This window comes from Paenibacillus thalictri, from assembly GCF_004307995.1.
Classification (GTDB): Bacteria; Bacillota; Bacilli; order Paenibacillales; family NBRC-103111; genus Paenibacillus_AF; species Paenibacillus_AF thalictri.
Genome location: NZ_SIRE01000013.1, coordinates 115,344 through 173,014, shown reverse-complemented (window position 1 = coordinate 173,014; position 57,671 = coordinate 115,344). Strand labels below are relative to the sequence as shown.

Sequence of the window (57,671 nt, the reverse complement as noted above, 5' to 3'; positions counted from 1 at the left end):
CAAATTCCTGGTCGGACGTTTTTCCTTCGGGTTTAATATTTTCCGGAGGCAGCGGCCAGATCGCGTCGTATTTGCCGGGAAGGAAATATTCCGTGCCGGCAATGGACGGCACTTTGGCTTTGGCTACGATTTCGGGAACGATGGACAGCCAGCCGGCCACTTCCTGCGTTTCCATCAGAATCTCTTTGCTGTACATGTACTCCAGGAACTTCCATGCCTTGTCTTTGAACTTCGAATCTTTGCTGATGCCAACCCAGGTGCCCCCCTCCAAATAAGCGGCTCCGCCCGGATTGCCGGATTGAGTAGGAACCGGCGCTGCCGCCCACTTAATTTTGGTCGGGAATTGCTTGTCGTACACCCCGGGTTCTACTGCAGCGGAGAAATACATGCCGATCTTGCCTTCCGCGAACTGGGCGCGCAGCGGGTCGATATCCAGCGACTCCGATCCCGGCAGCGTGCTGCCGTCCGCCCACATCTGCCGGAAGGACTGAATAATCGGCTGGTATCCGCTGAAATCATATTTTCCCGTTTTAAAATCAAAACCCGAGCTTTCGTAACCGCTCTGCGTGGCGATTACTTGCGCCGATCGCCTCATCGCACTTTGCGCCGATTTGTAAGGCAGCGAGAAGCCGTAAATGCCGCTTGCCTTGCCTGCTGCGGTAATTTTTTTGGCGGCGTCCACCATTTCGTCCAATGTTTTGGGAGGCTGCTTGTATCCCGCTTTTTCCAGCAAATCGACGTTGTAAATTAACCTGTAGCTGTTGCCGTAGTTGGGGAACGAATACATCTTGCCTTTGTACATATTGGTTCCTTCCGCTCTCATGCTGTCATAACGCTGTTTCAACTCCGGCGTCATGTAGCCGTCGAGCGGCTCCAAGTAGTTTTTGCCTACCAATGTGCTGAGCGGGCCCAATACGGCCGAACCGACATTAAATACATCGGGGGCCTGCCCGCTGGCAAAAGCGATATCGACCGCTTGGGCGTAGTTATCCGATAAGATCGTCAGCGTCACTTCGATATTGTCCTGATTGGTCTGGTTAAACTTCTCGACCTTCGACTTCAAGAAGTCGGCCCGCCCTCTTTCCTGGGTCCAATAATTGATTTTCACCTTCTCGCCGGGTTTCGCTTCGCTTTTGGGCTTGGCTTCGTTATCCGGTTTCTTCTCCGCCTGCGCCGGACCCGGACTGGGACTGGCGCATCCGCTTAATACGAACAGTAAGGCAAGTGAACCGCAAACCGTTTTTGATATCGCTTTCATTTCTGTTCCTCCCTTTTTAATATGTGAATCGTGTGCAGATAATCTGCAGTGAGCTTCGCTTGCTTGCTTTTATTGTACTATCAGCGCATGGGGACGGAAACGACACAAAACGATCTGCGAGGGTGGAAAAAACGACTTTCGCGAGGGCGGAAAACAATGCTACATTGGTATAGTATATCATCCGGGCAATTTGCCGATTGGAAGTGTTCATTTGGGAGCTTATTTCTTTGTATTGGTTGTCGGATTGGCCGCAGGCGCGATCAGCGGTGTCATCGGGACGGGCTCGTCGATCATGCTGCTGCCCGTGCTTGTCATGACCTACGGGCCAAAACAGGCCGTTCCGATCATGGCCGTGGCTGCCGTAATGGCCAACATCTCCAGAGTGATCGCCTGGCGGCGGGAGATCGACTGGAAAGCATTTGCCGTTTATTCTGTTACTGGCGTACCCGCGGCAGCGCTAGGGGCCCATACGCTGTGGACACTGCCGGCGCATGCGGTCGACATCGGGCTTGGCGTCTTTTTTCTCGCGGTCATTCCGCTCAGACATTGGCTTGACGCCAAAAAACTGAAGCTTCGCTTGTGGCAGCTATCCCTGGCCGGAGCCGTGATCGGCTTTCTGACCGGCCTGGTGCTCTCTACCGGCCCGCTCAGCGTTCCGGCGTTTACCGCGTACGGCTTGGCGAAAGGGGCCTTCCTGTCCACCGAGGCCGCCAGCTCGCTGGCGCTTTACATTAGCAAAGTCGTGACGTTTCGCGAACTCGGCGCTTTATCTTCCGAAATTGCGCTGCAAGGGCTTATTGTGGGGGCCTCCCTGATGCTCGGCACGTTTATCGCCAAAAAACTCGTGCAGCACATGAGCGTCGCCTCGTTCCGTTACGTGCTGGACATCCTTCTTCTGGTATCCGGTATCTCCATGTTGTGGACGGCGTTTGGCTAACGCCGTTGCAGCACGAGAGGGTATTTCCAAATTTTGGATGTTTTAATATAGATAATTCATACCACCAGTCCGTCTTATCGTAACAAAAAACGTCCGGCAAAATCTCAGGATAAGCGTTTTTCCACACCACAGCCGGGGCATTTCAGCCGACAGATCGGGTCTTCTGCGATTCAAGCTGCTGCTCATCCACCATGCAAATCGCGACCTATGAGTAGAAGAAATGAAACTCATATGCGATCAAATACCGGCTACTTCAGCCTTCGATAATCCAGCGGAGACATGCCAAAAAGCGACTTAAACAACTTGATAAAATAACTCGTATTCTCATATCCGACCATTTCAGCAATTTGTTCCACCGTTTTTTCCGATTGCAATAAGTACTCCTGTGCCTGTTCCATCTTAACCCGCGTGACGAATTCAATAAAGGTTTCCCCTGTTTCCATCTTGAAGATGCGGCTGAAGTGGCTTCCGTTAAGATGAAGCATGCGGGCTACCTCATCCATCGAAATTTTCTTTGACAAATGGGTCATCACATAACGTTTGGCTTCAATGACCTCTTTCCTTTGACTTTCTCGTTGTGTTTTGGCTACATAATCGATTTTTTCCATAAAATAATGCTGCATATAAACAAATAACTCTTCCAATGACTCGAATTCGAGGAGCGTATTATGAAACAGTTCTGTAGAATAAACATTGTGAAAATGCTGCTGCGAGCGATATTTAAGGTCGATATCCGACAAAAGCTTAATCACCCAGCCCCGTACTTCCTCCGCCTTAAAATGATTTGACCTGATCCAATTCTCCCATCGGTCCAATTCTCCCTGTACACGATCGGTCTCGCCCTCTGCGATAAGCTGTTTGAATTCATCTAATGCATTCGAGTAATACTTATAAATATCATCATTCGAGCTCTGAAACGCTGACCATTTATAAATGCTTCTCGACGTGGCGTAAAAACGCAAGTCCTTACTTTCCATTAATTCCTTTACATTCCGTTTGATTTCTTGAGGAGAAAGAGCGGGTTTGGAAATCATGAAAGACAAGCTTATTCTCAAATAGGATTCAAACTCTTCTTGCATCGCGCGCAAATGAGGAACAAACAGATCGAATGCCTTACTCTCAAGGTACGCCTGTAGAGGAATCATCAAAATCATTTCATTGCCTGCACACTGAAAATTGACTCCTCGCACCTTTGCATCAATTAATTCGTTTACTCCGTTTTCAATAGCATATGTCAACAGATCTACTTCTTGAAATCGTTGCTTTAATTTACTAAACTGATTAGCGTAACAAAGAACGGGCAAATAACTGTACTTGTCCAAATCAACTCCAAACCCTTGCGCTTCCGCCAACCAGCGTTTAGGATCGCTCAGAGGATTCGCCAGAGTTGCACGCATAAAGTTTGTCTTTAATGACGAACGATGCCGATCCATCATGCTCTTTAGCTGTTCGTGACCCGACCGTTCCTTGTTTTCTTGTTCCAATTGCAGCCGCATGTTTTCCAGCAATTGGATCATCGTTTCGGGCTCCATCGTTTCTTTCAGCACATAATCATTTACGCTAAGCTTGACAGCTTGTTGGGCATACGGGAATTCGTCATGACAAGATAAAATAATAACCTTCATTCTGGGATTGATCTCTTTAACAGCCTTGATCAGATCCAAACCGTTCATCTCCGGCATCCCGATATCTGTAATCAGAAGATGCGGCATATCGAGCTTGCAGTGCTCCAGCGCTGTCAGTCCGTTAAGATGTTGGCCTGCCACCTGCATACCAAGCGATTCCCAAGGAACAACTTGCGATAAAAACTCAAGTACGGGGTAACTGTCATCCACGAGCAGAACCTTCCACATGGCTTTCGATTTCTCCCTTCCGAATAATTAATTTAACCACGGTCCCTTTACCCGGCTCGCTCTCTAATTCCATTCGAAACCTTTCCCCATATACCAATTTCAACCTCTCATGTACGTTAACTAGACCGATACCGGACATGCCTTTACGAGTCTCTGTTCGAGCCATACCGTTTTCAAAACCCAATTGAAGTTTGTTGCGCAGCCCCTCCAATTCCATCACGGTCATCCCCGCTCCGTCGTCTTGAATGACAAGCACAAACTTTTCTTGCATTTTCCAGGCATGGATGGTAATCTTCCCCTCTCTCTGTTTCAAACCATGAATTAAGCAATTCTCAATAATGGGCTGTAGGATAAACCGCGGGACAGGCTCAAGCAAAGATTCAGAGCTTAATTTAATCTCGTATTGAAACGGATACTTGAAGGTAAAACGCATTAATTTCATATAATCCTCAACAAGATGAACTTCTTCATTAAGCACGATGAATTCAAGATCATGATTGATCGTTTGACGAAGCAAACGCGATAATGAACTGATGATGTTAGCATTCTCCCGGTCTCCCTTGAGCATTATCCGCATGCGCAGAGCGTTCAATATATTAAATAAAAAGTGCGGGTTAATCTGAGCTTGCAGCATAGCTAACTCCGCTTTTCTTTTCATAGCCTGCTCGTGGGTAATCTGGCTTATCATCAACTCAATGCTGTCCAGCATCGTATCAAATGATCGGCCTAACTTCACAAATTCATCCGGTCCCTTGATGTTAGAACGAATAGACAATTTACCGGCCTCAATATTCGATGCGATTTGGACTAGTCGGACAACGGGCTTCGTAAATCGGCGTAATAAATAAACAAAAATAATTAAAAACAAGACGACAAAAACCGATTCAAGCAAAAAATTAGATCTAAAAATCGTGTTCACCTGAGAGGTAACATTCTTGTAGGGAGTAAGACTGACCAGCTTCCACCCGGCAAAAGAGAGATTTTTCGTGACCACAATTTGTTTCTCTTCGCCGATATTTAAAATGGTTACATCACCTAATTGATTCCAATCTTTAAAATGGGGATATCTCTCGCCAATGTGGTTCATACCTGATAAGATAACGCCCTGGTCTGAAAGCAGCATGATGCTTTGGCTATCGCTGTATTGTTCTATGATGGAACGAAGCTGTAACTCATTGACGCTAACAATAACATAAGCGTAAGGTTTCGATGAAATATCGCGCAATGTGCGCGCAACGGTGATCACATAGGGATTTCTACTACGTTCGGATTGAATATACGTCGGCTGTACCCCGAGCCAATATGTTTCAAAGGAATCCGCCATTTGCAGATTCGAAAACCACGGCTCGTCCTTAAAACGCAACGGGTGGAAGTCATAATAATTGTAATTCGTATAGTATGTATCGTTGGAGAGCAGGATCGTAACATAAATGCCGGTGTTTTCCGATGTGAACGAATTGATTTTTTCCTCTACTAGCTTCTGCATGTCGATGGCTGCCTTACTTCCTTGAGATGGGGGGTATCTTAAGATCGACCCTATGTCCCTATCGAATTGAATATTATTTGTAATCCTTATCAAGTTACTCATGACATTTGAAATATGCAATTGGGTAACCTGTAACGATTCGGAAGCGGTATGAACGACTCGTCCCTTGATTAAATTGATAGTAAGGGAACTCGAAAACAGCATGATCCCCCCGACAGGAATAAGTAGACAAAGAAATGCTGTAAAAATCATTTGTTTCCGAAATGAAGATCGTAGCCCCTTCAGCCATTTCATGATGAATGCACCGCTTTCTTAATCAATCTGCCATGCAAGCTATAATACAAGGAAAATCAACGGCCAGCTCAGTTTGTCTGAGTTGACCGTTGATTTGGATTTTACTTGCTGTTATTCTTTATAATTTCTTGTCCTTTTTGAACTGCATTTTTAATTGTAGTGTCCACATCTGTCTCGCCAAGCAGGAATCTTTCAATTTCTTTCTGGTAAGCCTTCTCAAGCTCTTCATTAAAAGCCGCTGGAATATTGTATTTTTGCGGGATGCTGTTAGTCATCGTGTACATTAAAGATGCTTTATCAACCTTATCCGGTGTTTTCGAAGACGCAATTAAAGTATCAATTACTTTATTTAAGTCCGCTTTCTTCCATGCCGGGATATATTTCCCTTGAAGCTGAATTCCTTCCGTTGTATACCACCGGACAAATTGATAGGCTTCCTGCTTATGCTTCGACTTCGAGGATACAGCCATGATGTCTCCGGCTGTAATCGACGATATCGGGTCCGTTTTGTTGACTTTAGGATACGGCGCGAATACAGTTTGGAAGTTAGCTGGTACTTTATCCGATCCACCGGCTTCAGGAATCATGAAATCGCCCGTAACAATCATACTTGTTTTTTCATTGAAATATTGCGGCCTGTAATTGAGCTTTTGGCTGATCGTTTCCGAATACGGTGTTGCCGACTTATCGACCATTTCCGCTTGCTTGCGGATTTCGAGCGAACGTCTGACGAGCGAATTGTCGATATTTAGTGTTTTGCCGTCGGGCTTAACTAGGAAGTAATCGTCAGGCTGATTACTCAAAGCCAAGTGATAGTATTGGGAGAACGTATGAAAGTAAGTTCCATATCTTTTGTTTGTTCCTTCGCCTTTGGTCAGCTTCTTCGAGTAATCAAGGAATTCGTCCCAGGTCCAATCTTTAGGAACCAATAGCCCCGCTTCATCCAAATGTTTTTTATTCATCATGACAAAGTAAATATTTTTCTTGGCCGGCAGACCGAAGACCTTATCCCCGATCGTCGTATCCATGTAGTACTCGTCCGGCACCTTGTAACCGTCTTTTGCGATATATTCGTTCAGAGGCTCCACTATACCGGCCGCAACACGCTGAGAGTAATAGGTTGCATTAGAGAACATCATGAGATCAATCTGATCACCGGATGCGGCGGCAAGATCAAGCCTTTTCAAATATTCGGCCGCATTGTTATCACCGGCGGTTACCGCTTCGATTTTAATGTTCGGATATTTTTTTTGAAACTCGCTGTAGACTGTTTTCCAATTGTCCTGATCTTCATTATACCAGAAGTGAAGCTTCAAAGTAATTTGATTGCCTTTATCTCCGGAGGCCGGCTGCGCTCCGTTCTGGGTATTACCGCCAGCGCAACCGCTGAGCAATCCTGTAACTAATAGAGCGGATGTAAGACTATAAGCCCAATATTTCATTGTATATTTCTCCTTTTGTATTGTTTTAACATCATCTGATCTATCTCAAAATGTCAATTTCTAACCCTTAACACCCCCCATGGCAATTCCTTCAATGACATTCTTCTGCCCAATGATAAAGATAATGAGCAGCGGCAAAATGGCCGATACCGCCCCAGCCATAATCAGTGAATAATATTCTCCGTTTATGTCCGCGAATTTTCGAATACCGAGCTGTATCGTAAACAATTTGTCTGACCGCAAAAAGATAAGCGGGTTTTGGTAATCGTTCCATGTCCAGATAAACCGCAGGATCGCGTATGTGGCAATGGCGGGACGCACCAGCGGTACCACAATGCTAGTAAAAATCCGGAGATGTCCCGCTCCATCAATACGGGCCGATTCAATGTACTCGTTATGAACACCCATGAAAAATTGCCGCAGCAAAAAGGTGCCGATAACGCTGAATGATCCGAGGAGAATCAATCCAAGATGGCTGTCAAAAAGTCCGAGCCAACGATACATAATAAATTGCGGAACAAGAAAAGCTTGATGCGGTACCATGTAGGTGATCAGAACGACTAGAAATAATTGCTCTCTTCCCTTGAATTCGATTTTAGAGAACCCGTAAGCCGCCATGGCGGATACAGTGATGGAGATCGCTGTTGTCAGCAATGTTACCTTGATCGAATTCCAATAGTAAAGAGCAAACGGAAAGTCACCGGCCCATACTTCCTTATAGTTTTCTATGGCTTGCCACGTTGTTGGAATCCACTGAATCGGGTAATTAAAAACGTCCATCTCCGGCTTGAAGGAAGTTGACAGCATCCATAGAAACGGCGTCAGGAAAAAGACGCCTATTATTCCCATGATGATCGTGACTATAATCTTAGATACTTGAACTGATCGCATGCGATAGTCCTCCCTTCCTTAGTAATTCACCCATTTTTTTTGACCGAGCCATTGCAGGAATGTCAACAGAAGAACAAAAAGCATCAATACCACGGCCATCGCGGATGCATACCCTGTTTTCAAATTAATAAACGCTGCTTCATACAAATAATACACGATGACCGAGGTGGAATTGGCCGGTCCGCCTTGGGTTAAAACGGCTATTAGGTCAAAGGCTTTAAATGAACTGATTACGCCGGTGACGAGCAGAAAAAACGTTGTTGGCGAGAGCATAGGGACAGTAATGTTGCGAAACTGCTCCCAAACGTTTGCACCGTCAATATCGGCGGCTTCATACAAATCTTTTGGGATATTTTGCAGTGCTGCGATATAGATGATCAAATTGTAGCCGATTTGAATCCACACCATAATAATCATGACTGACAGCATGGCATAATTGGGATCAGCCAACCATTTTGGCGGGCTATCCATGCCCAAGGAGTGAAAAAATTGATTAATTGGGCCATACGTAGGGTGCATCAATACCCGCCATACTGCAGCAACAGCAACGACACTGGAAATATAGGGCATAAAATAAGCGACTTTGAAACCGTCTTTAAAGTAGACTTTTTTGTTTATCACGATCGCGATAAGCATAGAAAACAGCATCGTGGCAGGTACGACGATGAGCAGCAATATATTATTTTTAAACGATCTAATAAACGTGTCATCATGGAACAATCTGACGAAATTGTTCAGGCCGACAAATTTCATTTTGTCAAAACCGCTTACAAAGTTCCAATCGATTAAACTTAGCAACAATCCCGCGATCAACGGAATAATGGTAAATACAAGCACCCCCAGTAGCATGGGTCCGGTAAATAAATATCCCGCCGATGTTTCCTTCCAAGTTTTCACAGCCATACAACTCCTAACATTGTTTGTAAAAACGTCTATTTGGTTGTAAGACTATTATCAACAATTCTTTTACATAGCACATCAAACAATTTATGCAGCTTTAGAATTATTTTTTCACAATCCATTAATGGAAGGGTACCATTTCCGTTTGTCTACACGCGGAGGACATTAGGTCATGTTGATATAAAGACCACTGAGCGTATCCCAGGTACTAAACATAACCCGAACCGATGTTCAGGTGCGACGGAAAATTTGCTGCGCTATGACGGAAATTGTTTTCCGAGGTGCGTGAAGCAGCGCCGTGCGTCGAGCAAGCAGGGTTCGTTACAAGCCCGTTCCGGTCCTATCCAGACCCGCGGCAAAAAAAGGCTCCTTCCCCATCAGGGAAAGAGCCTTAATGAAAGAACATGATGGATACATCCGAGCAGCCCAGCTTTTAATATCTTTTGGCTGCGCCGTAACGCATGAGTTTGACCACTTCATCTTCCGGCAGCGGCCTGCTGTACAAGAAGCCTTGCACTTCCTCGCATTGATGGCGTTTTAAATAGTCCAGCTGATCTTCCGTTTCAACGCCTTCCGCAATAACGTGAAGCTTTAACGTATGACACAAGGTGATGATCGTCTGTACGATCGCCTGATCGCCCGGATCGTCCGACAAGTCTTTGACAAAAGATTGATCGATTTTGATTCTGTCGATGGGCAGCTTTTTTAAGTAGTTCAGGCTCGAATAACCGATGCCGAAATCGTCAAGCGAAATACGGATTCCCATCGCTTTAAGCTGGTTCAAAATGTGCATGGTCATATCCGGATTGTCCATGACCATACTTTCCGTCAGCTCCAGCTCCAAATATTCGGGAGGCAGCCCTGTCTCCCATAATACACGGGATACAAAATGCACCAGATCCGGCTGCCGGAATTGCAGCATAGAAAGATTAACGGAAACCCGAACCGGCGCAAACCCTTGATTCATCCACGATTTTGCACGTTCGCACGCCTGTTTGAGCACCCATTGATCCAACACAGCGATAAGTCCCGATTCCTCGGCCAGAGGAATAAATTGAGAGGGCGGAATATTTCCCCACTCCGGATGTTTCCAGCGAACCAGCGCCTCCACACCGATCAATTCTCCTTTGACCGAATTGTATTGGGGCTGGTAATGGATGTGCAGTTCCCCATTTTGAACGGCTCTCCTTAAGCTGATCTCCAGCGACATCATGTCCGGCGCAACGGTTTGCTTCTCTTGCTCCAGCGCATAGATTTGGTAGTTGTTTTTCCCTAATTCTTTCGCCTTGTACATGGCCGTGTCGGCGCGACGGATCAGCAGTTCTCCATTATCCCCGTCTTGCGGATAATGGCTGATGCCAATGCTGACGGTGATATACAGCTCATGCCGCTCGATGAAAAACGGCGAGGTCAACGCCAAGATGATCTTCTGCGCAATAACCGAGCTTTCCCGAATATCTCTCAGATCGGGAATTAAAATAACGAACTCGTCGCCGCCTACCCTTGCAATCGTATCGGTGGAACGCAGGCTGTTTTTCAGACGCCGGGCGACATCCTTGAGCAGTAAATCCCCCACCGAATGGCCAAATGTGTCGTTGATCCGCTTAAACCGATCCAGGTCCAGAAACATAATGCCAACGCTGTGATGATTACGGGCGGCCCTTCGGAAGGACTGTCCGATACGCTCATTCAGAAGCAGGCGGTTGGGCAGGTCGGTGACCACATCGTGATACGCCTGATGTTGTATTCGCGCTTCGAGCTCTTTCTCAATCGTGATATCTTTAAATAAAGCGATGTAATACGTGAGGCTGTCGCCTTTATCTTTCACTTCTTTAATGGTAATCGATTCCAGATAAATCTCGCCGTTTTTTCTTTTATTCCAGATTTCGCCCTTCCAGCTTCCCTTATCTTTAATGACAGTCCACATATGGCGGTAAAAGTCGGCATCATGCCGGCCGGAGCTTAACAACCTTGGCGTTTGACCGATAATTTCCTCTTCGTCATAACCCGTAATCGCGCTGAAAGCTGGGTTGACAAATTGAATCACTTGCTTGCTGTCCGTAACCATAACGCCTTCCGTAATATTCTCGAATACTTTTGCGGCCAGGTTGTTTTTATATTCCGCCATCTTCATGTCGGAAAGATTGCGGGCAATCGTGGAATAATACAAAACCTCATTTGCTTCGTTTTTATGAGCGACAATGACCTGATGAACCGGGATTTCATCCCCGGAGGCTCCAATCAGCGCAATCTCGCCGTTCCAAGTGCCGCAGCGCTTTGCCATGGGTATGCTTTCCTCCAGCAGAACGGCTTGCGCCCAAGCCGGATACATCAGCCTGATATCGATTTTGGCGCTTTCATCAAGCCCCAGGATGTCTCTGGACGCCCTATTCAGATAGCGTGTTTCTCCGGCGGCCGAAGCGATGGCTACAAAATCGGAGGTTGCCTCCAAAATGGAAATCAGCCGTTCCTGGGATTGCTGAAATTCGATCCGATCCGAAACGTCTTGGAAAACAAGAACAGTTCCCGTTACGTCGCCGGATTCGCCAATCATCGGAGCAATGCTGTATTCTACCGGGACTATTCGTGACTGGCGTCTATCCGTCAAGTCAACTTCCCCCGCAAGCACACCGCTGGAACGTCTGGAAAAGATGCAGCTGTAAACCGGATGAACCTCGCGTTTCATCTTAAACACCTCTTCCACCGGACGGGAAATCGCCTCTTCACCGGTACGCTGAAGAAACCGCACCGCAGTCGGATTCATGTACGTAACACATCCATGCTCGTCCGTAATGACAATCCCGTTATAAATGCTCTCCAGCGTCGTAAATAAACGGTCCCGAATATCGCGGATTTCCCGTTCCGAACGCTTCAGCATTTGATAAGGGATTTTGATTTGATCCCATAAGATAGAGATGAAAATCATAATGTAAGAAACCAGCTTGCAGACGTGGCTGAAAATAACCGGCGCATCGGTGACATGATGAGAGATGGACATGGTTATCTCGCCCATCATGCATATCGCCATCGCCCAAAAAAACAAATAGTTGCGGTAACGGTTGCTTCCCGGTTGACAGATCAATGCCGCAACCGCACTGATGCCGTATAACCCGATAATCGTATATTCTAGTACAACTTTAAACAAGGTTACCCCTTGACCGGCTATATAAGTTAGCGGAAACCAAGCAGCATTGCCAAGAATCAGCCAATACGCCACGGAGGTGAAGAGCAGTGCTGCGGCAAGAGCGATGTAACGGTCCCCATATCGTATACAAGTTCTCCAACGGACCCATGCAACGCACAAAAATGAAACTGCGGCGACAAAACGGGCGGCAAGCCAGAACATCACCGACTGACGCAGGTCAATGGACGGAGGGAACACAGCCATCCCTTCATACGACAGCATATGACCTAGGTCTAATAGCCCAACACATAAAAACAACGACGAGAATGCAATGATGTTTCTGCTTTGCTCTTTCACATATGAAAACCAGCCGATGACAAAAATCATCATGGAAAACAAAACGGCAAGCAGCTCCGTAATCGTATGTGCTGCCAGATTAAATCCGCGCGGGACTTGAAGGTTTGGCAGCAAATACGACATGTTCAGCAATACGATCAACCCGGCGAGATGCAAAAAAAGCTTAGCCCGCGATATGGGCATTGGAATATGTATCATAATTCTCCTCAAAGTAGATCCTTTTGGTTTGATTTGAAATACATAGTTCTATAGTACCACTCGAACGAAGAAAGGTTAATAGGGATAATCCCCATAACGGACAACTACCTGCTTTAAATGTCGATAAATGTATAATATAATCTGAATATCTGGAAGTTTGAATGATCGGAGAGGGAAAGATATGCCAATTAGGGTAATGCTGGTAGACGATCATGCCGTGCTTCTGTCGGGGTTATCGATGTTAGTTAATGCACAGGAAGATATGACCGTCGTCGGTATGGCTGGCAACGGATCCGAAGCTTTCGAGGCCGCCATGCGCCTCAAGCCCGATGTAATTATGATGGACATCAGCATGGCCGGGGAAAACGGCCTGTCCGCCACGTACCGGCTCAAAACCGCTTTGCCCGAAACCGAAATTCTCATTCTGACGATGTATGACGACAGAGATTTGCTTTTTAATGCTATCAAGGCAGGAGCAACGGGTTATATTTTAAAAACAGCGCAGCAAATGGAAGTCATAAGTGCAATTCGCGCGTTGTACCGCAACGAGACTTATTTGTATCAGCAGGCTGCAAAAGAACTGATCGGACCGCTGCTCGAAAAAATGAAAAACGGCCAGCAGCCAAGCGAATTCTCCTCTCTAACTCAGCGCGAATGCGACATCGTCTCCCTGCTCGCCAAAGGTTATTCCCACAAGGAAATCGCGTATTCCCTGTATATTTCCGTAAAAACCGTAGAAGCGCATAAAGCGAAAATCATGAAAAAGCTGCAATTGCATACACGGCAAGAGTTGGTCAGTTACGCGTTTAAGCACGGTCTGCTGCATTTCTGACCAATCTTCCTTATGCCTCCTCTTGCGCGGCGGCTCCCGGAGGCAGAGGGATCGCCGCTGTCAATTTGGTGCCGCAATGGGACCCCGTGTACATGTGGAAAGTTCCGTTTAAAGCGTTTACCCTTTCTTCCATATGGCGTAATCCCATTCCCACTCCCACGTTTTTCTTATCGATCCCCCGTCCGTCATCCCAAATTTGAATCCGGAGCTCGTTTTCCTCCCAGCTCAAGATGATCTCAATCCGGGTTGCTTCGGCATGTTTGATCGCATTGCTTAAGCCTTCCTGTACGATTCGATAGAGATGAATTTCCGTATTCGAGTCAATGCCGCGTGTTGCGGCCTGATGAACAAAACGGATGTCCATATGAGGGTAAGCAAGCTGGTAAGAACGAACTAAATGTTGGATGGAAGCCGCAAGCCCGAGATGCTCCAGCAGCTGCGGCCGCAGACGGAACAACTGCGAACGGATTTCGACGATGGCGCCGTCAAGCTGCTCCAGCATACTCTGAATCAGCTCGTCGTATGGCATGACTTCCGGTTTTCCGCTTAATGTGTGTAAATTGATCGATACAAAATAGAGCGACTGCCCGATATGATCGTGAAGCTCACGGGCCAGCGCAGTCCGTTCTTTTTCCTGCGCTTCCAGCGTTTTCTGAATAATGACTTTGGACAATCTGGCTTCCTCTTCCGCTCGAATCACCGATAAATCTCTCGCCACCAGCGAATAATACTGGATGCGATCGGATGGATCCTTGTGAGCGAGAATCGTCTGGTATACCGGCAGCAGCTGATAGTCCTTCCGCAGAAATACAGTCTCCCCGCTCCAGCTTCCTTGCTTGGATGCCTTGTCCAAAGCTTCGCGCCGGATCAGCGTTCCCTCCCACTTTGGGTACAAATCGGTTAACAACATGCCGGTCCCTTCGTTTTCATCCGTGAAACCGAGCATTTTTTTCATAAAAGTATTCAAATATAACAGCTTGCCGTCAACGTCGGCCATGCCGATATAATGCTCCGTTTCCTCCAATATCGAAATCAGCCGGTTATTCATTTCGGCAGCTTGTTTGTTCGCCGTAATATCCTTGGCGATCATCATTTGCGCCGGTTCTCCGCGATAATTTACCGTCACCAGATGGGACTCCACCGCCATGTGCTTGCCCGTACGGCACAACATGACGATTTCCGTAAGCTTTTTTGTGCGGGAAACGCTGTATAACTCATCGCGATATTGCAGATCAACCAATTCATCCATAGAGACATTCCATGTTTCCTCTTCCGCGGCGAAGCCCAACATAGCGACAGCAACCTTGTTCATAAACCGGATACGCGGGCCTTGGTGCACAATGACAATATTAGGCGAATGATCAAGCAGAAATCGGTAATCGGCTTCGCTTTTTCGCAAATCTTGCTCCAGCATTTTTTCCTTGGATATGTCGAGGGCAACCCCTAGATGTCCGGTTATTTCCGACCGCGCGTTTCGAATCGGCATGACGATCAAGGTGACGGGAATCAGAGTCCCGTTCTTATGGATGTAGGTCCATTCTTTTTTCTCCGCTTTCCCTTTATTGGACGATTCCACAAATACGTCAAACCCTTCCACTTTTCTGCCTAGTTCGGCGGACAGTTCTCTTCCGCGTATAATGACCTCATCGGGATCGTGGAATAGATAAGGGGTGCTTATGCCGATGAGCTCTTCAGCCTTGTAACCGAGCATTTTTTCCGCGCCGCTGTTAAAAAAAGTAATCGTCCCCTTAAGATCTGTCGCAACAATGGACAACTCGGACGCGGCCTGAAGTATTCCCTTCCATCGTTGTTCAAACGGAATTGCTCTCGTGTACAAAATAAACAAAAGAACAACCGAAGTGCCGAAGGTTATGGCCAGCCCGCTTGCGAGAACGTATACAAGATACTGCGGCATAAGCTCAGTCCTTTATGATAATGGGGAATTTCCCATTTTTTGTTTCCATCATAAAGTCGTTTCCTGTAAAATTCAGTGATCTTCGTCACTTGTGCATCAGCCCGACGCAGCTTTGAATGATTGAGCATTCCCATTCAATGCAAATGATGGAACAAAAAAAGGACAGATCAGCAGGCATGAAGCCTAAGATCTATCCTATCTTATTTGCTTAGCAGCTCGCGGATATGTTTATTGAGAGCAGGGACGTCGGGCATCGAAACCGGCTCATCGGTTAATCCGAAGCCCAGCTTCAGCTTAGCGATTCGATTTACGCTTTCATCGATGGTTTTTTGCGGGATTTTGCCGCTATCCACCGCATCCGCCAGCGCTTCAAGCACCGCTTTTTGCTGCGCCGGGTCGTGTCCCACAAGAACAATGTCCGCGCCGGCCAATACGGCTTGTACCGCCGCGGCGCCGATCGACGCGGTTTTTCCGATCGCCTCCATGGTCATGTCATCCGTGATAACAACGCCTTTATACTGCAGCTCGTTCCTTAAATATTGCCCGATGACAATAGATGACATTGAGCTCGGCGTATTCGGATCCAGCTTGGTCATCAAGATATGGGCAACCATTACCATCGGTGCGTCTTCCTTAATCGCGGCAGCAAACGGTACAAATTCGACCGAGCGCAGCCGCTCCAAATCGTGATCCACTATTGGGAGCCCAAAATGCGAGTCAACGGAAGTATCGCCATGACCGGGAAAATGCTTTACGACAGGAATCACCCCTTGAGATTTAATCCCCAGCATCTCTTGTACCCCCATCTCGCTTACCGTTTGGGCAGTGGTACCGAAGGAACGATCGCCGATAACCGGGTTCGCCGGATTCGTATTCACATCAAGCACCGGGGCAAAATCGGTATTAAACCCGGCCGCTTTCATCGCTTCTCCGAGCGCCGTTCCGACCCGAAACGCATATTTCGGATCGTTTGTATTGCCCACGGACCGGCTGTTCGGAAAAACATCAATATCCTGAGGCAGCCGTGAAACGCGCCCGCCCTCCTGATCCGCGCTCAGAAGCAGCGGCAGCTTTGCTCCGGTTTCGCGATTCGCTTTTTTCAACTCATTAACAAGCTCACTTAACTGCTGCGGCGAAACAATGTTGTTGCCATATAAAATAATCCCGCCGACATGGCGATCGCTGATCATTCCACGGATTTCCTGCTGCATCGCAGCTCCCTCCATGCCAACAAGCACCATCTGCCCGAGCTTTTCCGGCAGGCTCAGCTGCGCGGTTAGTGCTGCGGCAGGGTCGTCGGGCTTGGATGGCTCCTGCACCACAGGTGACTGTCCAGGTGTCGCAGGATGAACAGAAGCCGGAGGCGACGTTAGGGATTCGGGCGTTTCCGTTTGCTTGGGCCCGCATCCGCTTATCATTATCAAACAGCTCATCGCCGCAGCAATAAGCCGGAGGTGCTGTAATCGCATAACAAATCCCCTTTTGGACAAACATACACTTTATCAGTATGCTACCGGAAAACAAAAATAATCCGGCATGTCGCCATGCCGGCTGAATCTACGGGTAAATTTCAGCAGTTTTATTTCGCTGTCGAATCGTTTTCTTCGGTTAGTTCCTTAAACGATTTAATTTTACCGTGCGGGTTTTGCTGCTCCTTGCGGCTTTTCCATGCCGCTTCTTCACGCCGTTTCTGATGGCTCATTGTGATGATCTCCTTTGCATGTATGAATGAATGACGTTATTATGTTGCGACATTCGGTGCCATACTATGTCTGGAAGAAAACTTACATGAGCCGTCTGTTTGACGATCGGCAACGTGCCGCGGGAGATTACAATTTCCCTCTAAAAACGACCTTATCTAAATCCACGCGTGTATTCGGTTCTTCACGTTCACGCATTCCTTCCGGCAGCTTGCTGCGGTCATCCTGATACCCAAGAGCTACCATAGCGTGAAGTTCGTATTGATCCGGAATATTCAGCAGTGTTCTCGCTTTATCGCGGTCGAAACCGCCGATCGCGTGGCTGGCGATACCGAGCAAACTAGCTTGCAGAGCTATATATCCCCATGCGGTACCTGCATCAAAAGCATGGGCGCCGTTAGGGTCGCCGTTCGCTCTCAGCTTATCGGAAGCAACCAGCACAAGTACAGGAGCTTTATCGGCCCAAGACCGGTTGAAGTCGTTCAAAATTTGATGGAACACGTTTAATTGTTCGTCCGTATCGGCTACGATAAACCGCCAAGGCTGATCGTTAAAAGATGACGGCGCCCAATGAGCCGCTTCCAGAATCGCGTTCAGATGCTGCTCCGAAATTTTATCGTTTTTAAACGAACGCGGAGACCAGCGGTTTAGAAATAACGGGGAAACCGGGTATTGTGCTTGACGATTTGCTTTCACTTCCGGAGTTAACTCTGTATCGATTGAACCAATGCTGCTCATGAATGAATCCACCTTTCATTTAGTAACTTATGTTTTGAAATAAAATGACTTCTTATAAGTAACTATAATACAATCAAAAAGACGGCACAAGTAAATAAATGGTAGAGGTTTTCCGATTGTGGAGATGCAGAATCCGCCCCGCCATGTATCTTGCGCGATATGAACAAGAAATAACCATCGGCTGCAGCTTAGCTGCAAAAAAAGAAAAACGGTTACACGACATATTTGCCGCGTAACCATTTTCCATCTTAAACGATTCTTTTTTTGCCTGCTATCGTGGCAACGTAGCGAAGTACTTTGCGTTCTCAAAATGGGGCGTTCAGAGACCTTACCTAAGCCTACGCCTGTACAGGCTCAGAGCCTGGCGCCTCCACTTGGCGCGCCGCTGTTGGCGTTCCCGTATCGGCAGCGGAAGGTTCCTTCGCCGGCTGCTGTTTTTTTCTGGTCCTTAAGAAAAATACGACGGGAATACACAATATAGCGGGAATCGCAGATAAATAAAACGTATCGGAAATGGCCCGAGCCAATGCTTCCTTCTGCATAATGCCAGCCAACACGGATGTCGCCATCCCCGTTGCCGTGCTCATATCGACAGACCACTGATACACTTGCCCGGCCATCCCAGAAATGACATTGTTGGCCACGTAGGAATCGACGGACACACTTTCGTTAATATGCGCGTAGTGGAAAATTTGCCTGCTGCTCATAATGGCCGTAAACAACGCGATCCCCATTGAACCCGCCACCTGGCGGCACACATTGGAAAGCGTCGAACCGTTGCCGATCTGTTGAGCCGACAAGGCGTTCATGCCTGCGGAGGTCAGCGGCATCATACAAAGGCCGATTCCGACGGAACGGATGCACAGCACCACGTTTAACCATTCGTTAGGCGTATCGGTTGTCAATTGATGAAGCTTCAAAGTTGTAATCCCCAGAATCGTTAAACCCGCAACCCCCAGCGGCAGTATGCCGATTTTATCAAACAGCTTTCCCGCAATCGGCATCATCAACGCCATAATAAACGCCTGCGGCATCATCAGCAACCCTGTTTCCATCGCATTCAACGAATGGATGTTTTGCAAATACAGCGGGGTCAAAAATGTTCCGCCCATCATCCCGATCATAACAAGGCACGAAGAGATGACGCTAAACGAAAATTTCATGTTTTTAAAAATCCGCAAATCCAGCACGGGCTGCTTGACGGTAAGTTCCACCCAAAGCAGCAGCATCAAAGAGGACACAGCTACGAACAGCAGACTGACGATAAACAGCGACGTCCAACCCTCCGACTGTCCTTTGCTTAGCGCCAGCAACAAGGAGCCAAAAAACAGGATGGATAAAACCGCGCCGGCCAGATCAAACTTAAGCCCTGTTTTTCTAGGGGACGCTTTCAGCAGAATCTGTCCCATCACCACGGCAAAAATACCGATCGGAATATTAATGAAAAACAGCAGCCGCCAGCTGTAATATTGAATCAAATACCCGCCGAACGTCGGCCCCAGCGCGGGCGCGACCATTGCCGCAACTCCCCATAATCCAAGCGCCATGCCGGTTTTTTCTCTGGGGAAAATCGTGTAGATAATAGCCATCCCGACCGGCATAATAAAACCGCCGGCAATGCCTTGAATGATCCGAAATAATATCAGCGACGATGCGTTCCAGGCCAACCCGCATAAGACAGAGCCGGCGGTAAAACCGGCGACCGACCATATAAAGATGTTTTTATTGCCGAACCGCTCGCCCAAGTAACCGCTCATCGGGATCACCACGGCTGAAGCGAGCATATAAGCGGTAATCACCCATTGAACCGTGCTTACATCCGAACCAAATACAGCCACGAATTTGGTCAGCGCCACATTCATCAGACTGCTGTTCAAAACGGAAACAAACGTGCCTAATACAATGGCGATCAGCGCCAGCCACATGGAGCCGTCACTTTGAGGTTTATTTTCTGCACGGAGAGATTCACTCATGTTCAGCACCCACCTATTCCCACATCTTCATCGACTTAATTTACAACTTGTCGTATAATTTACATCATATAAAGTAGATTATATGAAGAAGGCACATATTTACAAGCAACAGTTCGCGCTGAAATGTAAAGTAATATACAGATCATTCATTTCCGTCGTTTTTTTGGTAAAAATACGACACTTTCCATGAAATTGTAGCTCCCCTTTATAGAAGAAAGGAGGCCATCAAGATGGATTCTACGTCCGGCCGCACAGATCCCCGCATTGTCCGTACGCGGCAGCTGCTCAGGGATGCTTTTGTTGAATTGCTTCAGGAAATGGATATCGAGAAAATAACGGTGAACCGCCTTGCCGAGCGAGCCACTATCAATCGCGTAACGTTTTATTTGCATTATCGGGACATTCCGGATATGGTCGAGAAAATGGCGGATGAAATGATTGGGGACATTTATGCGGTGTTAAAAAAAGCGCCGGCAAATTCGAATTCGCCGGAAGAGGAAATCACAATACTGGTTTATTTGCTTGAGCATATTGCCGAACACGCGACATTTTATAAAGTCATCCTTGCCATGAAACGGACTCCGATCTTTATGGACCGGCTGTTAAAGCTGCTGACGGATTTGATTACGGCCAAAATAGACAGCATGGACGCTTACCTCGCTACCGCCGGCATTCAAAAGGATATCGCCATATGGTACGGCTCTTCCTCCTTAATCGGGACGATTATCGCTTGGCTGCGAAACGACATGCCGTATACGCCGCAATATCTGGCCAAGCAATTTTATATGCTGCGGTCGTCTATGAGGTAGCTGGGGCGGTTGTGTTTGCTTACAACGAAGGCTTCAAGGACAAGCGACCTCGATTTGGCGCAAGCTTATTGTTTAACGAAAAAAACGGGGCTGTCTCCCGGGATAGAACAATCCCTGATCAGACAACCCCGTTTTCAGATTACCCTTTCACCGCGCCGACGGTCAGCCCCTGCACAAAGTAGCGCTGGAAGAAAGGAAACGCAAACACGATAGGACCGACGCCAATAACCGCCATCGCCATACGCACCGTTTCCGTAGGAAAGTTGAATACTGCACCGTTTGCTTGCGCTTCGGCCGCAGCATCTGCGTTTTGGGCAAGGAATTGAATATTCATCAGCGTTTTGTACATCAAGAACTGCAGATTGACATTCCGCTCATCAGAGATGAAGATCAAGCTTAAAAACCAGTCGTTCCAGTAATGCATCGTTTGGAACAAAGCCACGGTAGCCAGCACGGGCAAGGAAAGCGGAATGATGATGCTTGTAAAAATGCGCAGCTCGCTTGCTCCGTCGATTTTCGCCGATTCGATCAGCGCCGCCGGCACGGAGTTGGTAAAGAAGGTGCGCAGCAGCAGGACAAAAAACGCCTGAACGAGATAAGGCACAATCAAAGCCGGCAGTGTATTTTTCAGGTTCAACACCTGGGTGTATACGAGATAAAACGGCACAAGCCCGCCGTTAAACAGCATCGTGAAAAAAACAAACAACGAGAAAAAGTTACGGTGTGGAAAATCCCTCCGTGAAATCGGGTAAGCGTACAGCGACATAATGATGACGCTGAGGATCGTTCCCGCAATGGTCACCAGAAACGAAATCCCGTAGGAACGGATGATTTGCATATAATCTTTGAACAGAAAGCGGTATGCATCCAAACTCCACTGCTCGGGAATAAAGCTGTAGCCATGAATCAATACCTGCTTCTCATCGGAAAAGGACACCGCAACGATCAGCAGCAGCGGCAAAATGCAGCAGCACGTATACAGCCAAAAAATAAGTTGTATGATCAGATTGGAGCGGTTGGAAATGGCGTCGGGGCCATGGTAACGCTTTGCCATAAGTCTAGTTTCTCCCCTTTAGAACAATGCGTTTTCTTTGCTGATTTTTCTGACGATCAGGTTGGAGCCCAAAACCATCAGCAATCCGACAACGGATTGATACAAACCGGCCGCAGAAGACATGCCGATATTACCGGTGACCAAGAAGCTGTTATATACATAGGTATCAATGACTGAGGTTGTAGGATACAGCGCTCCCGCATTCATCGTAGCCTGGAAAAACAAGCCGAAGTCCGCATAAAAAATCCGTCCGATTTGCAGCAGCGTCATCGTGATGATGACGGGAAAAAGCAAAGGAATCGTAATGTTGCGAATTTGCTGCCACTTGGAGGCGCCGTCCAAATATGCGGCTTCATAACATTCGCGGTCAATTCCGACAATCGCAGCCAAATAAATCACGGTATAATAACCCATGTGTTTCCACAGGTTTACAAGCGGCAGGATATAAGGCCAATATTCCGGCTTGGCGTACCATTCCTTCGGTTCCAAACCTAACGCAGGCAGCAGCTTCATATTCATTAAGCCGTGCTCCTGCCCAAGAAAAGCAAACAGCAAAAAGCTGACGACAACCCAAGATAAAAAATGAGGCAAAAACAGCACGCTTTGATGAAACTTGGCCAGCAGCTTGTTCCGCAGCTCATTAAACATAATCGCGAAGGCAACCGGAAAAATCAGGTTAAACACGATAAATACGACGTTATACAGCAGTGTATTGCGTGTGATGACCCAAGCATCGTTGCTGGCAAACAAAAACTTGAAATTGGTTAAACCTACCCAGGGGCTGCCCCAAATGCCTTGCTGATAATTGACGTTCTTGAAAGCAATCAGTACGCCGAACATCGGCATATAGTTGTTAATAAACAGCAGGATGATCGCCGGAAGCATCATGATGTAAAATATCCAATATTTTCGGACGTTGCGTAAAAATGACACTTTGACATGCGATTTGGCGCCGGGAGCCGCGATAGCCCTTTCGACCTGATTCACAATTGTTCTCTCCCTCTATATGCAGCTATCTTCATCATGTGGCGGTGCGATGGAATAGGCCGCAGACCGTTTGCGGCCTATTGAACGATGGCGATGCCGTTATTTCTGTTTGGCGAGATAAGCGTCCAGCTGTTTTTGCTTTTCGGCGATCAATTTATCAAGACCTGCCGCCTTCAGCTTCTCCTTGTATTCCGGCAAAATCTTCTCGGGATCGACGGAACCGGTTTCAATCGATGTGTCGTATTGCTTGCTCAGATTGGCGATGGCCGCTACTTCCGTGCTGACCGGGCTTACGTCAAACGTGAAGCCAAGCGCCGGAGATTGGGTGACATCCGTGTTGAACTGCTTAAACTTGTCCCATTTGTTCGGGTCTTCCGTCGACCAGACGTAATTCAGAAATTGATTGCCTAGCTCCCATGCCGTACCTGTATTATAATCCGAAGTTTTGTCCGTGGATTTGATCACATTGTCGGATACTTTCGTATAATGAACACCTTCGCTGCCGAAGTTGATCAGGTTGTTTAACGTCTTATCCGTATGCAGCAGATTGATGAACTGCATTGCCTTTACTGGATCGCCGGATGTGCTGGAAATCGCCAGTATGGCTCCTGTCGTTTCGCTGGTGGAAAGGGTCTTTTTTGTTACGGCGACTTGTTCCAGCATGCCCTGCATATTGTAAGCAATCGCCAATTCGTCGGCTTTGCCCGGCTTCAGCAAAGCGGGAATCATAAACACTTTGCCGCTTTTCAGAGCGGATAATACGTCCACCGTTGTTGTGGCAGCATCTTTGTTAATTACCCCGGCCAGCATCAATTTACGGGCGAGCGTAACCTCTTTGACATATTCCGGCGTATCGTATTGGCTTAACACCTTGGTTTCTTTCCCGGTCTTGCGAATCACACCCGGTACTTTTCTGTCGCCCATGTAATCCCAATCTTCGGCCGTCCTTGGTGCGGTAATGCCATTAGCCAAATAAAGCGGAGTAATGTCCGGCATTTTTTCCTTTACGATTTTAAGCAAAGCTTCCAGGTCGTCGTTGGATTTGATGTTTTTCACTTGATCCAGAATACCAAGTTTCTCGGCCAAGTCCTTGCGGAACACATAACCCCCTTGGCTGGCCAATTCTTTATTGGTCGGAACGCCGAAGTTTTTGCCGTCAATTTGCGATCCTTTCAAAAAGAGCGGATCCAGCGAATCCGTTATGCCCTTACCGTACTGCTGCAGCAAATTGCCGATTTTCTTGCCGTTGACCGTCAAATTGTCGTCATTGAGCGCTAAAAACGCGCCTTTGCCCACGTTGGTGGCATATCCAATCGCTTGAGCGGTGAAGATGACGTCGACCGGCTCGCGCGAGGCGATCATCAGGTTGGTTTTGTCGTTCCATTGACCAAGGTCGATTTGCTGAATTTCCACCGTTGCGTTGATTTTCGGCTCCAGATATTTATTGACCGCTTCTTGCACCGCCTGCGTATCCTTCTGCGGTGCAGCTCTGTATACCAGCTTTAGCTTGTAAGGTTTGCCGGCGGCTGCGTTGGAATCTGTTTTGCCCGAAGTGGAATTGTCAGGAGCCGGGCTTCCGCAGCCGGTGACGGCGAGGCTTAACACAAGCGCTCCGGCAGCCAATTTGAATAACTTTCTCAAGTGATGAATCCCCTTTCACGTCTGTTTAATTAACACACGGTTCCGTGTTGATACTAAGATTACCACTCGCTTATACGGCTGAAAATGGCTGCAGGTGACCCGAATAGCACTTTTGTGACTATTCTCTGATATCGTGGAATTGTTTCCGGTACTCCTGGGGTGTCATGCCTACGATTTTTTTGAACGACTTGGCAAAATGGGAGAAGTGGGAGTAACCTGTCTGTTCGGCGATCGAGCTGATTTTTAACGTTCCTTCCTTCAGCAGCTCCTTTGCCCTCTCCATTCGTTCCTTGACAATAAAATCCGTTAACGTAATACCGGTCTCCTTCTTAAATAAACGGGAAAGATACGCCGGGTTTAAGTAGACCGAAGCGGCGATTTGTTCCCGCGACAATTCTTCCTCCTGCAGACGGCTGTTGATATAAGCCTGCACTTTTCCGATCAAGGAAGATACGTTGGTCTGTGTTTCGGATAACAACTCCATCCCGTTCTCAAGGAAGTCGCAAGCCCATGCTTTTAAGTGCTGGGGAGACCGAAGCGCACTGGGGTCGTCGGCTTTCGCGCCGAATTCCGACTGCCGGATCGACAGTCCCTTGCGGTGGTGCAAATTGTAAACCATATGAAGGATGCCATGATAAAAAGCTTCCAGCAGCTCCGCTTGGGCTCCGTTTTGCTGAATGCAGCGGAAATATTCATCGATTCGCTTGAACAGCTCGTCCTTTTTCCCGAGCTCGTAAAGGACGGACCAGTCGGCAAACTCGGGAAGCTGCTGCATGGCGATGTGATGATCGCCTCTTTCGCCGTCCGCCTTGTCTTCTTCGATCATAACGCTGCAGCTTTGCCCGACGTTTTTCCACTCCATGGAAAGCAGCTTTTGAACGGACCGATCTACAGCGGACAACAACTCCGGCAAACCGATATAACACGATACGATGCAGTGAAAATACTGTCCGCAGGCTTGGATGAATGCCTCACAGCGCTGCTGCAAATCGGTTATAAGGACTTCGCCGGAATGATAAATAATGACGAACATATTTCCTTTGGGATCCTCTATGACCACGCCGGGGGAATCCTGCAGAATGACTTCCGAGGCTGTCTTGCGAATCGCATATTCCATAATTTCTTCATCCTGCGTAGAAAACCCCAGCTTCCATCGCTCGATGCTGAGCAGCACAAGCGACACGCTGCTTTCGGGCGTAAGGGGGATATGAAGCTGCTGAAAATATTTGTCCAGTCTTTGCGGGGAACGGTCGATACGGCTCGACAACAAGTCCTGCCAGAAGCGTTCAACCAGAACCGGGAGCTGCTGGCGCCACTGCTGCGAATACATTTTGTACGTTTCATGCAGATTCTGAAACTCGTTTTCCGCGCGGATTTGCCGTACAGCCTTCGCCACGATATCCTTCAGCATGTCGTGATCAATCGGTTTAAGCACATAATCGAAACTTCCCAGCTGGATCGCTTTTTGCGCGTAACTGAAATTGGCATGCCCGGTCAAAAAGATCACTTCCGTACCGGGAGAATGAAGACGCACCCATTCCAGCAGCTGCAGCCCGTTTTCACCCGGCATTTCAATATCCGAGATGAGCACATCAATGCGGTGAGACGTCATGATGTCCTTGGCGAGTGAAGTGTCCATCGCCTCATAAATATGTTCAATGGCAAGATCATGCCATTCAATTCCTTGCGTGATCCCCTTAACGGCAAAATATTCATCGTCCACAACAAGCATGTTCATCGCAGCTCTTCCTTTCGCAATTGAAATTCTCCTTGTTTCGCAGGTAAACATAAAGTGACAGTCGCTCCATGAGGAACGGTATTGGAGAACGATACGGACGCTGCTTCTCCGACGTATAATTTGAGTCTGCGGACGACATTCCAGATGCCTACATGATCGTCTTCCGCCAAACGTGTCCCTTCGTGATTCCGCAGCATGTCGAGCACCTCTACCGCAAAGCCGGTTCCATTATCCGAGACGGTCAGCATCAGCTCATCGCCAACCGCTCCCCGCTTCAACAGCCCCGATATGTGAATTTCGAGTATTTGCGTGCCATTCCTAAATCCGTGTATGATGCTGTTCTCCACAAACGGCTGCAGCGTTAACGGCGGAATCTGATACCGCTCCAGCTCGGGAGGCACCGAGAAAGCAAACGACAATTTGCCGGGAAAACGCAGCTGCTGAATCTCCAGGTAGTTTTCAATGTGCCTCAGCTCTTCCTGCAGTGTAACGGACGTCTGATTATGGCGGATCGTAAACCGGAAATAACCAGCCAAATGCAGGGACATCTTCTGTACCAGCTTATAATCCTTCAAAGCAGCCAAATTATAAATGATATTCAGGCTGTTCAAATAGAAATGCGGATTGATTTGCGATTGCAAATGTTTGAACTCCGCCTGCTGGACCTTCATGTTTTCCTCGTACACTTCAATTTTCAGCCGCTCGATGTGGCCGGCCATGTCATTAAACGCCGTGCTCATAAAAGCGAATTCGGCGGAGCTGTTTTCCTTTAACCGGAAATCGAACACCCCTTGTCCGATTTTGCGCATGCCGCGGATCAGCTCGGAAAGCGGTTTAAAAAAGGCGCGCCGCAAAAACAGCAGATAGAAACCGACCAGTATGACGCCGCCTAACGGAATCAAATAAACGGCGATTTGAAAATAGGGAAGCCTCTGAAACATATGTGCTTCAGACACGGCCAGGTAAAACGAAATGTTAGAGAAACGCGAATCTTTCTTAATCAATAAATAAGGGGAATCCAGCACATGGATAACATGGGACGAATCGGACAAACTCGCCATGTTCGTTCTCATCTCGGCATACTTGTCCACAGGAAAAGCCGTGTTGGTCACCGTACCCAGCGGCGAATCGAGGATCACCCCGCCGCCTTGACCGAGCTCCCAGGAGACAAGAGGGTTCTCCAAACTCTCGACATTCATCCAGGCTCCCGCATACAGATCGGAATTAAGCTGATACAGATGCACCAGCCCGTAGCTGTTTCCGGTTTTGATCGTCATCCAATTGTAGAAGGAAGTCGTTTCTTTCAGTTCCAATATCTTAGGCAGCTGCTCATGAATAAATGCAATTCGCTCCGCCGTGTTCCCGCGGGATGATAAGGTCAGATCGTCCCGTTTTTTGTTATAAATAAAAAAAGAATCCACTTTGTTAAAATAAGCGACACCGGTGTTTAACTGGTTTAACACCCTGACCGTCGTCAGCACATGCTCGTCGCTATCCGTCACATCGCCGCCCAGCATACCAATATTGGGATCGTTGTTCATTTGGTACAAATAATAATTGATTTCATCGAGCACATTGTCGTTGTTTTTCACATATTGATCAAGCAGATTTTCATAATTGACCGACACCTGCCCGCGCACGACGGACATGGCGTAATAATTGTTGTAAATAAGAAAAAATACGAGCGGCGCAATAACGGCAGTGAAGCCCAGTACAATTTTGGTGCGAATGGAGCGTTTTGAATTCATCCCGTACCTCTCTTTCCGTAAATTCACAAACAGGTTCCTTCTATTCTCAGCTTAATCCCGATTTTCTGTCAAGATAGCAGTTGAACAAAAAAAAGGCTGGCCGGGGTTTGCCCCTTCCAACCGTTCTTTCGTATATCGATGGACTCGCAAAAACAATCGTCCTCTATTTGACCTTCGGTTATTTTTTCATACCTTCTTTAATCGCCTTGACTTCGTACATATTCACCGCCGTGCTGATCATATATTCAGGTTTTGGCTTGCCGTGGTTTTGCCTGTGGCCTTGAATATGTGCATCGCTTTTCTCCCAGTTTTTCCAGCTTTCTACGGACTCCCAGCGAATCATCACAACCACTTCTTCCTGGTCATCCTGTTTCTTGCGATTAACCATAACAGTTTTGTCAATTAGCCCTTCCATCGCATCCATCGGGCTATCTTTCATAAAACGTTCAACTACAGCGTCCGCCATTCCTTTTTGTACCACAATCGTTCTTGTTTGAATTAACATTAAACATCCTCCTGTTATTGTATATTTGCAATCACAAGCTCGCCCGCGCCTCCCGATTGTCCAACTCGCCTTGCGAATGGCGGTACAATTGCTCGTAATATCCTTGCTTCGCAAGCAGTTGCGAATGCGTTCCCGTCTCTACGATAGCACCTTGGCGCATGACAAGAATCCGGTCGGCCTGCATGATGGTGGATAAACGGTGCGCAATAACGATCGTCGTGCGGCCTTGGGATACGGCCTGCAGCGCCTGCTGGATCAACTGCTCCGTCTGAGAGTCGAGGTTCGCCGTAGCTTCGTCCAGGATGAGAATGCGCGGTTGGAAAACGATGATGCGGGCAAAAGACAACAGCTGCCGTTCGCCGGCCGACAACCCGCTGCCGCGTTCGGACAACCGGGTATCGTATCCGTCCTTCATCAGCCGGACCAGCGGATCGGCGCCGACAAATTCGCAGGCACGAATAACCTCTTCGCGGCTAATGCTCTCGTCGAACATCCGGACATTGTCGATGATGCTTCCCGCAAACAAATACGGCTCCTGCTGGACCAGACCGACGATCCGGTGCAGCTCCTCTTGCGGCAATGTGCGGATATCGATGCCATCGATCTGAATACTTCCCTCCTGCACATCATAGAAACGGCACAGCAGACTGATCAGCGAGCTTTTGCCCGCCCCGGTAGTACCGACGATACCAACCATCTCGCCAGGAACGATATGAAGATCAAGCCCGCGCATGACCGGCGAGCCGCTTTCATAACCAAATGTAATGCGATTGAAGTCGATGCCGCCTTGCACCGTCTCCCGATTAATCCGGAGCGGCTGCGGCCGGTCTTCGATATCGGGCTGGATATCAAGCAGGCCCCAAATCCGGTTGACCGCAACGGTAGCCGATTGCAGCGTATTCCACTGCTGTGTAATGGCGTTGACCGGCTGGAAAAACTGCCGGATATACGTAATAAACGCATACAACACGCCAAATTCAATCGTATGGCCCAATACCGCTTTGCCACCGATCCATGTTACATACGCGATCGTCAGATTGCTGAGCAGATCAAACGACTTGTTAAACAGCACCATGCTGCGGATCTCGCGAACATTTGCTTTGAAGTAAGCGTCATTGCGTTCTTTAAACTGCTCGGCTTGCGCTTTTTGCTGCTGGAATACTTGAATCAGGTTCATACCCGATAAATTCTCGGCCACAAACGCCACAAGTCGGGACAACCTCGTACGGGCCATCTGATAAGTGTTGCGGACAAAAGAGCGGAATGCGACGGCGATAAACGCGATAAGCGGGAGAATCGCCAAGCAGTACACCCCCAGCGTTGCATCCAGCTGGAACATCATCACAAGGATGAAAACCAGCATAAGGCCGTCGCGCAGCAGCGTAAGCAGCACTTGATTAAAAAACTGGTTGAGCGCTTCGGTATCGCTGGAAACATGAGTGATCAGGCTGCCATTAGACGTCTTGTCAAAATAAGACATGGACAGTTTGGTAATATGCTCAAACAGCTGCTTGCGGATTTTGGCGACAATGCTTTGTCCGGCGTATTGCAGCAAATTGTTTTGCAAATAAGTAAACACAAATCCGGCTAGCGATAATGCCAAATAAATGCCGCAAATGATAAGTAAGCTGCCGAAATCCTTCTTGCCCGCCATTAAATGATCGTCAATGGCGACTTTGACCAAATACGGCTGCAGCAGCTCGGCGGCAATCGCAATGACCGTACATACCGCAACCAGGAAAAAGGTGCCCCGATGTTCCCCGGCGTAAGAACCCAGTATCCGGAAGGCGGACCGGTATTGGGGTTTCGGCTGTTTCGGCGGCTTGCCGCCTCCCGCCCCCGTCTTCAGGTCCATCTGCCAGTTGTTAATGGCCTGCCGCATGGCGGCTCCCCTCCTCTTGAATCGCATGGAGCGTTGCATACAACCCCGGCTCGGCAAGCAGTTGTTCGTGTTGTCCGCGCTGTACAATGCGTCCGCCCTCAAAGACAAGAATAAGATCGGCGTGTTTCAGTGCGCTGATGCGATTCGCGATAATGATTGTAGTTTTGCCTTGACGTTCCTCTTGGATCGTGCGCAAAATCCCGGTTTCGGTTACCGCATCGACGGCGCTGACGCTGTCATCCAGGATCATCACCGGCGCCTGCTTAATGAGGCCACGCGCCAAACTTGTTCGTTGGCGTTGTCCCCCGGACAAAGTGACGCCCCGTTCTCCCAGCTTCGTCTCGAAGCGGTCGGGAAACTCGATAATATTGTCATAGATGCGGGCCTGCTTGGCCGCGTCTTCGATTTCCTGCTGCCCGGCCTCCCGCTTCGGGAAAGCAATATTCTCGCGGATGGTCGTACTGAACAGAAAACCGTCCTGCGGCACATAAGCGATCTGGCTGCGCAAGCTGTCGAGCGTCAGTTCCCGGATATCTTTGCCGCCAACGCGCACCGTCCCGATTGGCGGTTCATATGTCCGCAGCAGCAGTTTGACAAGCGTCGTTTTGCCGCTGCCGGTCCGTCCGACAACGCCAACCGTCATGCCGGGTTTGATGACCAGATCGATCTCCCGCAGCGCGGGCTGCGACGATTCCGGATACAAGAAGGTCAACCCTTGGATCACCACTTCGCCTTGCTCAAGAGAGGCCGGAACGGCGTCTTTGGCTTCCACGATGTCCGGCTGAACGGCGACCAAATCGTCTAACCGCTGCAAGGACGCGGACGAGCGCTGCACCGTATTGATTACGTTGCCGATTTGCTCAAGCGGGTTGATCAGCAGGCGGATATACAACATCAGCGCAACAAAATTGCCCAGCGTAATCGTTCCCGTCATGGCCAAATACCCGCCAAGCGCCAGCGCGATCATTAAGGACATGGCCCCAAGGAACGGCACCAACGCTTGAAAAAACGAGCTCAGCCGAACGAGCGACAGCTGATTGTCGCGTATCCTGTCCACGTAAATGCCAAAGCGTGCAATCATGATCCGCTCCACAGCGAATTTCTTCGTGACGCGGATGCCTCCGAACTGCTCCTCGGCGGCTTCCGTCATCGCTCCCAGCGACTCCTGCACCTTCAAGGACCGCTTACGGATCGCCGGACCAAAACGTGTCACGATCCAGGCGATCAGAACCAGCGGACAGACGGACGCCGCAATCAGATAAAGCGGAATCCCACTTACGATCATCGCGCCAATACACGAAAACAAAAGCAGCGTGGACGCCATCATCTGATTGAAACCCCTCGAGATCGATTCCCTGACGTTTGTGACGTCATTCATGAAATAGCTGAGCATCTTGCCCACGCCGTTCTGCGAATAAAAACGCTCGCTTAATTCCGAGAAATGCGCGAATAATTGGCGGCGCGTAATAAATTCGAACCAGCGGCCGACATACATCACCAGATATTGGCCGTATCCGCCGATGACGGCGTTGCCCGCTCCAATCGCCAGCAGCAGCAGGCTGTAGTGAGCGACATCCTGCATCGTCAACTCTCCCGCCTGCAGCCGGTCCGTAAATTCGCCCAGCACTTTCGGAAAACAAGCAAATATGATGCCGGCGACCGCATGCAGCGTAAACGATGAGACATACAGGCGCCATGACTCCCTGAAAAAGGGCTTCAATATGCCGTTAGATTTCAAAAACGATCACTTCCCCCATTGGTGCATCGAAGCTTAACGGTCTTTGGGCCGGAATCAGCTTTAGTATCCTGTGATCCCCAGAGCGTTCTTGTATTTGTCCGGTCATCCTTCCCCACCTCTTATTTGTCATCCCGTTTATCCTCCGGTAACAAATCCGCTTCGGGCTGGGACGTAACGGTTTCGTCATCACCCGGATTTGCGGCGGATTCCAAAAATTGTTTTAAATTGTCCTCAAACTTGGCCATCAGTTCGTTAAACTCCGCTTGTTTGGAGATTGGCTGCTCCTGCGCCGCTTCCGCCGCTCGCGACATCAGATAGATGAGCTCGGACCATTCCTTCATAAATCCGCGCAGCTGATGTTTACCCCCTCGGCCGCCGTGCAGCCGATGCCGCCCGCGATGTTCCCAGCCTTCCTCCGAAGGCGTATCCGCTTCTTCATTTTTCCGCTCGCGAAGGTAGGTCAGTCCTTCCGTGGTGATATAGTACAGCTTTTTGCCGTCCGTTTCACCGGAACCGATAAGCTGCATGTCTTCAAGCAGCTGCAAATTGGGGTACACGGATCCCGGACTTGGCGTGTACAAACCTCCCGTGCTTTCTTCCATCGCCTTGATCAGCTGGTAGCCGTGCATCGGTTCTTTGACCAGCAGCTCAAGCAAAGCGATTTTGAATTTGCCGCGCTCAAAAAAACGTTTGCCTCCGCCATGTCCGCCGAAACCGTGCCTTCCTCCTCCATGACGATGTTTCAAAAACAGCCCCCGATCGCCTTTCTGATCAAATCTTCTCCGCTCGCTGTACTCCTTATGTCCCACATGCTGATTGTGAAATTTCATGTTTGAACACCTCCAATACGATATATCGTAATAATATACCGATATATCGTATTGAGTCAACATTTATTTCCACTTTGTGATAAGTATCAAATAATGAGAGCACGGGCTTAACTTAAAAAAAGAGATGCTCACGGAGTACGCCACATCCTCCTGAGCATCTTTATTTTTTTACGGTTCCGAGATCCGTCCCGGCATCTGGCGAAGCAGCACGCAGCGGTTTATGAGCTATGATTCGTAAGTAATCAATTTCTTGATAAACATGTTCAATTTATGGGTAGTTTCATGAAGTTGGCCGATTACTTCGCTAAAGCTGCCGACGAGCTCCGATTGTTCATAAGAAGATAAGGAAATTTCACTCACCCTGGTTTCCATCTGCTTGTTGGACAACATGACGCTATACAATGAATCTTCGATGCGCGCAGTCGCTTTCTTCGTATCTTCCGAGAGCCTGCGTATTTCCTTCGCCACAACGCCAAAACCGGCCCCCACCTCGCCACCGGCTCTGGCCGCTTCGATGGAAGCATTTAAACCGAGCAGATTCGTTTGCGTGGAAATTTCCCGAATGAAGCTGGTTACCTGACTCACTTGTTTCGAGTTCTGTACAGCTTGTTTGGCATAGTCAAAAACTTGTTCCGAAGCAGCCGACAATTCCGCCGAATGGGCAGCTACATGCTGGACGTTATTGACGAGTTGATCGGTGATTTTTTCGATTTCCCCGATTAACATTTCCAACCGATTTTGTGTTTCACGGCTGTACGCGACGCAGACGGCGGCGACAACTTCATCTTGTTCATCTGTTACCGGCAGAAAAAGCACGTCAACCGGCGCAGCCGATTTCTTATAAGCCGGGATATGAACGACATTTTTTTCTCTGCCGTTTTTCAGCATTTTAAAATTTGTAGAGTCTTGCGCCAGCGGGTCTCCCGTCTTAATACCGCCGGTAACAATCGTTTTTGACGGGAGAAAATATATAAATTTCTCTCTATCTTGAATTGCAATACTGCAATCCTCACGGATGATTTCCTGCATGTAAGGCGCAGCCAAGATCAGCGCTTCAATCGTATCCATCCTTCTAATCCTCTCAGAAATGATCGGCGGGTCCACCCCAGCTTATACATCCATTTTTATTCCGCTGTTTGCCTGAATTTTCACAGGAGCCGTTTCGATCAAAAACATCGATAAAATAAAAGCAAGCAGCGCGCCGCATGAGCTGATCAGAAGTGGTGCCGAAAGTCCCCAGACGTCGGCGGCCATCCCGCTGAATATCGGGTTCAGAACGCCGCCGAACAATTCCCCAATCCCCGTAGTTAAGCCGATGGCAATTCCGCGATATTTGGCAGGCACGGATTCGGACGGTATAACGGACATCAGTAACGCGCCTACACCCATTCCCGACGAAAACAGGAATACCAAAACGACCATAAGCATCTCGGATTGCACATATAAAATAGCAAACGGGGCAAATATCGAAAGAAAGCCAAAAATAAGCGCCGTCGGCTTACGGCCGATCCGATCTGAGATAGCGGGAACAACAAACCCCAAGATCGCGGTTCCGGCTCCAAAAGCTGCCATGACAAAACTCATCGTTGTCGTAGACATATGTTTGTCATTCACCATGTAAACAGGACCAAATATTTGGAAAGCCATCAAATAGATCATAAAACAGCTGAAAATCAACACGGTTAACCATATATTCCGATGGCCAAGCACATCTTTTAAGCTTAATTTCTCAATGGCGGAAGTTTGCGAAGCGGCTTCTTCAGACAGTCGCTTCGGTTCTCTCACCGACTTCCAAATGAAAAATACGATCATAATGCCCGGTATGATCGTTAAATAAAAAGCGGTTCGCCAATCAAACAGATTGGCCAAAGCGACGATGACAAGCGGCGCCAAGAAGCTCCCAAACACGCCGTTGGCCGTGTTCAGCGTAAATCCTAGATTAAACCCGCGACGTGACTCCGACGATTCCGCTACCAGAATGGATTGTGTGATCGGCACAATAGGACCTTCCAGCAATCCCATAATCATTCTCAGCACAAACAGCAGGGCAAAAGTCGCAACCAGCCCTTGCGATAAAGAGATGACAGAAAAACCTAGAACAAAAATAGCTAAAACCGTTTTTCTGCTTTTGACCTTATCGGACAAAAAACCTCCCAGCGGGCTGGAGAATGCCCACACAAGCGATAACGCCGAACCAAGCAAGCCGATTTGCGTATTGGTTAAAGTAAAGTCCTTCTGGATAAACGGAACTAGAAAGTTAATAGCGAGCCGGTCAAAAAAAACAAAACCGATGACAAAGAAAAAGATCGTTACCAACTTATTTTCATAACTCCAAAACTTTCGTTTCTCCATAGGGTACACCCTTTCTTAAAATAATAACAAATACATACATTTGAATCGGCCGCCCATTTAAGCGTTTTCAATTGCATGTGATAAAAAGCAAGCCAAAGAGGCCTAACAGCAAGTAAATACATAGCTATTTGCTAACAAAACCTGCTGCCAAACCTCATCTGCGCTTATATCAAACAAAAACAATCTAATCTGCCAACCCGGCTTACGATCTTAAAAATTCACTCGTTAACTTATAAACGTTTTTATATTCATCCAAATGCGTAAATTTACCTAAGAAACCGTGGGTCGCTCCTTCATATCTTTTTAACTCCACCTGCACGCCGCTTTGTTTTAACTTAGCGGCAAATAACTCACCTTCGTCGCGGAACGGATCGAATTCCGCCGTAATGACAAGCGCTGCAGGCAGATGCTCCAAGTTATGTTCCCGGAGCGGTGACACAAGCGGATGATGCGTATCTGCGCCGCCTAATAAATAAAATGAGTTATGCTCGGCGATTTGATCGCTCTCCACAAAATAACCTTTACCGTTTTCGATTAACGAAGGATAACGGAATTCCGTAAAATCAAGATCCAGCGACGGATAAAACAATACTTGCTTCGTAACGGCAAATTCTTTTCTGTCACGCGCCATATAAGTGACCGCCGCAACCAGGTTCCCGCCTGCGCTGTCTCCGGCGAGCGCAAGGTTTTGGCCGTCCCATTGCAGCTCTTCCCGGTGCTCAGCAGCCCATTTTGTGACGTTGTAGCAATCCTCCAACGGAACAGGGAAAGGATACTCCGGCGCCAGACGGTAATCGACAGCGATGACTTTATAACCGGATTCCATACAAATCGGACGTATGATTTCATCGTGGCTTTCCAAATTTCCCGAGAAAAACGCGCCGCCGTGGAAATAGATCAACAGTGGATAAACCTCGCGGTTATCCGGAGTATAAATTCTTACGGGAATTTCCGCATCCGGAGTAGAAACGATTGTATCTTCTACATCGTAAACCTTCACGCGTTGTTCAACAGGCAATACGGGTGCATTAAACACTTTTCTGTGTTCTTCCGGAATAATTTTATGTTTTTCGGCAGACACGGGGATCGAATCCAATACCATTTTGATCAAGGGATGTACGGGCACTTGTTAAACCTCCTTTATCCTTTCAGCCTTATGCTGGATTAATAATAATCTTTCTCCGTGAAAACGGTTTCCATTTCACGAGTCGGAAAGTGGCGGGATAACTCTTGATATTTGGAGGTAAGCGGTTTTCTGCGCGCTTCGTATTTTTGCAAAGCTTCGGGAATCGTGCCGGATTCAGATAACGCTACAGCTAACGCTCCCGCATCTTGAAGCGCCATATTTGCGCCTTGCCCGATATTGTGGAGCATCGCATGCGCAGCGTCTCCGACTAAGGTCACACAATTTGTATTCCAGCGTTCAAGCGGATCAAAATCATATAACGGACGGCATGTAAAATCCTCGATATTCAAATTTTCTACCACTTGAATCATCGTAGAACCATATTCTTTGACCGAATCGACAAGATCTTGTTTGGTTACCACGGGTCTCAAAGAGAAATCCGCCGACGGGGCCGTAATATCTAACGAAACTTGTTTGCGAAGCTGCAACGGCAGCAAATACACTTGCACTTTGCCTTCAATTAAAATACGCAAATTATTATCTGCTGAGTGAAGACCTAGACATTGTTCTTCGTTAATCAGCGTACGATACGCATGGTATCCGGAATAAACAAGCTTATTGTCGCCAAATACTTTGGACCGGACGACAGAACGGATTCCATCGGCGCCAATCACCAAATCCGCTTCCACCGAATGGCCGTTTTCAAAATGAACCTCCGCATAATGACCATGATCGGTAATAGATGAGCAGCGATGATTTAAGTGGACGGTTTCAGGTGGCAATTGCGCAATTAAAGTGTCCAACAAGTCTGCGCGATGCACAAAACGTGCATACCGTTCCTCCGGGTTGTCTGTCAAAACAGGCCATCGTTCCTTATGGTACACATCGCCGTCACCGGTCAGCAGCTCCATATAGTCGGTATGGGTGGTTACTTTTTCAATATCTCCGTACATCCCCCAATCTTTCATGTATCGGATCGTTGGCGGACGCAATCCGATGCCGGCACCGACCTCTTTTAACTCTGGCGCTTGCTCGTAAACCTCGGCACGGATGCCTTCTTTCTTTAAAGCTACAGCAGCAGCAGCCCCGGCGATACCGCCGCCAATAATCACTACCCGTAATTCCGATTTCGCTTTCATACGTGTCTCCTCCCGTTTTCATTATATTTTCGTTGTATTCTGAATATTTAGAATATTTAAATGGCCGCTATTTACCGGCAGCTTCCGTATTTGTATCCGTTGGCAGAGGAACATGTTGACTGGAATCAAACTTTAAAGGTACAAGCGAAAATGCAATGGCCGCTAAAATACCCGGTAGCGCAAATGAAAGAAAATTCATTTGTAAAGATAAATTCAATGCTACCAATATGCCTCCGAATGTCGGGCCGATAATCCCGCCAATTCTTCCAATCCCCGAAGCAAACCCTACAGCCGTAGAGCGCATGGACGGAGGATAATATTGCGCCGCAATGGAATAAGAGATGTTCTGAGCTCCCATGGTGCACGCGCCGGTTATAGCAACAAGCACATATAAAATGATCATGTTATATTTAAAACCTAAAATTGCCAAGCAAATCGAAGCGACGATAAACATCGGGACAAGCACTTTTTTAACTCCGTGCTTATCGGCAAGCCTTCCAAGAACTAACGTTCCAATAATCGCCCCGATATTTAAAACAATCGAGAAACTCAGGCTGGAGCCCAGTGGATAACCGGCCTTAAACATCAGATTGGGCAACCAAGTTGTTAAGCCGTTGTACATGAGCAAAGACATAAAGAAGGCAATCCAGATCATCACAGTACCTAAAGCGCGGTTGTTTTTAAACAATGCCGTTACCGGGGAACCGGATTCTTTAGTGTAATTCGTTTCAAATTCCATATCCGGAATTAATGCGATCTTGTTATTCACTTTGGAAAGCACGGCACGCAGCTCGGCGATTCGTCCCTTTGCCAGCAGCATAGCCGGCGAATCGTGAAAATACTTGAGCATAAAGGGGATGAACAGAATCGGCAGCGCTGCCGCCCAATAAACACTTTGCCACCCTGTTAGCGGGATAAAGTAGATCCCTATAAGCCCGGCAACAATACCGCCTATCGAAAAGCTGCACAAAGCGATCGAGATCATCAGGTTATGCAAATGTTTTGGTGTGTAATCGGTTATTAAAGCAATGACATTGGGCAGAACACCGCCAATCCCTATTCCGGCAATAAAGCGAAAAATCGAGAACGATGTCGGTCCAGGCGCAAATGCACAGAAGAACGTAAACACGCTAAACAAGATAACGCTTAAAATAAGTCCGGTTTTCCTTCCGAATTTGTCAGCAAAAATCCCGAAACAGACAGCTCCGACCATCATCCCGAAAAAACCGTAGCTGCCGATAGCCCCAGCTTGAATGGGAGATATCGACCATTCCTTCAGAAGGATTGGTATGACGGAACCGTAAATCACAAGGTCGAACATATCAAAAATAATGATCACGCAGCAGCTAATCAATAACCCGATATGAAAGCGGTTAAATTTACTTTCATTCACAATATCCGAAATATTTAGTTTAGGCATACTAATAATCCCCCAGTCTCAAATAGAAGACAATATCCGGTCTGCTCCCCGAATCAATGGATTTCCATAGCGAAAACAAACTCCCAAATTCCATTCCGAACCAAGGAGTTTATCCGCTGTCAGACATGTCTAACGTTCCCCTCGAAAGATGCCTAATTTCAACGATTCACTGTAAAAGAAACCTTGTAATCGTCAGGGATATTTACGGCTCTTCTCCAGCCGATCAGCTGATTATTCCGCGTGTACAACTTTGTCTCTATAACAAGAACGGGATCGCCGATGTTAAAGTCCAGCACTTCCGCTTCTTCTTCATTAGCGCCCGACGCCGAAATTTGGTGGTCTCCCCGCGTGATGGAAATGCCCAATTCGCTTTCAAGCAGCAGAAACACACTTTGCATCTCTTCAAGCTCATCTACCGTCGGTTGAAAATCTTCTGTCACGAACAAATACGTTTGTGTCCAAGCGAGAGGCCGGTTTGTCAAATAGATTAATCGAGAAATTCTTAATACTTTATCTTCCCGGTTTAAACGAAGGAGCTCTCGCAAATCGTCTGATGGCACAATACGCTCCAAGCCGAGGATTCGTGAATTGCAATCCATGCCTTGTTCGCGGAAATATCTGACTAGTCCCCCTAATTCCAGATTGGGAGGATGCACCGGCAGCTCCTGTACGGGAAATGTCCCCTTGGCCCGCTCCCGATACACGTACCCCTCATCGGCCAGCTCTTTCAGCGCTTGCCGTACGGGCGCCCGGCTGACATGGAACCGGCGGGTCAGTTCTCCTTCGGTGATGGCAGGATGCCCTTCGCTATCGGCAGCTTTCAGCTCCTCAATAATAATTTCCTTAATTTGTTTGTAAATGGGAATAGGCGAATTTCGGTCAATTCTATTTTTTTTGGTCGCTCTCGTCATTCTTTTACCCCTAGAATCGTAATTTATCCTTCACAGGACGGTGGATGCAACATTCGACGTCGAATAAGCTTCCGCTGCTGTTTTGTGATCAAAGCTTTGTTATCAAAAGTTGACTTGTTGAACTGCATCTGTAAGTGGAGCCGCCGTGTTTGCTTGCACGTATTCAAAGGTTACGCCGGGAGCAAGCTCTTGTACGGCCAGCCCCTCATCCGTCACATCAATGATCGCCAAGTTGGTATATATCCGATTAACACAACGGCTCGCCGTCAGAGGATACGTACATTCCTCCACTATTTTGGACTCCCCTTTATTCGTGCAATGCTGCATGAAGAGGAAAACGCGTTTGCTGCCGACCGTTAGGTCCATAGCGCCTCCGACCCGTCCAAGCGGATCGCTGGGCAGCTTCCAACTGGCGAGATCGCCGCACTGCGAAACCTGGAATGCGCCAAGCACCGAAGCGTCCAAGTGGCCGCCACGCACGATGGCAAATGATTCCGCTTGCGAGAAGAAGGAACCGCCGGGTTTTAACGTAATCGGCTCTTTGCCTGCATTGACGAGATCCATATCTTCTTCGCCCGGCGCAGGCTTCGGACCGAGTCCGAGAAGACCGTTCTCGCTGTGAAAAAGAATTTCCCGACCTTCGGGGATAAAATCCGCTACAAGCGTCGGCAGCCCGATCCCCAGGTTCACAAACCAGCCGTCTTGCAAGTCCGCAGCCAGCCGGGCAGCCAGTTCATTCATCGACCATCCTATGGTCTGAGCTTGATCTTTACTCATTTGCGAACACCTCCCCATGCGGGGCATCATCTTGCACCAAACGATGTACGAAGATGCATGGTGTCACAACCGATTCGGGATCGATGTCGCCCAGCTCCACAATTTCGCTCACTTCGGCAATGGTCACTTGCGCAGCCGTTGCCATCACCGGATTAAAGTTGCGTTGTGTTTTGCGGAACACCAGATTGCCGTAACGGTCTGCCCGGTGTGCTTTAATAAAAGCGTAATCGCCTTTGATGGCAGATTCCAAGATGTGCACCCGGCCGTCAAATTCACGTGTTTCTTTGCCTTCACTCAGCTCGGTATGCGCACCTGTCGGCGTGTAGAAAGCCGGGATACCCGCTCCGCCTGCGCGGATGCGTTCCGCCAAAGTGCCCTGCGGGACAATTTCCAGCTCAATCGTCCCGTTTGCAAGGCGATCGATAAGGTCGTTAGCATGCGGACCTACTGGAAACGAGCAAATGATTTTACGCACTTGATTGTTGCTGATCAGTGCCGCGACGCCATCGCTAACCGCTCCGATATTGTTCGACACAACCGTCAGATCGCGAGCCCCTTGTTCCACAAGAGCTGCGATAAGCTTAGACGGCAGTCCGCTTCCTCCGAAACCGCCGACAAGCAAAGTCGATCCGTCATGGATGTCGGCAACCGCTTGTTCCATTGTATCATATTTTTTCCGAATCATTTAGAGCCCCTCTCTCCATTATGACTTGTTACTCAGCAGTTCGTCCCTGTAGCCGTTCATCGTCACAAAAAACGCACAAGGCAAATTTCGAGGATCTCCCGTATATCCAATTTCCTCCGCAATCGACCCATACGGTCCGTATCGTCCAACGTCATAATCCGCAGACTGCAGATCGCCCGATAGATGGCGTCTCACCACTTCGGCTAACCTCACATCCATCTCAAGGCTTGCTTGCAGGGCGGAGTCAACCGCAGCTCCTTCCAGCTGAGGAGCGATAATCTCGCCTTCGGCATTACGGAAACGGTGGCCTAAATACAGCCGCTTCGGACGCACTACTTCGATAAGATGCTGCAAGCTTTTCCGGTAAAGCGCCGGGTATTCGATAGTAGGAATCCCACTTAAGGCGCCACCGTACATCTGCACGGCATCAGCGGCAAACGCGTAGTCCAGTCCGTCTAGCACAAAAGTAACCGATCCGAGAGAGTGTCCGGGAGTAGGCACGACACTTACCGATACATCGCCGCCAAGCGATAGACGTTCGCCTCCCGCAACCTCAATTGTCGGCTCCAAATCTTCACCGATATCGTGCAGCAACATCGCGATATGTTTTTCCTGTATGTCCGGAGCCAAGTATTTGCCTTGAAGCTGCTTGTAATCGGTTATATGCGTATTGCGATTGCGCAGCAGCTCGGCATCTATTTTAGGGATCACGATCTCCGCGCGCCGCCCTGTTTTTTCCCAAACCGCCCGTGCGCCGCCCAGATGGTCGACATGTCCGTGCGTAAGCAAAATCCAGCGTATATCTTCCATACGTACGCCGTGCTCAGCCAACGCCGGTTCAATCGCCTGCACCGCCGAGGTGGCGACGCCGGTATCGATTAATGCCGGTTCGGGAGCATCAATATAATAGACATTCGCAGAAATAGGGCCAAACTTACATTCAATCGAGATGACTTTTACCGAATCTCCCATGTGTACACCCCTGAGCATAAATTCAAAACACAATCGTTTACAGCTAATCTCCGGCAACGCTGAATGGTTTAGGAATGACCGGCAATACGAGGCGTGACTTGTACTCTGCATCGCGGTAAATTTTGTGCGTTGTCGCACGTCCGGATGGCAGATGATAGCTGTCCGGCGGAAGCAGCTTGGCATTGGCTTCATCAATGGATTCGTTGCAGGAAAGCTCCAGTTCGATCCGATGCCCGGCCTTAAACAACATGGAGAACGGGTACATTCGAATCGCATATTCGATAATTTCTCCGGCAGGCACCGGCTCGGCACGGGTATGCGGATGATGCGGCTGCCACGGTTTGGATTTGGCCTCATCCAATTCGCGATGCGACGCTTTTAAATAACCGGAAGTCACAAGCCGGCGTTTGCCGCTAGGATCGACATCGTACAACTTGGCAATCAAATTCGTATCGTCCGTATCGATTTCCACATGCACATACAATGCCGCCGGGCCGGTCATTTCGGTATCTTCCAGAAACTCGCCGCTTTGCCATTTCACGGACTCCGTTGTGCTCGTTACGGTTGCCGGCGCCTGATAGAAGCCGTCCGGATGCGCATATTGCGAAGATAACGGCTCCGGTTTCGCGCTCAGCTTATGTCGGGGACGCAAATAGTAATCCGTCCATTTCGTATGAGGCAGCGGCCATTCTACTTCTCCGCGCCACTCGCGGGCGCCTTCCACGAATACGTTAATGGTTGGCTCATCTACGATGCCCGTGTCTATACCCTTGAGCCAATAGTCGTACCACCTGAACATCTCTTCATGTGACTCATGAAAAGGTCTTTCCTGCATCGGCGGCAGCGGCTGAATGTCTAGTTTTTTAAAGCCGTTTACTCTGTTGAAGCACTCAATGGATCCGTCAACCGTCCAACCTCGGCCCCACTTCACTTGAAAATACGCGGGAATGGTCACTTTGTGCGCCACATCAAGGCAGTGTCCTTCCTGCCAGAACGGGCCGTCCAGCGGGTTCAATAAATAATCCATCCACAATTCGTGGCGGTCCGGATAATGAAGCAGATGGACCAAATCCGACCAATGAGCGATATCCGGGTCATTCAGCCGCTCCTGGATGCGCTGCTGAAACTGTTCGGGCGTGTATACTTTGGAACTTTTGCTTGTTACGTTGCGCACCGCCACTCCGCTGTCGCCGCCGCGTCCTTCGCGGGAAGCCCGCGGCATCATCCACATCACGCCTCCGTGATAACACAATTCGTAAAGATCGAAATGCCCGCCGTTGACAAAAATCGCTTTCAGATGCGGGGGGTTCTCCGCCGCGCCCAATATTTGCACGGTAGCAAAATACGAGATGCCGATCATCCCGACGTTGCCGTCACACCAGGGCTGCTCTGCCATCCATTCGACAATGTCATAAATATCTTTGCCTTCGCCGTGGCCGCCGGAATCGTAGTTTCCGCACAGTTCGCCTTCCGAGCCCCCAGTACCGCGCACATCCGCGATGATATGGGCATATCCGCGATCGACTACGGCGCGGATATCGCCAGCTTCGATGGCGCCGTTCCAAAGCACGCTGGGACGAGCCTGCGGAGGCAATGTAAGCGCCTGTGCTTGCAGTTCCTTGCCGTACGGGCTGAGCGCAAGCAGCGCCGGCACTTGACCCGTTCCCTCAGGCAAATATATGTCGGCAGCGATACGCACACCGTCGCGCATTGGAATACGCACATTTTTTTTGATGATCATTTCCATTTTCTCCCCTCTTGCAGCGCCAGACCCCATTGCTGTATTTAAAAAACGATCGTTTGACGTCTGTTTATCGTTGATTTTCCTGCCGTCCCTCTCTCTTCCCGCGCTTTAATCAAGATAGGCCGGAGTGAAACAAGGGACGGACGGCCCTGGCTGATCTTGGTCGCCGCTTGGCTTAAATACGACTTTGACACGTTGCTCAATCTGCAGCGTATCCAAGTCGCAATCGACGATATTAGTCATCATCCGCGGACCTTCGTCCAGCGTGACGAAGGCAATCGCATAGGGAACCTCTCGGCGCATGACACTATACGTATAGATCGTGCCGGTTCCTTTGGCTTCCCGCCATGACGTCTTTTCACTCATGCAAAACGGGCACAGCAGCCGTGGATAATAATGGTATTGCCCGCAATCATCACATTGCTTGATGAGCAGTTTATCTTCTGCGGCGGCATCCCAATATGCTTTAAGTTCGGGTTGAATCTCCGGTATGGTCATCGTTCTGGGTTGATACATCGTTCCCATACTTCACACCCTCTCCAAAATCAGCGTCGCACTGCCGTGACGGCTGGCCAGCCCGCCTCCGGTTCCGTGAACCAAAGCAAGATCGCAGTTGTTCACCTGAACTTGCGGATGCGCTTCTCCGCGCAGCTGACGTACAGCTTCCAGCACTTTGACAATGCCGCCTCTGCCCGCCGGATGATTGTTGTTCAGTCCGCCGCCGTCGGTATTAACCGGAAGTTTGCCGACTCCGGAAATTAAATTGCCGTCGGCAACAAACTTGCCGCCTTCGCCTTTTTTGCAAAAGCCCAGGTCTTCAAGCTGCATCATCACCGTAATCGTGAAGCTGTCATAAATCGAGGCATATTTTATATCGCCAGGCGTAACGCCGGCTTCTGCTAACGCTTTGGGCCCGGACCATACCGCGCCGGAATACGTAAGATCCACCCGGCCGCCGTTAAGCCCTTTCGGCGCTTCGCCGCTGCCCTTCACACGGACAAGCGGGCGCTTCAAGCTTTTGGCGATTTCCGGCTTCACGACAACCAAAGCGCCGCCGCCGTCGCTGACCACACAGCAATCCAAGCGGTGCAAAGGATCGGCAATCATCGGCGATGCCAGCACGTCTTCAACGGTCACTACATCCCGCAGCATCGCATTCGGATTGTGCTGCGCATGATGGGAAGCGGCGACTTTAATCCACGCCAACTGCTCGCTTGTTGTGCCGTATTCATGCATGTGACGCATCGCCGCCATGGCGTATTCATTCACTGCCGTCGGTCCGTAAGGAATTTCAAACGGCGCATCCGGAACACCCGCTCCGACAACTTTTTGCTTGACGCCGCTTCTTCCTTCCGAACGCGGGCGGCCTGCCATCGTAATCAAAACGACGCTGCATTTGCCTGCAGCAATCGCTTGCGCTGCATGTGAGACGTGAGCGATATACGATGAACCTCCGATTTCGGTAGAGTCCAAATGGGATACATTCAGCCCCAAATATTCAGCCATCGACAAGGCGCCGCCGGGAGCATCGCCCGCGCAAAAATAGCCGTCGACATCCGCAAGCGTGAGTCCCGCATCCCCTAACGCCCCTTTTGCACATTCGGCGTGCAGGGCTGCGACGGATTTATCCGGCGCTTTGCGTGTCGGATGCTCATACGCCCCAACAATATAGGCCATACCTTAACCCCCGCTCATGTAGTTTTAGTTAGCTCCTGTCTACGTTTATTCTGTAAACCGTCCGGACTAGCGAGGGTCCTGCATCGTTAATATTCTCGCGGGATTGTGCACCAGAAGCTGTTCAAATATTTCTTCACCGACACCCGCTTTACGCAGATCCGGCAAAAACTCTTCGAACAAATAGTTGACCGAATGGCCTTTTAATCCCGGCCAGCCTAAAGCGCAGCAGTTGGCATCGGCCGAAATCAGCGCCCGCTCTACAAAACCTTTATCCAGAAACCGCAGGAAATGCTCGACACGCTCCTGGCGCGGACGTGCCCAATATGGCGCGCCTTCCATCTCGCTGTCATAGCCGATCGTATCAAAACCTACAAAGCCGCCTTTGCTTGCAATTAGCGAATCGCGCTGTTCATCGAGGTAGTGCCCGTCGTCCGCGTGTCCCATAAGCACACGCTCAAGCGGCAATCCTTCCTGATCGAAAATATCGATCGCCGTTTCCGCATCTACACACAGATGAGTGATGATCGGGACGCCCGTTTTGACGGCCGCTCTGGCAGCTGCGTGATAAATCCGCTTGTCGAGCTCGTTTAGCTTGCCGCCGCGGCTGACGCCTACCTTCAAGGCGCCCGCTTTTGCGCTTGTGCCGTCAATCCCAACTGTAATTTCATGAATAAATAAGTCCGTCAAATATTCAACCGATTTATTGCGGAAATACGGCAGCGCTGAGTCGCCTGCGACAAAACCGGTAACAGCGACGATATGAACGCCTGTTCTGCGAGAAAGCACCTGGAAATATTCGACGTCACGGCCATTGCCAATCCCCGTGCAATCGACAAATGTTTTGCCGCCGTGTTCGCGGAAACGGCGCAATTTCTGCACGGTAACTTCGAATGCTTCCTCCGGCTTTTTCCACCATTGTGTATCCAAGTCGCAGCCCGGAAGACCAAAACCGATATGCTCATGCATCGCTACGATTCCCAAATCTTCTGTTGCAATGGAGCCTAAAACCGTATTTACCGTACCCATCGTTCACTCACTCCTCACCTTAGTTTTGACCTGCTGCGGCAGCCGGTTTTTTTCCTGCAACAACGGTAAGTACACGCTGCGGATTTTCTTCGGTCAGCATCCGAACTTGTTCATCGGTTAACCCCGCTTGACGTAACATCGGCACGAATCTGGACAACAGATAATCGAAACCAAGCTCTTTAGCCGCATGACCTTTGGCAATGCCGACCGCATTGGAGGAGATCAGCAAGCGTTTGCCAAAACCCGCCGCAACCAGCTCCGCGACAAACTTCGCTCGATCCTCATCATTGACATATCCTTCGCTTGTCGTCCAGCCGACATGGTCTATGGCAACATAAGCGCCGCGTCCTGCAACGTCAAATGCCGCTCTGCGTTCCACCGCGTCCAGACGGTCGAGACCTCCGATAATAATACGTTCAGGCTCCAACGTTTCCTCAATCAAAATATTCAAGTCACCCACAGCGTCTGCGCCGTATTGCACGGAAACAGGTACGCCAGTATCGCGGGCAGCTTGCGCGGCACCGCGGAAAAGACTGATTTCTTTTTCCGTAATACCGCTTTGGCTTGCCATCGATGACACCAATCCCGCCGAACTCGAACGTTCAACGCGTGGTACAACGATCCCTTCGGTGACTTCTTTGGCAAACAAACCGGCAAATTTTTGTGCAGGCCATGGCGTCGGCGGATACGTTTGCGGAGTGGTAAAGTAACCACTTAACATCGGCTCGGGCCCTAGCCCTGTGGAAGCTACGATATGAACGCCTGTCGTCCTCGAGAGTGTCTCGTACAGCTTGATATCCCGTCCATGGAACATACCGCTGCGATCAACGATTGTTTTCCCGCCATGCCGGCGAAAATCAACAAGCTTACGTTTGAGGATCTCAAAGATTTCACTTTTATCCATATGGATTTCAGGAGCAAATTCCGCACCCGGTACTATAGAAAGAAGTGATTCGTGAATGAGCACCACACCCAATTCATGAGCCGGTACCGGACCAAGAACAGTGCGAACAAAGCCTAAAGCAGTTTCCTCTACATTATGTGGCATGATTAGACCTCCCATCGTTTGACGATTCTTCGTTTACGTTTTGAAAAGCCGGATGCACTTATAAAAACCCCATTGAAAGCGCAGCCAAACTCTTTAATAGCATATTATAATATTGTTATACCAAAGTCAATTATTATATTGTTATACCAAATTGGATTTTATGGCTTTTCCCGCTGCCAAATGGATCACGGCTTCAAATCAAATTAACCGTGGCGTCACCATTATTCGCGTCTAATGAAGCGCTTACATGAAAACATTAGCTTAATCGCCCAAGTCGATGTTCAGCGAAGTTTCACTAAAAAGCCCTACAAAACCCGCCACAAGAAAGGCGGTCATGATCGGGCTCGGATTGATTGTGCCTTCACTTGTTGCTAAGGCATCTTTAATAATTTAGGCAGCTCCTGCAAAACCGTTCTGAGCGGTTCGCTTGACTTACGAGCTATACAAAGCATAATTGCGCCTTCTATAGAGGCGTTCATCATAAGGGCAATCGAAGCCGCAGCTTCTCCTAGAATGCCGTCCTCCGCCAGCTTGTTCGAATAAATCTCCTGCATCCTCGCAAATAAAGAGTAACAGGCCGTCCGGACCGATTCGCTGAGAGACGCCATTTCGCTAACGATGCTGCTGAACGTATATCCTGCGATTGTGCCTTCTTGATCGAATTGCCTTATCAATTTTTCAATCATCTCTTGGGAAGCCGATAAAGCGGACGGATTGCGCTTAAATATTTGTACAATATCGTTAGTGATGGTTTCATTCATAGATTGAAGACAAGCAATCAGCAATTCTTCTTTCCCGTTTGGGAAATGATGGTACAATCCGCCTTTTGTAATATCGCACGCCTTTAAGATTTCGTTTAAACCTACCCCTTTATACCCTTTCAGCCGAAAAAGCGTGGTCGAAGTTTCAATTAGTAAATCTTTTGTATCCATTTCTGCAGATCACTCCTCAACATACCAACCGGTCTGTTTTTATCGTATCAAAAAAGTGATTTTTTATCAAGAACCTTTGGTCGTGAAAATACTCTGTATTTTCTGCATAAGTTTCCTTCGTTTCCGTTTGGGCAACACATCCGGGATAAAGTAAAGCCATTATGCAAAAACTTTGATCGATTCGACTTCTGCACTTTAGTTCAAAGGAGGTATTGTTATTAAAAAGTTAATTGTCATCGCCGCCCTGTTGGCAGCTGCCGGCTGTACAAGCAATCAGGCGAATAAACCAAATGCCGCGGCTCCGTCTTCCAATGCCGCTCCCAAAGCATTAACCCAAGCGTCGTCTATTTCAACGACGGACGCCAAAAAAACTTCGATCAAAATAAAGCAAGCTCCATCCGGCACAACCGATTTGAATACTACCAACTGGACGGATTGGTTCAATTATATGAACGGGTCTGCACAATATCCGGCAAACCCTTCATCCAATCTGCAGCAGCCTGCCGCGAGTCCGCCACAAACGACCTACCCGCAACAGCCTGCGGCGAGCACACCGCAAACGACCTACCCGCAGCAGCCTGCCACGAGTCCGCCACAAACGACCTACCCGCAGCAGCCTGCGACGAGTACACCGCAAACGACCTACCCGCAGCAGCCTGCCGCGAGCCCGCCGCAATCAACTAACGCCCAGCAGCCTGCCGGTTCCTCGCAATTTGCGCAGCAGGTATTGGATTTGGTGAATCAAGAAAGAAGCAAAACAGGTGCAAGCCCTTTAAGTATGAGCAGCGAGCTGAACAAAGTGGCTATGGCCAAAGCGATGGACATGTACAATAACAACTATTTCGATCATCAATCCCCGACGTATGGCTCGCCGTTTGATATGATGCAGTCGTATGGGATCAGTTACAACGCCGCTGGAGAAAACATTGCCAAAGGCCAAACGACACCGGCGGAAGTGATGAACCAATGGATGAACAGCGAAGGACATCGCGCCAATATTTTAAACAGCAGCTATACGCAAATCGGAATTGCTTATTATAACAGCGAATGGGTCCAAGAATTTACCGGGTAAAAAAGAGAAAATGCCTGGATATCTTGTGACCCGGGTGAATGGCTACTGATGAAACAGCGGCGGTGACGGGATGCGAAAATCCCTGAACCGCCGCTGTTTTGCTGCCGGATATTTGGCTACACTCCGATACTAAAAAAAATGCCGCAGTGTATGCGACATGGCAGATAAATGTGCTATTTCCGTCTAAATAACAGATGCCCCAGCTTTTGAAACAAACGCCATGTGGTGCTGGGGCGAAAAGTGATCATGCCTTCCGTATTTCCATTATCGGAATTAGGCATAGCCGCACGCTCCTTACGGGCTTACTGCGGCTGTCGATTCCGTAACAACCTCAGTGACCTTAGATGCAGTCTCCGACACGGCTTCCGTTACTTTAGCCGCCGATTCCGATACCACTTCAGTCATTTTGGCGGCCGAGTCCGATACCGCGTCGGTTACTTTGGCGGCGGCTTGGGATATATTGCTTATAATATTGCTGTTCATAAGGCTGCTGCCTGCTTTGGTTCCAATCGTCTGACCCATCTTATTGCCAACCACAGCGCCGATGACCGAACCGATGACAGTACCGACTCCCGGCATTATTGAAGTACCGACGATAGCTCCGTATTCAATGCCCGCCATAACACCGATGGCCCCCGTTACGTTTCCCGCCGTTTGCACGGCAAATTCTTTTTTATTCATCTGGCCTTTGCGCAAACTTATCGTATCCTTCAATTGAGTAATGCTTCCGGAAACAATTCCGCCTAATAAAGAACCGCCCTGCAGCATGCCGATCACTCCTTATCGGTATTTACGTGTCTTTACAAACTGAATTGTTCCCTAACCGCGATTGAAAAAAACGACAAGAACCGTCCATCCTGCATTTCCCAGCGGCCCTTAAGGGACTGCCGGACGTTCCGTGCCCTGTTCATCATCCGCTGCAGCGGATGGGATACCTGACGTGGCGTCTTTCACTTGGTCCGTGACGTCCAGAATCAGTTCGGTCCCTTTTACGGCAAGTCTGCGCGCGGCTTTTCTGGCTTCCGGAGAAACGGCTAATACGACGGCGGCGGCGGCAAAAAGAAAAGCGATTGGCGATTTCATCTGACGATTCCCTCCTCTAGGTTGTAATTAAAATATTCCATTATATGAAATTTTTATTCCCGGAACGGACAAGTAAAAATATGCATATTTAAGTTGCGTTTGTGAATAATAACCAAACCATTTTGTTATTAAAAGCAGGGGTAAGGAGATTTGGAAAAATGCCAGTTTTGCGACACAAAGATAGATTCCTTCGAATCTTGCCAGGCAGAATACGTATGGAGATTTGCGGCCTGCAGCATAACAATGATATTGCAGAGCTTCTAATTCAGAAATTGTCAGCATTGGAAGGAATCTATAAAATCGAACCCTGCGTCATTACAGGGAGATTGCTGCTGTTATACGACGAAAAACGTGTTGCGGCACCATGCATTTTCGCAATAATCGATACGATAGAAAGTCAAGGCGTCGCTGTACCGGAAATAGACGTTTCTTCCGCGCCAAGAGCCGGCGCCGAGCCGGATCCATCCGAATCGATCGACACCAGGAAAGAAATAGCGGCAGCCATTCACATGGCCCCGGAATCGGAAATACCGGCGGTGCAGGCCCCGGCAATCATCAGTGACAGTAGAAAATGGGCTGCGGAGAAAATTCCGATACCACTCGCGTTATCGATGGGCGGTTTAGCGTTACTCGGTGTGAAACAGCTGTTTATGGGACGTTCCGCTTTGGCCCGAAGCCCGGCGCCGTTTTATTTATCCGCGTTTGTTTCCGTAATTACCGGTTACCCGTTCCTGAAACGGGGGATTCGGGCTTTTTCCGCTGACAAAAAGATCAACTCGGACCTTGTTTTGGGCGCAAGCTCTCTCGCTCTTGCGTTAATACGCGAAAATCTGGTCGTGCTTGCCGGGCTGAGCCTTCTGCAATATGTCAACTGGAAGCGGAGCAGCTCTGTGTTGACTGGTCAAGAGCCGGCTGATCTATCACCGGAAATCCAAAGATACAGCGAGATATCCGGCAAGTTAGGGATCGTTGCCGCCGGGGTTACTTGGGCCGTTACCCGGAATCCGCTGCGCGCAATCGCCGTTCTGCTCGCTGCAAATCCCAGACCGATGACTTTGCCTGCCCAATACGCATGGAATCAGGCCGAACTCGTGTCCGAGGAGAAACGGTATGTCATCCCGGAAAAAGGTTCTTTATCCCGGCTTGCACGTACCAAGACAGTTTTAATCGAAGATTCGTCGCTGCTTTTTCACCGTCCGCAAATCGAAGAAATGGAATGCATTACGGATAAACAACAAGATGCCGATAAAATCATATGCTTAGCCGCTTCTTTAATGGAGAAAAGCAATCACCCATGGAAAGATGAAGTGTACAAGAAAGCCAAACAAACTTGCCGGACGATCCGCACCGCCTTCCACGTGGCGGAAGACCAGCAGGGCATTCAAGGTAAATTAAACGATTCGCGGATTGTGATAGGCAGCTGTAAATATTTGCAGGAGCATGGGATTGACTGTGACCTATACGAACTTAAAGCCAAGCGGGTTGCCAAAAAAGGCTACGACGTGCTTTTTGTTGGAAAACATACCGGCAGCAGAAGCGAATGCCTTGGTTTTATCGCCAGGCAGCAGCAAAGCTTAGTCAATGAATATACCGTTGCCGCCGCATCGTTGGCCGAACGAGGGTGGCAGCTTGGGTTATTACATAACAGCTTGAATATAAACGAAGACGAGCTGGCTTCGCATCATTTGGATACCGGCTGGTTATCGCTGGAAGCGGGCGAAGTGCTTGAACGGACCGCTGCGCTTCATCAAAGCGGAGAAGATGTGTTATTTGTCGCCGCTGTCGAGGAGAATCCGCTCAACCGGTTTTATAAGGAAGCCGGCTTACCGTCGATTTCGGTTGTTGAACTAAACCGTATTCGGGAAACCGCCTTGTTCGCCGAAGGAATGGACCGTACGGTGCATCAACACGCCAAAATAACCAAAAAATGGAATATGATAGGGTCCGTTTTGGCTACGTTGGGAATGTTAAGCGCCCCGGCCATCAATTTGGCTGGAGATGCCCTAACTCTGCTGTTTATGTCCCGAGCGGCCAAAAAAAGCGAGGTTTTGTCTTTCCCGCAGCCCTTGGCGCACCATGAAATTGCAGTAACATCCGAAGCTTACCGTTGGCATGCGCTGCCGTCCGAACACGTCATGGGCACATTGCATTCCAACATGCAGACCGGCCTGGCGTCCGATTGCGCCGTTTCGGTACGAAACCAATACGGCCTTAACCGGTTGGAAGGTAAAAAAACAACTCCGTGGCTTCTGTCTTATTTGGGACAATTTAAGGAATTTACAACCCTGATCCTTACGGGCACAACCGCTCTCGCTTTATTCACCGGTGGTTTGTTTGACGGTATCGCCATGGGAGTCATTTTGCTCGCCAATGCCGCCATCGGAACAATGCAGGAGCGGAAAGCGGAGAAAGTCGTGGAGTCGCTGAATCAGTTCCAAGCGCCCGTGTGCAAGGTCCTGCGGGACAACCGGGAATTCGAGTTAAGCGCCGAAGAGCTGGTTCCGGGAGATATCGTTTGCCTAGAAGCCGGAGACCGTATCCCGGCGGATATTCGGCTGCTCAGCTCCTGGAATTTGCGTGTCAATGAAGCGCCGCTGACCGGGGAATCTCATCCGATCGAGAAAAACGAATCCGTTGTGGCAGAGAATTGTTCTCTGACGGAACGGACCAATATGCTTTTTATGGGAACCGACGTATGCGGCGGCAGAGGCAAAGGCATTGTGGTGCATACGGGGATGAATACCGAAATGGGTCATCTCATGTCTCTGTTGAAACAGCAGGAGAGAGATGTCACCCCGCTGCAGGAAAAAGTAACTTCCATCAGCAAAAAGTTCGTAAAAGGCGCATTGGCGGCCGGTGGAATCATCTTCGTAGTCGGATTGCTTCGCGGCATCCCGGTACCGCAAATGGTCTCGACCGCTCTGACCTTAACGGCTTCCGCCATCCCCGAAGGACTGCCGGTTACGATCACGATCGCTTTAAGCGCCGGAATCTTCCGGATGGCCAAAAAACACGCGTTGATCCGCAAGCTTTCTTCTTTGGAGACACTGGGCAGAACGACTGTCATATGTACCGATAAAACAGGCACGTTGACCAAAAATGAAATGACCGTCAAAACGCTGTCCACAACAGCCCGCAGCTGGAATGTGACTGGCAACGGTTATGAGCCGTCGGGGGCCTTGCAAGAGCGAGTGCCCGAAGTAGCTGCCTCCGCCGCCATGCCGGTCGGGCAGGAGAATCAACGGCATTCCGCAAACGATCCCGATCTGAACCGGATGCTGCAAATATGCTTGCTGTGCAATAATAGCCAGCTCGAACAGCAGGAGGATCAATGGATCATCAAAGGCGATCCGACGGAAGGCGCACTTCTGACGCTTGCAGCCAAAAACGGGCTGTGGCTTAAAGATATGTCCCATTGGCACCGCGGACTCGAAATCCCGTTTGATTCCAATACGGCAAAAATGAGCGTCGTTTGCAAAGATCTTCAATCGGATCAGGAGTGTTATCTCTTCTCCAAAGGTGCGGTGGAATCGATTTTACGCCACTGCAGCCGATATCAGAAAAACGGCGACATTTTGCCGCTGACCGAGGAACAAAAGCAGCTTATTTTAAGGCAAAATGAAAGCTTCTCGGCCGATGCGCTGCGAGTGCTCGCTTTTGCCTACCGGCCGGTCGACGGCAATGCCAAGGAAGAGGATATCGATGATGAACGGGAGCTTATTTATGTTGGCATGGCCGGCATGATGGACCCTCCCAAACCCGAGCTGGAGCATCATATTCGCGAAGCTGTCGCCCTCGGAGTAAAACCGGTGATGATCACGGGCGACCACCCGATTACAGCCATTGCCATCGCCAAGCAGTTGGGAATCTATAACGGTATGCAAAACGTAATATCCGGACATGAGCTCGACCGGCTGACCAACGATGAGCTCGTTCAAATGGCGGATCAAATTTCCATTTTTGCCCGGGTCACTCCCGAGCATAAGCTGCGCATTATTACGGCTTTTCAAAAACGGGGGCATATCGTCGCCATGACCGGTGACGGGATTAACGATACGCCTGCGATCAAACAAGCCAATATAGGCATTGCAATGGGCCGAACCGGAACGGAAGTAACCAAGCAGGCTGCGGACATGGTGCTCACGGAGGATCATTTTGGCACGATTGTCGACGGTGTTAAAGAAGGCCGGACGATTATCGGCAATATCCGTAAAGCGCTTGGCTGTTTGTTGACAGGTAATTTGGCGGAGATCATCGTCACCAGCGCTGCCGTAATAATCGGCCTGCCTATCCCCCTTGTACCGATTCAAATCTTGTTGATGAACCTACTGACCGATGCGTTGCCGGCGATGGTGTTAGCCGTAAACCCGGGCAATAAAACGAAGCTGACAAAACGGACGGACATTGTGGATCAAGATTTGTACCGCAAGGTGATCACAAGAGGGGTTCTATTAGGGTTAGGATCGGTTGGCTTGTTTGCCGCGAGCCGTGTCATGGGCCTCCCGGTTCCTGTCGGACGGAGCATCGCCTTTGCTACGTTGGTTGCGGGACAACTGCTGCAAACATTTTCGTGGAGGCAGGAAGGCTCCGAGGAAAAACTCCGCGACTGGACGAAGGACCGCTTTTTGCTAGGCGCTCTTGGCATTTCCTGGTTGGCTTTATTAGGGACTTTGTACATTCCGCCGTTGGCCGGCTTTTTCCATACCGCTCCCCTGCCCTTGGCTTATTGGATCCCTATACTTGGTGTCGCCGGGTCCGTTTCGCTCATTTCCAAGTCCGTTTTGGCTTTGCTGCAGGCAAAACCCGCAATCGGAACAACACACACCTACAACCCCATTACTGCGGCTTAAATGCCGCAGTCACATCTTATATTTTAGCTTTAGGAGGCAAAAACAATGATTCAAAAAAATCTAGACAAAATCATTATTGGCGCTGCCCTTGCCGTCGCGGCATCGGCTTTATTGCCCGTCGCCAAGTCCGCATTTCGTCCAGCCGCCGCCGGCGGAACGCAAGGAGGCTCTTTTTTGTTGAACCGTGCCAGAGCTCTTGTGCAAATAGCGCGCCAAGAAGTCGAAGACATCGTGGCCGAAGCCCAGTTCGAAAGAATGAAAAAGCAGCTGGACAAAGAAATCGCGCTGGCCGATGCTCAGGATGAGGAGATTGGACGATGACGGAACAAAATATTGACCTTCATTTGCGGGATGCTTTATCTCACATCGAATTGGCCATTGACGAAAGCGTAAAACTGGTGCTTGAAAACGACAGCATAAAGAAGGAAATTGGACAAAAATGGGAAAATTTCCTTGGCGAATTTATCGGTCAAGTCCGAGAAAAGGGTAAAAAGTCGCGATTGAATCTGCTGAGCTGGATTACCTTCCCGCGCATACGCTAAGCCGCAAAAGAATGTAATTCACTATATTAACGCGGTGAATCGAAGAGCAATAAAATGAGCCTGCTAACTGAAGCAATAGCAGGCTGAGGTTGTTAAATCAGTAATATGTATTATTATTAAGTCGGATTCAGAAGTTCGGGAACCGTCACAAACGAATACCCTTCGCTCTTCAAATACGCAATGATCTTCGGGAGCGCTTGAATGGTATTCGACAAATCGCCCCCTTTGCCGCCGGCACAATGCTCAAGCAGGATCGCACCCGGTTTTGTTTCCTTTTTGACGGTGGCGAGAATTTTGTCGGCACTGACCTTCTCCCAATCGCGGGTATCAACCGACCAGCCGATCACGGAACGGTTCGGCGTCTTTTCCACCACATCGAATAACTCCTTCGATACCTCCCCGTAAGGGGCACGGAATAAGGCGGGATAACTCCCGGTTAATTTTTCGATCGTCCGGTCCGCACGTTCGACTTCGTCAATCAATTCGTCCCCGGAAAGCTTCGTTAGATTGGCATGGTCCCAGGAATGGTTGCCCACGACATGGCCTTCCTTGGCCATTCGCTTCACCATCTCCGGATATTTCTCAGCATGGGCTCCCAACACAAAAAAAGTGGCCTTCACCTTATTTTCCTGCAAAATGTCCAAAATTTTCTGCGTATATACTTTATCGGGCCCGTCGTCAAACGTCAGCGCGACTTTTTTTACACTGCGTGAGCCGGAATAGATCACCTTGCGTTTGACGTCGATGGCTTCTGCATCTTTTTGCAGCGATACGGCCAACGCTGGCTGGTTGGAATCCTTCTTTAATGGTTCAGCTGCCGAGAGCTGCGGCTGCGGGTCGATGATGCCCCACTCTGTTTCACCGAGCGGATCGGCATCGTGCGGGACAACGGCAACCATGGGCTGCGTTCTAGTAACTTCCGCGGCACATCCGGATAAAATCAATAATACAGTCATCGTCATCAGAAAGTTCGGACGTGGGGTCATGGCGGATCTCTTCTTTCGCTTAAAGGTAATACATCGAGTATATCAAAAATCGGTTGTTGTCGATATATGTCTTATTGCAACGAACCACAAAGAAGAGAAGCCGCCATAGCGGCTCCTCGTTTGTAACCCCTGCTTATTAACCCATTCGTGTCTCTGAAGCGATTGGGCTTGATCTTTTCCGGGCCAATTCCTCGAAATATAAAGTAAACTTCGACTCCCCGCTGTAAGTAAGATACAACCATTCCAGCGCGCGGGTCATGCCGATATAAAGCAGCGATACTTCCCGTTCCTCAAGTTCTTCCAGCGGATAAGGCATACTTTCCATATTGACGATAAACACCGCCTGAAAATCAAGGCCTTTGACATTGTTTATCGTTGATATCCGGATACCGTCTTCTGTCGGCTCGGTGAGCTGGGTCTCGCCATCTTCGGCGGATAACCAGCCGAACGGCAGCCCTGCAGCTTTCAATCCTCTTCGGATGACATCTACATAGGAAAC

47 protein-coding genes (2 of these 47 cut by a window edge) are annotated in these 57,671 nt (G+C 48.9%); 7 read left to right on the top strand and 40 right to left on the bottom strand.

Features of this window, described 5'->3' with window-relative positions; translation table 11 throughout:
• A protein-coding gene (locus EYB31_RS19375) for an ABC transporter substrate-binding protein (RefSeq protein ID WP_131015057.1) crosses the window boundary here: on the bottom strand, positions 1 to 1,258 show its 5' portion. Its footprint begins 140 nt before the window's first position; 1,258 of the gene's 1,398 nt are visible here — the first part of the coding sequence; its start codon is at positions 1,256 to 1,258; the stop codon falls past the left edge of the window.
• A 211-nt stretch (positions 1,259 to 1,469) separates the two neighbouring features.
• On the opposite strand from EYB31_RS19375, the gene EYB31_RS19370 reads away from it, so the two are divergent.
• Positions 1,470 to 2,195 carry a sulfite exporter TauE/SafE family protein gene (locus tag EYB31_RS19370; RefSeq protein ID WP_131015135.1) on the top strand — a complete coding sequence of 242 codons (726 nt, stop codon included), beginning with the start codon at positions 1,470 to 1,472 and terminating at the stop codon, positions 2,193 to 2,195.
• A 248-nt stretch (positions 2,196 to 2,443) separates the two neighbouring features.
• On the opposite strand, the gene EYB31_RS19365 is transcribed toward EYB31_RS19370, so the two are convergent.
• The 6 genes from EYB31_RS19365 to EYB31_RS19340 form a co-directional block, all read right to left on the bottom strand.
• Positions 2,444 to 4,048: a response regulator transcription factor gene (locus EYB31_RS19365; RefSeq protein ID WP_131015056.1), complete on the bottom strand. Its 1,605-nt coding sequence runs from the start codon at positions 4,046 to 4,048 to the stop codon at positions 2,444 to 2,446.
• On the bottom strand, positions 4,023 to 5,828 hold the full coding sequence (locus EYB31_RS19360; protein ID WP_131015055.1) for a sensor histidine kinase: 1,806 nt from the start codon (positions 5,826 to 5,828) through the stop codon (positions 4,023 to 4,025). The genes EYB31_RS19365 and EYB31_RS19360 overlap by 26 nt, the downstream gene beginning before the upstream one ends.
• Positions 5,829 to 5,929: 101 nt before the next feature.
• Positions 5,930 to 7,270: an ABC transporter substrate-binding protein gene (locus EYB31_RS19355; protein WP_131015054.1), complete on the bottom strand. Its 1,341-nt coding sequence runs from the start codon at positions 7,268 to 7,270 to the stop codon at positions 5,930 to 5,932.
• 60 nt (positions 7,271 to 7,330) lie between these two features.
• Complete coding sequence (locus tag EYB31_RS19350) at positions 7,331 to 8,161, bottom strand: carbohydrate ABC transporter permease (RefSeq protein WP_131015053.1); 831 nt, start codon at positions 8,159 to 8,161, stop codon at positions 7,331 to 7,333.
• Positions 8,162 to 8,179: 18 nt separating this feature from the next.
• Positions 8,180 to 9,064 (bottom strand): carbohydrate ABC transporter permease, encoded by an 885-nt coding sequence (locus EYB31_RS19345; RefSeq protein ID WP_131015052.1) that lies wholly within the window; start codon positions 9,062 to 9,064, stop codon positions 8,180 to 8,182.
• 430 nt (positions 9,065 to 9,494) lie between these two features.
• Positions 9,495 to 12,740, bottom strand: a complete 3,246-nt coding sequence (locus EYB31_RS19340) for a bifunctional diguanylate cyclase/phosphodiesterase (protein ID WP_131015051.1) — start codon at positions 12,738 to 12,740, stop codon at positions 9,495 to 9,497.
• Between the two features lie 181 nt (positions 12,741 to 12,921).
• On the opposite strand from EYB31_RS19340, the gene EYB31_RS19335 reads away from it, so the two are divergent.
• Positions 12,922 to 13,572, top strand: a complete 651-nt coding sequence (locus EYB31_RS19335; protein ID WP_131015050.1) for a response regulator transcription factor — start codon at positions 12,922 to 12,924, stop codon at positions 13,570 to 13,572.
• 10 nt (positions 13,573 to 13,582) lie between these two features.
• Here EYB31_RS19335 and EYB31_RS19330 read toward each other — a convergent pair whose 3' ends face one another.
• From EYB31_RS19330 to EYB31_RS19315, 5 genes are all read right to left on the bottom strand, one after another.
• Positions 13,583 to 15,487: a PAS domain-containing sensor histidine kinase gene (locus tag EYB31_RS19330; RefSeq protein WP_131015049.1), complete on the bottom strand. Its 1,905-nt coding sequence runs from the start codon at positions 15,485 to 15,487 to the stop codon at positions 13,583 to 13,585.
• Positions 15,488 to 15,687: 200 nt separating this feature from the next.
• On the bottom strand, positions 15,688 to 16,956 hold the full coding sequence (gene nagZ, locus EYB31_RS19325; protein WP_240762595.1) for a beta-N-acetylhexosaminidase: 1,269 nt from the start codon (positions 16,954 to 16,956) through the stop codon (positions 15,688 to 15,690).
• Between the two features lie 110 nt (positions 16,957 to 17,066).
• Complete coding sequence (locus EYB31_RS40945) at positions 17,067 to 17,189, bottom strand: DUF6254 family protein (RefSeq protein WP_240762593.1); 123 nt, start codon at positions 17,187 to 17,189, stop codon at positions 17,067 to 17,069.
• Between the two features lie 127 nt (positions 17,190 to 17,316).
• Positions 17,317 to 17,925, bottom strand: coding sequence for a nitroreductase family protein (locus EYB31_RS19320; protein WP_131015048.1), 609 nt, complete (start codon positions 17,923 to 17,925; stop codon positions 17,317 to 17,319).
• Between the two features lie 338 nt (positions 17,926 to 18,263).
• A complete protein-coding gene (locus EYB31_RS19315) occupies positions 18,264 to 19,898 on the bottom strand; it encodes a DHA2 family efflux MFS transporter permease subunit (protein ID WP_131015047.1) in 1,635 nt (544 codons plus the stop codon).
• Positions 19,899 to 20,128: 230 nt separating this feature from the next.
• On the opposite strand from EYB31_RS19315, the gene EYB31_RS19310 reads away from it, so the two are divergent.
• Entirely contained in the window at positions 20,129 to 20,707 is a 579-nt protein-coding gene (locus EYB31_RS19310; protein WP_131015046.1) for a TetR/AcrR family transcriptional regulator, read from the top strand.
• 139 nt (positions 20,708 to 20,846) lie between these two features.
• Here EYB31_RS19310 and EYB31_RS19305 read toward each other — a convergent pair whose 3' ends face one another.
• The 24 genes from EYB31_RS19305 to EYB31_RS19190 form a co-directional block, all read right to left on the bottom strand.
• Entirely contained in the window at positions 20,847 to 21,761 is a 915-nt protein-coding gene (locus EYB31_RS19305; RefSeq protein ID WP_131015045.1) for a carbohydrate ABC transporter permease, read from the bottom strand.
• 18 nt (positions 21,762 to 21,779) lie between these two features.
• A complete protein-coding gene (locus tag EYB31_RS19300; protein WP_420819456.1) occupies positions 21,780 to 22,751 on the bottom strand; it encodes an ABC transporter permease in 972 nt (323 codons plus the stop codon).
• Positions 22,752 to 22,847: 96 nt separating this feature from the next.
• Positions 22,848 to 24,389: an ABC transporter substrate-binding protein gene (locus EYB31_RS19295; protein ID WP_131015044.1), complete on the bottom strand. Its 1,542-nt coding sequence runs from the start codon at positions 24,387 to 24,389 to the stop codon at positions 22,848 to 22,850.
• Positions 24,390 to 24,507: 118 nt separating this feature from the next.
• Positions 24,508 to 26,127, bottom strand: a complete 1,620-nt coding sequence (locus EYB31_RS19290) for a response regulator (RefSeq protein WP_165452492.1) — start codon at positions 26,125 to 26,127, stop codon at positions 24,508 to 24,510.
• Complete coding sequence (locus EYB31_RS19285) at positions 26,124 to 27,875, bottom strand: sensor histidine kinase (protein WP_131015042.1); 1,752 nt, start codon at positions 27,873 to 27,875, stop codon at positions 26,124 to 26,126. Before EYB31_RS19285 ends, EYB31_RS19290 begins: the two co-directional genes overlap by 4 nt.
• Before the next feature lie 178 nt (positions 27,876 to 28,053).
• Entirely contained in the window at positions 28,054 to 28,380 is a 327-nt protein-coding gene (locus EYB31_RS19280; RefSeq protein ID WP_131015041.1) for an antibiotic biosynthesis monooxygenase, read from the bottom strand.
• Between the two features lie 31 nt (positions 28,381 to 28,411).
• Positions 28,412 to 30,262, bottom strand: coding sequence for an ABC transporter ATP-binding protein (locus tag EYB31_RS19275; protein WP_131015040.1), 1,851 nt, complete (start codon positions 30,260 to 30,262; stop codon positions 28,412 to 28,414).
• Positions 30,246 to 32,000 (bottom strand): ABC transporter ATP-binding protein, encoded by a 1,755-nt coding sequence (locus tag EYB31_RS19270; protein ID WP_131015039.1) that lies wholly within the window; start codon positions 31,998 to 32,000, stop codon positions 30,246 to 30,248. The genes EYB31_RS19275 and EYB31_RS19270 overlap by 17 nt, the downstream gene beginning before the upstream one ends.
• A 119-nt stretch (positions 32,001 to 32,119) precedes the next feature.
• Positions 32,120 to 32,830 carry a PadR family transcriptional regulator gene (locus EYB31_RS19265; protein ID WP_131015038.1) on the bottom strand — a complete coding sequence of 237 codons (711 nt, stop codon included), beginning with the start codon at positions 32,828 to 32,830 and terminating at the stop codon, positions 32,120 to 32,122.
• Between the two features lie 225 nt (positions 32,831 to 33,055).
• Entirely contained in the window at positions 33,056 to 33,898 is an 843-nt protein-coding gene (locus EYB31_RS19260; RefSeq protein WP_131015037.1) for a methyl-accepting chemotaxis protein, read from the bottom strand.
• 42 nt (positions 33,899 to 33,940) lie between these two features.
• The gene (locus tag EYB31_RS19255) at positions 33,941 to 35,182 is read right to left on the bottom strand and encodes an MFS transporter (protein WP_131015036.1); all 1,242 of its coding nucleotides are present in this window, start codon (positions 35,180 to 35,182) and stop codon (positions 33,941 to 33,943) included.
• A gap of 202 nt (positions 35,183 to 35,384) precedes the next feature.
• A complete protein-coding gene (locus tag EYB31_RS19250; RefSeq protein WP_131015035.1) occupies positions 35,385 to 36,308 on the bottom strand; it encodes an alpha/beta hydrolase in 924 nt (307 codons plus the stop codon).
• Positions 36,309 to 36,346: 38 nt separating this feature from the next.
• The gene (locus EYB31_RS19245) at positions 36,347 to 37,447 is read right to left on the bottom strand and encodes an FAD-dependent oxidoreductase (protein ID WP_131015034.1); all 1,101 of its coding nucleotides are present in this window, start codon (positions 37,445 to 37,447) and stop codon (positions 36,347 to 36,349) included.
• A gap of 67 nt (positions 37,448 to 37,514) precedes the next feature.
• Positions 37,515 to 38,867 carry an MFS transporter gene (locus EYB31_RS19240; protein WP_131015033.1) on the bottom strand — a complete coding sequence of 451 codons (1,353 nt, stop codon included), beginning with the start codon at positions 38,865 to 38,867 and terminating at the stop codon, positions 37,515 to 37,517.
• Between the two features lie 158 nt (positions 38,868 to 39,025).
• Positions 39,026 to 39,778 (bottom strand): GntR family transcriptional regulator, encoded by a 753-nt coding sequence (locus EYB31_RS19235; RefSeq protein ID WP_131015032.1) that lies wholly within the window; start codon positions 39,776 to 39,778, stop codon positions 39,026 to 39,028.
• A gap of 102 nt (positions 39,779 to 39,880) precedes the next feature.
• The gene (locus tag EYB31_RS19230) at positions 39,881 to 40,555 is read right to left on the bottom strand and encodes a 3-oxoacid CoA-transferase subunit B (RefSeq protein WP_131015031.1); all 675 of its coding nucleotides are present in this window, start codon (positions 40,553 to 40,555) and stop codon (positions 39,881 to 39,883) included.
• Positions 40,548 to 41,240 carry a 3-oxoacid CoA-transferase subunit A gene (locus EYB31_RS19225; protein WP_131015030.1) on the bottom strand — a complete coding sequence of 231 codons (693 nt, stop codon included), beginning with the start codon at positions 41,238 to 41,240 and terminating at the stop codon, positions 40,548 to 40,550. The genes EYB31_RS19230 and EYB31_RS19225 overlap by 8 nt, the downstream gene beginning before the upstream one ends.
• A gap of 18 nt (positions 41,241 to 41,258) precedes the next feature.
• A complete protein-coding gene (locus tag EYB31_RS19220) occupies positions 41,259 to 42,212 on the bottom strand; it encodes an MBL fold metallo-hydrolase (protein WP_131015029.1) in 954 nt (317 codons plus the stop codon).
• Positions 42,213 to 42,255: 43 nt separating this feature from the next.
• Entirely contained in the window at positions 42,256 to 43,953 is a 1,698-nt protein-coding gene (locus tag EYB31_RS19215; protein WP_131015028.1) for a CocE/NonD family hydrolase, read from the bottom strand.
• Positions 43,954 to 44,064: 111 nt separating this feature from the next.
• Positions 44,065 to 44,472, bottom strand: coding sequence for a Zn-ribbon domain-containing OB-fold protein (locus EYB31_RS19210; RefSeq protein WP_165452491.1), 408 nt, complete (start codon positions 44,470 to 44,472; stop codon positions 44,065 to 44,067).
• A gap of 12 nt (positions 44,473 to 44,484) precedes the next feature.
• Positions 44,485 to 45,633, bottom strand: a complete 1,149-nt coding sequence (locus EYB31_RS19205; RefSeq protein WP_131015026.1) for a thiolase domain-containing protein — start codon at positions 45,631 to 45,633, stop codon at positions 44,485 to 44,487.
• A gap of 66 nt (positions 45,634 to 45,699) precedes the next feature.
• Positions 45,700 to 46,659, bottom strand: a complete 960-nt coding sequence (locus tag EYB31_RS19200; RefSeq protein ID WP_131015025.1) for a phosphotriesterase family protein — start codon at positions 46,657 to 46,659, stop codon at positions 45,700 to 45,702.
• 19 nt (positions 46,660 to 46,678) lie between these two features.
• Complete coding sequence (locus EYB31_RS19195; protein WP_131015024.1) at positions 46,679 to 47,707, bottom strand: phosphotriesterase family protein; 1,029 nt, start codon at positions 47,705 to 47,707, stop codon at positions 46,679 to 46,681.
• A gap of 371 nt (positions 47,708 to 48,078) precedes the next feature.
• Positions 48,079 to 48,639 carry a TetR/AcrR family transcriptional regulator gene (locus EYB31_RS19190; RefSeq protein WP_131015023.1) on the bottom strand — a complete coding sequence of 187 codons (561 nt, stop codon included), beginning with the start codon at positions 48,637 to 48,639 and terminating at the stop codon, positions 48,079 to 48,081.
• Positions 48,640 to 48,886: 247 nt separating this feature from the next.
• Between EYB31_RS19190 and EYB31_RS19185 the strand changes: the two genes are divergently transcribed.
• Positions 48,887 to 49,711, top strand: a complete 825-nt coding sequence (locus EYB31_RS19185; RefSeq protein ID WP_240762589.1) for a CAP domain-containing protein — start codon at positions 48,887 to 48,889, stop codon at positions 49,709 to 49,711.
• Positions 49,712 to 50,005: 294 nt separating this feature from the next.
• Here EYB31_RS19185 and EYB31_RS19180 read toward each other — a convergent pair whose 3' ends face one another.
• The gene (locus EYB31_RS19180) at positions 50,006 to 50,479 is read right to left on the bottom strand and encodes a glycine zipper domain-containing protein (RefSeq protein ID WP_240762588.1); all 474 of its coding nucleotides are present in this window, start codon (positions 50,477 to 50,479) and stop codon (positions 50,006 to 50,008) included.
• Between the two features lie 108 nt (positions 50,480 to 50,587).
• Complete coding sequence (locus tag EYB31_RS19175) at positions 50,588 to 50,794, bottom strand: hypothetical protein (protein ID WP_131015022.1); 207 nt, start codon at positions 50,792 to 50,794, stop codon at positions 50,588 to 50,590.
• A gap of 158 nt (positions 50,795 to 50,952) precedes the next feature.
• Between EYB31_RS19175 and EYB31_RS19170 the strand changes: the two genes are divergently transcribed.
• Genes EYB31_RS19170 through EYB31_RS19160 form a run of 3 tightly spaced genes read left to right on the top strand, consistent with a single transcriptional unit; the run spans position 50,953 to position 56,186 of the window.
• Positions 50,953 to 55,644 carry a cation-translocating P-type ATPase gene (locus EYB31_RS19170; RefSeq protein ID WP_131015021.1) on the top strand — a complete coding sequence of 1,564 codons (4,692 nt, stop codon included), beginning with the start codon at positions 50,953 to 50,955 and terminating at the stop codon, positions 55,642 to 55,644.
• A 45-nt stretch (positions 55,645 to 55,689) separates the two neighbouring features.
• On the top strand, positions 55,690 to 55,965 hold the full coding sequence (locus tag EYB31_RS19165; protein WP_131015020.1) for a DUF5132 domain-containing protein: 276 nt from the start codon (positions 55,690 to 55,692) through the stop codon (positions 55,963 to 55,965).
• On the top strand, positions 55,962 to 56,186 hold the full coding sequence (locus tag EYB31_RS19160; protein ID WP_131015019.1) for a hypothetical protein: 225 nt from the start codon (positions 55,962 to 55,964) through the stop codon (positions 56,184 to 56,186). Before EYB31_RS19165 ends, EYB31_RS19160 begins: the two co-directional genes overlap by 4 nt.
• A gap of 116 nt (positions 56,187 to 56,302) precedes the next feature.
• Here the strand turns inward: EYB31_RS19160 and EYB31_RS19155 are convergent, their stop codons facing one another.
• Positions 56,303 to 57,172, bottom strand: a complete 870-nt coding sequence (locus tag EYB31_RS19155) for a polysaccharide deacetylase family protein (protein ID WP_240762586.1) — start codon at positions 57,170 to 57,172, stop codon at positions 56,303 to 56,305.
• A 136-nt stretch (positions 57,173 to 57,308) separates the two neighbouring features.
• A protein-coding gene (locus tag EYB31_RS19150) for a DEAD/DEAH box helicase (RefSeq protein ID WP_131015018.1) crosses the window boundary here: on the bottom strand, positions 57,309 to 57,671 show its 3' end. 1,551 nt of this gene lie beyond the right edge of the window; 363 of the gene's 1,914 nt are visible here — the last part of the coding sequence; its start codon lies beyond the right edge, outside the window; it ends in the stop codon at positions 57,309 to 57,311.

Excerpts from the sequence above, each read along its gene's own strand:
- EYB31_RS19170 (WP_131015021.1), top strand. The coding sequence starts at position 50,953 with ATGCCAGTTTTGCGACACAAAGATAGATTCCTTCGAATCTTGCCAGGC.
- EYB31_RS40945 (WP_240762593.1), bottom strand. The coding sequence starts at position 17,189 with ATGAGCCATCAGAAACGGCGTGAAGAAGCGGCATGGAAAAGCCGCAAG.
- EYB31_RS19340 (WP_131015051.1), bottom strand. The coding sequence starts at position 12,740 with ATGATACATATTCCAATGCCCATATCGCGGGCTAAGCTTTTTTTGCAT.
- EYB31_RS19165 (WP_131015020.1), top strand. The coding sequence starts at position 55,690 with ATGATTCAAAAAAATCTAGACAAAATCATTATTGGCGCTGCCCTTGCC.
- EYB31_RS19235 (WP_131015032.1), bottom strand. The coding sequence starts at position 39,778 with ATGACGAGAGCGACCAAAAAAAATAGAATTGACCGAAATTCGCCTATT.
- EYB31_RS19330 (WP_131015049.1), bottom strand. The coding sequence starts at position 15,487 with ATGCCGCAGTATCTTGTATACGTTCTCGCAAGCGGGCTGGCCATAACC.
- EYB31_RS19220 (WP_131015029.1), bottom strand. The coding sequence starts at position 42,212 with ATGGGAGATTCGGTAAAAGTCATCTCGATTGAATGTAAGTTTGGCCCT.
- EYB31_RS19290 (WP_165452492.1), bottom strand. The coding sequence starts at position 26,127 with ATGAACATGCTTGTTGTGGACGATGAATATTTTGCCGTTAAGGGGATC.
- EYB31_RS19350 (WP_131015053.1), bottom strand. The coding sequence starts at position 8,161 with ATGCGATCAGTTCAAGTATCTAAGATTATAGTCACGATCATCATGGGA.
- EYB31_RS19360 (WP_131015055.1), bottom strand. The coding sequence starts at position 5,828 with ATGAAATGGCTGAAGGGGCTACGATCTTCATTTCGGAAACAAATGATT.
- EYB31_RS19275 (WP_131015040.1), bottom strand. The coding sequence starts at position 30,262 with ATGCGGCAGGCCATTAACAACTGGCAGATGGACCTGAAGACGGGGGCG.
- EYB31_RS19255 (WP_131015036.1), bottom strand. The coding sequence starts at position 35,182 with ATGGAGAAACGAAAGTTTTGGAGTTATGAAAATAAGTTGGTAACGATC.
- EYB31_RS19285 (WP_131015042.1), bottom strand. The coding sequence starts at position 27,875 with ATGAATTCAAAACGCTCCATTCGCACCAAAATTGTACTGGGCTTCACT.
- EYB31_RS19345 (WP_131015052.1), bottom strand. The coding sequence starts at position 9,064 with ATGGCTGTGAAAACTTGGAAGGAAACATCGGCGGGATATTTATTTACC.
- EYB31_RS19225 (WP_131015030.1), bottom strand. The coding sequence starts at position 41,240 with ATGATTCGGAAAAAATATGATACAATGGAACAAGCGGTTGCCGACATC.
- EYB31_RS19200 (WP_131015025.1), bottom strand. The coding sequence starts at position 46,659 with ATGGGTACGGTAAATACGGTTTTAGGCTCCATTGCAACAGAAGATTTG.
- EYB31_RS19215 (WP_131015028.1), bottom strand. The coding sequence starts at position 43,953 with ATGATCATCAAAAAAAATGTGCGTATTCCAATGCGCGACGGTGTGCGT.
- EYB31_RS19365 (WP_131015056.1), bottom strand. The coding sequence starts at position 4,048 with ATGTGGAAGGTTCTGCTCGTGGATGACAGTTACCCCGTACTTGAGTTT.
- EYB31_RS19190 (WP_131015023.1), bottom strand. The coding sequence starts at position 48,639 with ATGGATACAAAAGATTTACTAATTGAAACTTCGACCACGCTTTTTCGG.
- EYB31_RS19160 (WP_131015019.1), top strand. The coding sequence starts at position 55,962 with ATGACGGAACAAAATATTGACCTTCATTTGCGGGATGCTTTATCTCAC.
- EYB31_RS19210 (WP_165452491.1), bottom strand. The coding sequence starts at position 44,472 with ATGTATCAACCCAGAACGATGACCATACCGGAGATTCAACCCGAACTT.
- EYB31_RS19315 (WP_131015047.1), bottom strand. The coding sequence starts at position 19,898 with ATGAGTGAATCTCTCCGTGCAGAAAATAAACCTCAAAGTGACGGCTCC.
- EYB31_RS19180 (WP_240762588.1), bottom strand. The coding sequence starts at position 50,479 with ATGCTGCAGGGCGGTTCTTTATTAGGCGGAATTGTTTCCGGAAGCATT.
- EYB31_RS19355 (WP_131015054.1), bottom strand. The coding sequence starts at position 7,270 with ATGAAATATTGGGCTTATAGTCTTACATCCGCTCTATTAGTTACAGGA.
- EYB31_RS19310 (WP_131015046.1), top strand. The coding sequence starts at position 20,129 with ATGGATTCTACGTCCGGCCGCACAGATCCCCGCATTGTCCGTACGCGG.
- EYB31_RS19205 (WP_131015026.1), bottom strand. The coding sequence starts at position 45,633 with ATGGCCTATATTGTTGGGGCGTATGAGCATCCGACACGCAAAGCGCCG.
- EYB31_RS19280 (WP_131015041.1), bottom strand. The coding sequence starts at position 28,380 with ATGTTAATTCAAACAAGAACGATTGTGGTACAAAAAGGAATGGCGGAC.
- EYB31_RS19155 (WP_240762586.1), bottom strand. The coding sequence starts at position 57,172 with ATGACCCCACGTCCGAACTTTCTGATGACGATGACTGTATTATTGATT.
- EYB31_RS19335 (WP_131015050.1), top strand. The coding sequence starts at position 12,922 with ATGCCAATTAGGGTAATGCTGGTAGACGATCATGCCGTGCTTCTGTCG.
- nagZ (WP_240762595.1), bottom strand. The coding sequence starts at position 16,956 with ATGCGATTACAGCACCTCCGGCTTATTGCTGCGGCGATGAGCTGTTTG.
- EYB31_RS19240 (WP_131015033.1), bottom strand. The coding sequence starts at position 38,867 with ATGCCTAAACTAAATATTTCGGATATTGTGAATGAAAGTAAATTTAAC.
- EYB31_RS19320 (WP_131015048.1), bottom strand. The coding sequence starts at position 17,925 with ATGAGCAGCATTGGTTCAATCGATACAGAGTTAACTCCGGAAGTGAAA.
- EYB31_RS19175 (WP_131015022.1), bottom strand. The coding sequence starts at position 50,794 with ATGAAATCGCCAATCGCTTTTCTTTTTGCCGCCGCCGCCGTCGTATTA.
- EYB31_RS19265 (WP_131015038.1), bottom strand. The coding sequence starts at position 32,830 with ATGAAATTTCACAATCAGCATGTGGGACATAAGGAGTACAGCGAGCGG.
- EYB31_RS19195 (WP_131015024.1), bottom strand. The coding sequence starts at position 47,707 with ATGCCACATAATGTAGAGGAAACTGCTTTAGGCTTTGTTCGCACTGTT.
- EYB31_RS19305 (WP_131015045.1), bottom strand. The coding sequence starts at position 21,761 with ATGGCAAAGCGTTACCATGGCCCCGACGCCATTTCCAACCGCTCCAAT.
- EYB31_RS19245 (WP_131015034.1), bottom strand. The coding sequence starts at position 37,447 with ATGAAAGCGAAATCGGAATTACGGGTAGTGATTATTGGCGGCGGTATC.
- EYB31_RS19260 (WP_131015037.1), bottom strand. The coding sequence starts at position 33,898 with ATGGATACGATTGAAGCGCTGATCTTGGCTGCGCCTTACATGCAGGAA.
- EYB31_RS19230 (WP_131015031.1), bottom strand. The coding sequence starts at position 40,555 with ATGAGTAAAGATCAAGCTCAGACCATAGGATGGTCGATGAATGAACTG.